Below are 57,671 nucleotides of genomic sequence, written 5' to 3'. Positions count from 1 at the left end.
TTTCCTTAAAATGTTTAGGAGAAGCACACCAATTTTCAGCATGGAAAGCATTATTAACAATAATAATATCCTTTATGATTATCATTCTTCCTTTGGTAATAATAGTATTTCTTATAGTAGGGGTTACAACTTTTTAATCATTTATTTGCCTCTTATTTATCCAAATGTTTTCTACGCGCTGTTAGTAATTGTTACAGGGTGAACAACCACATGATTCGGATGTTCCACTTGGCGAAGCGTATGACCTATATGATCAAATTGATCGCCCGTTTTACGGCCTGTTCTTCTTATTATTAGTGTTAACAGGAATTTGTGAAGGCAAACTTGAAAATCAAATATTAAACTATTAAAACCTTAGGAGAGCTGAGTAGATTGTCTTTGTTCGTCTCTTATTTTCCAATTGGAGGCTAATTATTACCAATTGGTTCTGTAGCTCTTATAGAAGAAATTAATCAACCTCTTATGATTTATGGAAGAAAGCAACAACAAGCTGATAATAAATTATGCGATTATGTTTCTTGTCCATATCCTCATGGTAATTTATCAAAAGAATATAATGTGTTTTTTAATCATAATCAAATAATTCATTTATTATTTAAGGGTTTCGAAACAGAGGATGAATTAGAATTAAGAAGTAAATTATCTGAGTTTTAGTGAAAATGGAGAAAATATAATATGGTTTTAGGAATTTCATATTCTGATATTTTTCATATCATAATTATTGTTTTGGTTTTTTTCATTTTTTGGAGATTGAATACTTGGTATAATAAAAAATATAATGTTCCTAAGGTTTTTCAATGGTTTCCTAGAAGATGGGGAAAAAGAAAAGTTTCAGAGCATTTGTCTCAACTAGATAAAAAGTTAGAAGCTGAAGGTAAAGGTATCTGGGTTACAATCTATGCTATAGATTTGTACATTGTAACTATTCCTTGTACAGTAAAAAAATATAAATCTTAATACATATATGTGTATAAAAAAGACCTTTTATTTTAAAATAAAAGGTCTTTTTTATGATGATTGAAATAGTAATTTTAAGTGAATTAAATTTGAAATGTATCAAGAATATTATCTTTTTCTTCTTTGTTAATTCCAATATATTCCATATGGATGTGTGGTGTGCTATGGTTAAGAATTTCTTGTAACATAGCAACATCTTTTGTTTGTTTATAGAACCAATAGCCGAAGGTTTTTCGCATGGTGTGAGTACCAATGGATTCTACATTGGCAAAATCTCCGGCTTTTTGCAATTGTCGATAATACGTGTTTTTTCGTCATACAAAAACCCCTACATATAAGTAGAGGTTTTTAAATTATATCTTAATGAATTATGCCTTCTTAGATAAAGTACATCGAGTTCAGATAAACGAAGATTATAGAATACATCATTTTAACTAGATTTATTATTAACTAATGTATCCCCACTACCAAGCTCCGCCTCAATTTGCGAAGTCTTCGATGACTCATCCATACGCCAATACGTAATAAAGCTGATTGCGATACATCCAGCTACATAAAAGTAGAATAGTGATTCCATCCCAATACTCTTTAGCCATAATGCGATGAACTCAGCTGTTCCGCCAAATATCGCAACTGTTAGTGCATATGGTAAACCTACGCCAAGTGCGCGAATTTCAGTTGGGAAGAGTTCTGCTTTTACAATTGCGTTAATCGAAGTGTAACCAGTAACGATAATGAGACCGACCATCATGAGTAAGAATGCTACGATTGGTTCTGTCGTTTTTTCCATAAAGAAGAAGATCGGTGCTGTTAGCAATGTTCCGAGAATACCGAATGCCATTAATAGTGGGCGGCGTCCAATTTTATCGGATAATAGCCCTGCAATCGGTTGAAGTACGACGAAAATAAGTAGTGCGACAAAGTTAATCCAGCTTACAACTTCTTTCGGAAGACCGACTGTGTTTACCATGAACTTTTGTAAATATGTTGTGTACGTATAGAATGCGACAGTGCCTCCGAGTGTTAGACCGACTACTGTTAATACTGCTTTCGGGTGTTTCATAAGCGTGCGAACGGTTCCTGCGCTTTCGCGTTTTTGTGATTTTATGTTTGTGAACTGCTCCGATTCATCCATTGTGCGACGAAGCCATAATACAGCTACTGCACCCATCGCTCCAATAATGAATGGAATACGCCAGCCCCAAGCTTTCATATCTGGTTCGCTTAGTAATTGCTGAAGAACAATTTGAACGCCTAACGCAACCATTTGTCCGGCAACGAGCGTGACATACTGGAAGCTTGAATAAAAGCCGCGGCGTCCACTACTAGCCATTTCAGATAAATACGTTGCGGAAGTTCCGTACTCTCCGCCGAGTGATAATCCTTGTAGTAAACGGGCAAGAACTAAAATAATTGGTGCCATAATACCGATGCTTTCGTAACTAGGTGTACAGGCGATAATTAAGGAACCACCGGCCATAACCGTAATGGAAAGCGTTAATGCTGCCCGGCGTCCGTGCCGATCCGCATAGCGTCCCATTAATAAACTTCCGATAGGGCGCATTAAAAACCCAACTGCGAAAATAGCCGCTGTGTTCAGTAACTGACTCGTTGGATCGCCTTTAGGAAAGAACTCTGCTGAAAAGTAAACAGCGAAAGCAGAGTAAACGTACCAGTCGTACCATTCAATTAAATTGCCGACAGAACCTTTGAAAATATTGCCGGCGACTCGATTAGATTTTACTTGAGCCATAATCGTTCCTCCTCTTGCTTATAAATAAAACGATAATTATGAAAGCGTGTTCATTATAGTTGGATTGTACTATCTATAGAATGAAATCTCAATATTATGACAATTTTATTCTTTTTGTACTTTATGTACATGGAGAGTTTTAATAGTTGCTTCCTTATTCGTTTTGTCATAATAATAGAAAAAGGAGATTGATAGTTTTGAATATTTTATCAAAGGATATGAAGTATGAAGAAATCACGAAAAGTGTCATTACAAACGAAAATAGTAAGCTTAATTATCGCGTTAATTTTATTTGTCGTTCTCCTATTAGCGGGAATATTTGTTTACATTCAGTCCGTTGATACGAAGCGCCAAGTGGAACAATTAGCACTGCAAACAGCGAAGTCGCTTTCTTTTATGCCAGCTATAAAAGATGCTTTTCAGAATAACGAGCATAAAAGTACGATTCAATCTATTGCGGAACAAGTTCGTGAGCAAGCTGGCGCAGATACTGTCATTATAGAAGATCGCTTTGGGGTGATGTATTCCCATTCTAATTCGGAGTTAATTGGTACAAAAAGTAACAATCCATATAACTATGAAGCACTCACTTTTGGTGGCTATTATACGCTTGAAGGAAATGGCGAAAGTGGTCCTGCTTTAATGGCGAAGGCGCCCATTATTGTTCATAACGGAGACTACGATCAAGTCGTAGGCGTTGTGACAGTAGAGTTTTTAATAAAAGGTATTGAATCTAACATACTGAGCAGAACGAAAGAAATTATACTCTTTTCCTTAGCTGTATTAGTAGTCGGAATTATTGGCGGCATTCTTTTAGCACGTAGTATTCGTAAAGACACACTCGGTTTAGAGCCGAATGAAATTGCAGCGTTATACCGTGAAAGAAGTGCGATATTACTATCTATAAAAGAAGGAATTATAGCTATTGATCAAAACGGTTTTATTACGATGATGAACACCTCGGCAGAAGAAATGCTACATGTAAATTGTGATTATATGCAGCAACACATTTCAAAAGTTTTACCAGAATTTAATATGGAAAGAGTGCTAGAAAACGATCAAGAAATCGCGTTTCAAGATAAAGTGTTTATTTTAAATATGACACCGATACTTGAAAATAACAGTACGGTAGGAATTGTATGTAGTTTTAGAGATAAAACAGAACTGCAAAACCTTGTGAACACAATATCTGAGGTAAGAAAGTATTCTGAGGACTTACGCGCTCAAACACATGAATTTACAAATAAGCTTTTCGTTTTATCAGGATTACTTCAGTTAGGCCATTACAAAGAGGCGATTGAATTTATCCAGCAAGAATCTAATATTCATCAAAGCCAAAATCATATTTTATTCCATCAAATTCATGATGCAAAAGTACAAGCAATTTTATTAGGGAAAATCGGAACAGCATCTGAGAAGAAAATTGATTTTCATATTGAAGGAGATAGTGCGCTTCATCCGTTACCAGACCATATAAAAGTTTCGCACCTTATTACGATTCTTGGAAACATAATCGACAATGCATTTGATGCGGTGAGTACACAAGAGGAAAAGAATGTGTCCTTCTTTGTTACGGATATTGGGCACGATATTGTGTTTGAAGTGATAGATAGTGGGATAGGGATACCGGCAGAAAAAATCACGACTATTTTTCAAAAAGGATTTTCAACGAAAGGAAATGATCGTGGTTACGGACTAGCAAACGTGAAAGAAATGGTAGATCTACTAGGGGGAACAATTGAAATTCAAAACGAGAAAAATGGGGGAGCTATTTTTACAATTTACCTTCCGAAAACATTGAAAGAAAGTACATAACAAACAGGGGGATGGACATATGTTGAAGGTTGCAATTGCAGAAGATGATTTCCGCGTCGCGCAAATTCAAGAGGAGTTTTTATTAAAAATAAAGGATGTAAAAGTAATCGGAAAAGCATTAAATGCAAAAGAAACGATAGAACTACTACAAAAGGAAGAAATCGATTTACTTCTATTAGATAATTATTTACCAGACGGAATTGGGACAGACTTATTACCAAAAATTCATGCCGACTTTCCAAGCGTTGACGTCATTATGGTAACGGCGGCGAATGAAAACCACATGTTAGAAAAAGCAATTCGAAACGGCGTAAGCAACTACCTTATAAAACCGGTCACGTTAGAAAAATTTGTTCGTACAATTGAAGATTATAAAAGAAAGAAGCAACTATTACATAGTAACAATGAAATAAATCAAGCACTCATCGATAACTTCTTCGGGACTTCGCAAACACAAGACATAAAAAACTTACCGACAGGTGTTGATCCGTTAACACTGCAAAAAGTGAAAGGGATTATAAAAGGATTCGAAGAGGGCATTACAATAGAAGAAATGGGAGAACAAATGGGGGCCTCCAGAACAACCGCAAGAAGATATTTAGAATACTTAGTAGCGACCGGCGAATGCACAGTAGAATACACATACGGTATTATCGGACGACCAGAACGAAAATATCGAATAGGACGAGGACTATGAAAAAACGATTATTACTATGTATATGGATCATGACAGGAGTAATAGCTGGTTGTTCCTCGGATAAATCCCATACGAATAAAGTGAACATCAACAAAGTAGAAATCGTTGCGCCAAACGTTCAAGGGGCAGGCTGGGACTTAACAGCACGGGCAATGCAAAAAACGCTCACGGAAGAAAAAATATTCACAAAACCAATCACAGTCACAAACAAAGTAGGTGGCAGCGGTGATGTCGGATGGAAATATACGAAACAAAAAGGTGGTCACGTACTGGCGATTAACTCAAGCTTACTCATAACGAACAACCTACTAGGCCACAGTAAACTAACATATAAAGACTTCACCCCGCTCGCAACGTTAGCATCGGACTGGGAAGTTGTTGTCGTATCAAAAGACTCAAACATAGAAAACGCAAACGAACTAATGAAACAACTAAAACAAAACAAGAAAAACTTCAAAATCGGAGTTGCCCCCGGCCTAGGAAACGACGATCACCTATCCTTCGTACAAGTAAGCAAAGCATTCGGCATAAACCCAGCCGAACTACAATTCTTCGTCTACGAAAACAAAGAAAAAATCATAAACGCCCTAACGAACAAACAAATCAGCGCCGCAACCATGACCCTATCCGAAGCCGAAAAACAATACAAAGCCGGCAAAATAAAAATACTAGCCGTATCCGCACCAAAACGACTAGACCGACTACCAGAGATCCCAACGTGGAAAGAACAAGGAATCAACGTCATCTTCCAGCACTGGAAAGGCATTATGGGCCCGAAAGATATGACAGAGGAAGAGGTTGCTTATTGGGATGGTGTTATTAAGAGGATGGTGGAGAGTGAGAGTTGGAAGGGGATTTTGAGGGAGAGAGGGTGGAATTCTTATTATAAGGATAGTGGGGAGACTAGGGGGTTTTTGGAGGAGAGTGATTTAGGGTATGGTGAGTTGATAGGAGGAATTGGTTTGAGATGATGGGAGATAGCATGCCTACAATAAGAGTGTTATATAAATAACAAAACACCTTCTTATTACATGTACTAAGCATGTAATAAGAAGGTGTTTTTATGGTATAGAGATTATAGATTAAGGTAAATTATTCGTTAATGTTATTGGCAACAACAGAAGCAATATAAGAATTATTCAACCAATAACACTGCTTTGTAATCTGCTGTCCATCAGGTAAAGTGACCTTGTCAGCCCCATTACGAGCTTTTGGTCGAATATGTGCAACGCCGTTGAAATTCATTTTTGGTAGGTTATTTACTTCAACGGTTTTATCACCACGTGTTTTATATTCAAGTTGAATACCTTCATTTACCACCGTGTTTACTTCTTCCCAAAGTCCACGTATCTCTTTTTCTATTGTAGGGACAGGCATGTTCCAAAGTTTTATACCTTTAAAGTAGAGCTCGCGGTTTGGGTTTTCTTTTTTTGTTTGTTTAAATTCAAAAATTACAAATAAGAATTTGGTTTGGTAGAAGCGTTCTCGAATTTCGCTCTCTTCCCATGATTCATTTGTCCATTGGTGGAAATCAATAGTTTCAAATGACATGCTTTGTTCTGGCTTTCCGTTCGGCTCTAGACGAACTGTTTTAAATTCTATATTTGCTTTAGCGAATTCTTCAATATTAGTAAGACGTGTGTTTTTAATACCTAGTAAAGAGCTTACCAGTGATGGAATGAAATTTTTTGCAGTAGGTTTAGAATCTATTTCTAGTGAATGAGCAATCTCTTTATCTGTCAAACCTATATAAGGTTCGAATTTTGAATGAAGGAATTCCTCTAATGATTTTCCTTTTAAGTCGTTTGCTGTTGTGAAGCTTATTAACTCTTCATTTTTGATATATCTACGAACTAATGTAGTCATATAAGATGGCTTTAATGAAAAAGCTCGTTGCATCGCTTGTATTTCGGAAAATGGTTGTGGACGGATTGAATTTTTATTTGCTCCTTTTGTACAAGCTCCCAAATAATTTGTATCACCTTCAGATAACTCATGTGCTTTTCCAGAACGAATCTTAGATACAATTGTTTCCCAATCTTGCTTTATTATTTCTAAGTCAGCTTCAGGATATGAAAATAGAACACTTTTTGCGATATGGAAGTCTTGACGATTTAAATCTGCTTTCCATTCATAAAACATAAGTAATAATTTTTTGTTCTTTTCCCAGAAGCTAGACTCTTCAAAAGATGTATTAACTTCTTCCATGTAGTTAATGATATTTAAAACTAAGCGTTCTTTAGCAGATAAAGAACCATTTTTATTTTGCTTAAAAGGTGTTACTTTTAGTTTAACTCCAAGGTTTGTAAAGTTAATATCCGCATCTGAGGCGCTTTCATACCCAAAAAATTCTTCTTTTACTAACTGACCAAGTTCACCTTTAGAATTTGCTGTTGTAAGTTTATTGGTTGAATCAATTTCACTAAATTTTTGTCCTTCAGCTTTTTTTGCCTTTAACATTAGTTCATCTAGTGTAGCGTATGTAACCATATTAATCCCCTTTCGTATTCTATATTAATTAGTTTGCTGAGAAACCGTTAAATGAAAAGTTGTGATATAATAAAAAGCTGTTTTAATTTTATAGAGATAAAAATTATGTAAAGGAAGATCAGAGGATTTCTTACTAAATAAGATATGGAAATCCAAAATCCATATTATGGAATAGAAGTGTTTACTCTCATAATGGAGGGATTGATCTTTTCCTTACTTTTTATTATAATGAAGCATAAAGAAATAAAACACCGAAGGGATGTTCGTGTATTTATGGTGAAAGTAGTAGAACTTTTTGCGGGAGTGGGGGGTTTTAGGTTAGGACTTGAAGCGAACGAGAATTTTGAGATTATTTGGGGGAATCAATGGGAGCCCTTAACTAAAGCACAGCATGCATTTAATTGTTATGCCACTCAATTCGAAAATAAAGGAATACATGAAAATAAAGATATAGCAGAGGTTTGGCCAGAAATACCTGAGCATGATTTATTGGTAGGTGGCTTTCCATGTCAAGATTATTCAGTAGCACGCACAATATCAAATGAAAAAGGGATACAAGGGAAAAAAGGTGTTCTTTTTTGGGAGATAATGAACATAGTTAACTCTCGCAAGCCAAGATTTGTTTTGTTAGAGAATGTAGATAGATTATTGAAATCACCAGCAAAACAAAGAGGTCGTGATTTTTCTATTATGCTGGCGAGCTTTAGAGACGCGGGGTACGCGGTGGAATGGCGAGTTATTAACGCTGCAGATTATGGGAATTCACAAAGAAGGCGAAGAGTATTTATTTTCGCGTATTTAAAAGAATCTCATTTTGCATCAGTTCAAAGTAAAATGAAGTCGTTAGAGATATTATGTGAAAATGGATTTTTCGCTCCGATTTTTAATGTGCATGAAGCGCCTAAAGAAAACAAAAAAAGAGGGCAATTTGAGTTGCCGGTCGATATTATTGAGGTTTCTGATACATTTAAAGCTGAATACTATAATTCTGGCGTGATGATAGATGGACAAGTATATACTGAAGAAGTAGTTCCAGTAACTGAAAATCCAAAGACTTTAGGTGAGATTGTTCAGAAAGCATATAATAAATTTGGTCCTGCAGATGAATCATATTACTTGAAAATGGATAAGGTTAACAAAAAGGGAAGAACGGAATTTGAGGAACTTAAGTACCTTAAAGGGCCTAAAAAAGAAGAAAGAATATCAAAGGCGACAGGTCATAAATATTTCTACTCTGAGGGAGGAATGGCTTTCCCTGATGATTTAAATAAGCCTGGACGTACAATGTTAACAAGTGAAGGGACTTGTAATAGAAGTTCTCATGTAATTGAAGATCCTTACACAAAAAAACTAAGATACTTAACACCAGTTGAATGTGAGTTATTAAATGGATTTCCGATGGATTGGACGAATACAGGTATGCCACAAAGAAACAGGTACTTTTGTATGGGAAATGCTTTAGTGGTTGATTTGGTGGAGCGAATGGGTCAAAGGATTTTAGAGATTAACAAAGAAGAAGAGAAGATGGATAGTGTTGTACAGTTAAGTTTATTTTAGAAAGTAAATGTAGTATGTTTTTGTGAAAAATTTAAAAGTATATAGTGTTGGATAACCTGGGTTCTATAGTTAAAGACTCAGGTTATTTTTTATGTAATCTTTTAAAAGTAAGAATGGAGTAGTGGGAACTGTTTAATTTTATTATGAATGGAAAATCCACTAATTTCCTTTTTTCTTAATACCAACAATTCTTCTATAGATATTGTATAATATGGAATATATTCGAAACGTATTTTTAGATTAAGAGGTGTTACATCATTGGAGAAATATACATTTGATTTTCTACAAGAGATATTCCCAGAGTTAGCGGAGATGGGTAGGGATATTGAAAATATTTTTTATCAAGATCCCCAATCGGTTTTAATTAAGGGAAGAATATTTGCGGAGCTATTATCAAAACGTATTGCGGAAGAGCATGAACTGTACGACGTACAATATTTAAAGCAAGTAGAGCGTATTCAAAAATTAGAAAGAGAAGATATTTTATCAAAGGAAATTTCACGTTCATTTGATACTGTTCGCTATTTAGGAAATAAAGCGGCACATGAACATATTGAAAGTGGGGTAGAGAGTGCTTTTAAAATGCATAAAAATCTATTCCAAATTGCAGTATGGTTTATGGAGGTATATGGGAGTTATGAGTTTGTTGCCCCGAAATACAAACATCCACAGCCGAAGAGTAGTGTACATATTGTGGAGAAATTAGAAGAAAAGATATCTGCTAGTTTAGAAGAAAAGTTAAAAATGCTAATTGAGATTGCAAGTAAACAAAATACATCAAATCAAACTGAGAAATTAACAGAAATAAATAATGCTGAGATTGCAGTAGGGTTAGAAATTGAAGATAAACAGTCTGTGGATAATGAAGAAGAAGCAGATAACAATTTTGTGTATGATGATTTTATTTTAGGAGAAGGAGAGAGTTATTTACTAGCAGAACTCTCGAAGCTGAAAGAATCATCTCAAGAGGCTATCGAAAATCCTAATGAATTTAGTTCGTTTAAGGATTATTTGCATGTAGAAAGAACGATACAGAACGATATGATGTCTGCTCTAACAGCAGCAGCTGGGCAAAATACAAGTCAATTAATTTTCTTGTGTGGTAGCGTTGGAGATGGGAAATCACATTTATTATCGTATGTAAAAAATAAATATCCTGAATTGATGGAAGAGTTTTCGGTGCATAATGATGCTACGGAAAGTTTTGATCCACAAAAGAGCTCCCTTGATACATTAGCGGAAGTATTAAAGCCATATAGTGATAGTGAGATTGATGGTTCTAGATTCAAGATGATTTTAGCTATTAACCTAGGAGTTCTGCATAACTTTATTGAATCAGATTATGCAAAAGAGCACTATCAAATTTTAACAAAATTTATTGAGGAATCAGGAATATTCGAGGCAAATGAAATTGCTACTAATCAACAAAGTGGTAATTTCCACTTGATTAGCTTTAGTGATTATCAACCTTTTGAATTAACTAGTGAAGGGCCAAAATCAGATTACTTTTCATCTATTTTAAAGCGAATTGTGGTTGAGTCAGAAAAAAATCCATTCTATCAAGCCTATTTAAAGGATAAGCAACGTGGTATAAATGGATTCTTTATGGTGAATTATGAGTTATTGCAACAGCAACAAATACGAGATGGTGTTTTAAGCATTTTAGTTGAAGCAATAGTTAAGCATAAGATGATTATTTCGACACGCTCCATGCTTAATTTTATTTATGATATTTTAGTGCCCTCTCATGGGAATGAAGATTTTCTTGGGGCAGGTATGATGGAAAAAACCGAAGCTTTATTGCCGAATTTATTATTTGATGGTCAAGAGAAATCAAATTTACTAGCAGTTATTTCTAAAATGGATCCTATTCATCTTCGATCAAATAGTGTAGATCAAATGCTAATTGAGCTAAACAATTCAGTAAATATGAAGAATACTTTCCAAAAGCATTTAGTTTTAAATGGACTTGATGGATGGATAGAAGGGCTAGAAGAGATGGGACCTTTCTTCGAGTTAAGTGATTCATCTAGACAGGTATTCAATAAAACATTAATACGTATGTCATTGTTTTTATCTCCTGTTTTGAATGAAATGTTCGCGGATGAAAATTATAAAAAATATATGGAATATTTATATGCCTTTAATAAGGGAAATCGATCTGACTTAAGAGAGATGTATAATTTAGCGAGAGAATCGATATTCTTGTGGAACGGACGTCCGAAATCAGATTATGTATTTATGGATTATTCAAATGATACTACTCAGGTGGCACAGTCTCTTAAAATCAAGCCATTTGTAGGACATTTGAAAGGGGTAGAACCAGAGGTTTTAAATCGATTTAAATTAAATATATTACTTGCTTTTTCTAATGAAGATAAAGTAGCACCTGTATATTTAGAAATTGATTATCCGTTATATGAAATGATGGTTAAACTTTCAAAAGGTTATCGTCCGAATAAAAAGGATAAAGAAGATTGTATTCAGTTCGTTGAATTTGTGGATAAGATAATGAAATTAGGAAATAGAGAAAAAGAATTATTGTTTGTTCAATCTAATGAAAATGGAATGTTTAGACTAACATACGACGAAGATTTTGAAGAATTTACGTTTAGAAGGGATTAGAAAATGATTGTAAGAGAGAATTTAGAGGATTTGAAAAACTCGCTGAGTATTAAACCAGAAAAGTTAGGATTAAAACATACAATAAATAAAAAAGCTCCTCTGTTACCTTTCTCTACCCGAGGAACAGAGCGGGCAAAATTCGCAAAAGGGTTTCAGGGAGTATTAGGAGAGTTTACGCGTCTAGTCAGCGGAAATCAGTTAAAAATGGAAGTTAATCTAGAAGAACTTATTGGAGAGATTAGTAAATCTGTTGATGTATCAAAGCAAGATAAGTCGCAATTTGAACAAATACTACGTACCTTTCTGCAGGATAGTGACAATACAATTAAAATTTTTCATTTACATTTGTTTCAATATTTACCATTAAGTGATAAAGCTGATAAAAAAGGAGAACAAGATATTGCTAGATTCCTTTTAGACGTCTTATTAGGTGAAAAAGAAACAGTAGAAGAGATTTTTGGAAAAAGCGATTCAACAGATTTAATGTCACGTCTTGTGTTAAAACAATTAAATCATTTGGAGAGCGACGAAAAAGAACGCCGTCCTTATATTAATCAAATTCCATTTATCTCAAAGCTATTCAAAGAAGATTTTCAATTTTTAGCGGAACATAAAGATTATTTTAGAACTCATTATCATTTGTTTCTTAGTTATTATTACTTTTTATATATTACTCAATTGACTTTAAAGCTTTCACAAGTTGGGAAAGCGAACTTTAGTGAGAACAACGAAGTTTATTTTACACTTGACTGGGAGTCTACGAGTAAGAATAGAAAAGGTTATACTCATGGTTATCAAATGATTAAAGATACAGGTAGACATTTACTACTACATATTAATTGCTTAGAACATTTAAATTTCCTAATGGGAGTAGAAAAAGCAGGTGGCTATCCTGAATTAAAGGAAACATATCAGCAATTATCCGATGAGGATAAAAAAGTATTTTTAGAGATGCTTTGTGATTGGGTTATGGAATATAGAAGACATTTAGGTCTTGGGGCTTATGAAGGAAATTTAGAATTAGAATATGATACGCTGGTACAATCCTTATTCCGTAGTATAGAAGAAGCCTATGAAAAAGATACGATGCAAGGCCCTCGACATAGATACTCTTTATCAATAGAAGAGGTTGGGAAAAAATATTTCTTAAAAACTCGAGGTTCACTTGGTTATATGCTTAATATTAGTCAAGATATGTTATTGCTACTAACAGCATTGAGTTTAAAAAAGGAAAGAAAACCTTTGAAGCAAGTATTTATAGATTTAGAGGCTAGAGGTCTATTTTTCGATCGTTACTCAAAAGAAGAAATTGTACAGTTATTTGATAAGCTGAATTTAATAGACAAAAAAAGTGATAGCGGTGATGCACAGTATGTTAAACCAATTTTATAATTATCTTTCAGATAAACTAATAAATTATTTACAAGCGGAAAATCTTAGAGGTGGAGAGCGATTTTACCTTCAATTTGATAATCATGAACAAGTACAAGCATTTTATGACACATTAAAAGAACAGGATTTATCGCACGCGTTTTATTATCAGCATAAGCAGGGAACTCCATACGAAACGATTGCCATTAAGGTTTCAGAGGAGATGAAAGTAGTTGTTGCGACTACATCGGCAAATGTTACTCCGGACTTTTTAGTAACACTTCGTAATGAAGTCGGTGAACAAAAGGATGTTTGGGAGAAAACAGCTTTACTTAGTATATGTCATGAGACGCTGGACAGTATTAAGGGTGGTAGCAGTGATTTGCAAAAAGAAGGTATGCCATTTAATGTAAAATCAATTTTGAAAACATTAAAAGAAGAAATTGAAACTTCTTCTTTAAATAAAGAAGAGAAGGAAGTACTTTCATTTTATTTACGTAAAAAATTAGATGATACAATTGTGCGACCATCTCTTTGGGATTATGAAGAAATTCTTGGATTTTTATCAAAACAAGAGATTGCGAGAGAAGATTATTCTAATCTAGGTATTTTCTATGATGAAAATTTAAATCAATTTACTTCAGCTCAAATGAAAAAAAGGCTAGAAGAAAATGCTTCATTCTTTGAGAAAGTTCAACAGATGCATGAGTATGAACATTTAGAGAGTCAATTAGAAAAATTATTTGATGAGAAAGGTGTTTCTCGCCTGAAGAAAGATGATTGGCAGCAAGCGGATTATGTTCTTGTTAAAGATTCTTACGACAAAATGACTGAGATAGATCGCCCATTAGAATATATCGAATCACCAAAGAAATATTCAAAAGAAGGTCTGCTATATTGGGAAAAAGCACAAGCTGAGACAAAGGCTGGGAGGCGTAAACGCCATATTATCGTTTTTAATCCTACACAGATAGAAGATATCAACCTGAACTTTGAATTTGAAGAAAAGTTGAAGAAGGAATATATTCATAAAAATTCACAGGGTTTTTGTGGAGTATCTGGGAAAAAGCTAACTGTTAGTTTAGCGCATAAGCAAAATGTGACTTCATTCCATAAAGCTGTATATACGCATAAAATGCAATCTAAGTCGAAATATGAGTTTCATATTGCTGTTGTAGAATGTGAAGCCGCGTTTTTACAATCACTTCAAACAATTTATGAAGTGAATGTGAATAAGAAAAATGTAGTTATGAATAAAGCTGAAGAATGTATTGTTTTTGGAGATATTTCTAATGACCCAGAAGAAGTATTTATTGAGGAAGATGCGCAGATTATAAATTGGCAAGGTGGAAGTTTTGAAGTCTCTGAATCTTCCCCTGCATGGAATGATGATAGTTTATCGTTTTCTGTTCAAATTGAAACATCTTTAATTCCTTTTCTTATTAGAGAGCAAGTTGCAAAGACTGTTCCAGTATCAGGAGAAAGGATATGGAAATTAAAAAGAGAACATCAAGAAAGCTTTGAATATAACCTTGATACAAATAAATTAAAACAAGGTGCAAGGGAATTTTCAGCACGAGAAGGATTCCGAAATTATTTACAAGATGAGAGAGTATGGATTGAAAATGAAATCGCTTTTGCAGTTAGAGGAGTATCAGGCCTAAATAAGGTTGAATTATCAATGAACCCATCATTGAGAGAGGCGTACCAACAATTATTAAATTACTATAAATTTAATAATACGGTTCCTAGTCTTTGTTTTGTGGATGATCAATTAAGAGAGCTATCTATAAGATACTTGAAAGCTTTTAACGAAAGCGTTGCTCATATACAAGAAAATGTAATGTTAAAAGAAGAAGAAAAGAATCTGTTTAAATTGGGAGTTATTGAAGAGGAACAAAGAGTCATACTGACACCGTTGCATCCTCTTAATGTTGCCTATCAGTTAAGTATTAATGATGAAATTAAAAACGAAGTAGTTGAAATGCATATTTTAAATCGTTTGCATCCTAACAATCTATTGCCATATATATACGGACAGAATGATGAATTGTATAGGCCAGTTTCTCAAAATGAAGCGCCTGAATGGACTGTTTATGAACCGCTTCATAAGGTTGCGATTGGAGAATCTAATGCGTTTTTAGCTAATGTAGTTGAAGAAAAGCTTCAACAATTTGTGGAACATTTCCAATACTTATTTTTACAAGAATCTAAGTCTCCGATACGAATTAATGTGATTAATATAAATAATGATAAAGAAGTTGTAAGAGGTTTAGTACAGTTTATTAAGAAGCAGATAGATAAAAAAGGGCCGTCCAAAATTATACCAGTAGAGGTTGCTTTATATCATGAGGGTAATATACTAAGTGCTTTTGAAAAATTTTCTATATATGATGATGTTCAAAAATTCGAGGAGTTCTTTGAATTATCGTTAACATCAAAGAATCTTGATGCTGTAGACGTATTAAGGCTGATTCGAGAAAATGTGTTCTATTATAAACTTATTGGTACGAAAGAATATGGTTACGCTCATATTTCATTCTATAAAATGATTTCAAATGAGAAGCATGCGAAAAGTACAATGGAAGATATTGAAACAGGATTATCTTTAAATGGAATGTTATCATCCCTATCATCTATTAGTACAGAAGTAGATTATCGTACAGGATTTGGATTAAAAAATGTATTGAATAATGAACATTTGTTAATTCAAACTGCTAGAGGAATGAATGAATTAGGAAGTAATTTAAATAACGATGGTACAAACCCTTATCGTAAGAATGAAACAATTGTTACGAGAACATCTACCTATGATGAACAAGTTCTAGAACATTTATATGAATCTTCTTATTGGGTAACATTTATTGAACCTAATGTAGGTTTAGATTTCTTCCAAGATTCATCACGTAATTTATTGGTCATTCATTATAGTGATCAATATTCTTCATCAAGCCAGTATGATGCAATTACAGTAACGGATAAAGCAAGACAATACCGAGCGGTTATTGAACAGTATCTGGCAGAAAAAGAAATTGTATCGACACCTGAAAAAATTAATACAGCTATTAGAGCTTTCAATAGTTTAAATGGTGAGTGGTTACTACGAATTATAGGAAGTAAGGGACAATTCTCAAGAGAAAAGTTAAGCATTATTTCAGCTGTGAAGTATATATTAAGTGCTTTAGATCATGAGAATATTTTATGGGTTCCTATCTCATTAGAAGAAATATTGCGTGTTGCTGGAGCGGTGAAATTAACGAAAAGTGAAGGTGTATTTTCTGCAAAAAATCTAGGCGGAAAAGGTGCACATAGTGACGATTTACTGTTAATCGGAGTAGAAATGCAAGATGATAAATTATCAGTGCATTATTATCCAGTGGAAGTGAAAATCGGCTTAAATCAAGACAGTGCTATTGCGAAAGCAAAAGAGCAAATTAATGCTACTAAGCAACTATTTGATACACAACTTTCTAAAACAAGTGAAGACGGTTTACATGTGTTTAAACATAAGTTTTTCCGAAACTTCTTTGTGCAGTTATTGCTAGCGAATGCCGAGAAATTCATTACAAACAACATTTGGCCAGAAAAATCTTATGAGAAAATTGAAGAACTAAAGAAAAGATTATTAAATGATGATTATGAAATGAGTGGACATTTGAATGATAAAATCGGAAAAGGAGCAATTTTATCATTCAAAAAGGAACAATCATGGAGATCCATTAAAATAGAAGAAGATATTTTATTAGTGGAATTAACCGAAGAGGATGGATATGAAGGAGTAGTCGAAGAAATTGAGGCACTCAAAATGAAAATCCATTCTGGCGGAACTGATATTAATCCAGATAGATTATTGAATCAGAATCATGATTCTAATCAAGTGTTAAAAAAAACTAGCAATAAAGTCGTTCCAACTGTACCTCATTCTGAAGAAGAAAAGGAAGAAAAAGGAACGGGAGGAACAAAAGAATTAAAAGACATCCGCGTTTTGTTAGGAACAGTAGAGGGATCGACTCAAGAAATATATTGGGAATTCGGAAATTCAGAGCTAGCAAATAGACATATTTTAATTTCGGGTAAATCAGGACAAGGTAAGAGTTACTTCATTCAATGTTTACTACTTGAGCTGGCGCAAAATGGAATTTCTAGTATGATATTTGACTATACAGATGGATTTAAGAATTCTAAGTTAGAACCGGAATTCAAAGAGAAACTCCAAGATAATATTGAACAATTCCTAGTAGCAAAAGATAAATTCCCAGTAAATCCATTTAAGCGAAATCAAAAAGAATTGGATGAAGGAATTTATATCGATGAAGATAATACAGATGTTGCTGAAAGAATTAAAAGTGTATTTTCAGCTGTATATAAAGATTTAGGCATTCAGCAACAAAACGCTATATATGAGGCGGTAATGCGCGGTTTAGATAAATATGGCGAAGGTATGAATTTAAATTATTTATTAGCAGAATTAGAAGAGGATACTTCTGGGCCGGCTAAAACAGCAAGATCACAAATTAAGCCGTTTATTGATAAGAATCCATTTAATCATAATGCTGTATATGATTGGGGAGACATACTGAACCAAAAAGGTAAAGTGTTTATTGTACAATTAACGGGCTTTAATAGAGATGTACAGCTCATGATTACAGAGTTTATCTTATGGGATATTTGGAACTATCAATTACACCATGGCGACAAAAATAAACCATTCCCAGTTATATTAGATGAAGCGCAAAATCTTGATCATAGAGAAAAGTCACCAAGTGCCAAAATTTTAACTGAAGGAAGAAAATTTGGTTGGTCAGGTTGGTATGCAACACAATCATTAAAAGGCCAATTTACAACGGATGAAATTTCGCGACTACAGAATTCAAGTCAAAAAGTATATTTCATGCCACCAGAAAATGAAATTAGTGCCATTGCATCAAATCTTGCTCAAGATTCAACTGTGCGAAAAGAGTGGGAAAAACGACTTGCAACATTGAAGAAAGGTCAATGTATCACTTCTGGACCAATGTTACAAAAAAATGATACGTTGAAGTCGGGTAGTCCTGTAATTATTAATATTAGTGCGTTGCAGGATAGATTGAAGTAATAATTTAATAGTGATATGGAAGTTTTAGAAAACCACCTTGGACGGTATGTTTGTTTGAGGTGGTTTTTGTATTACTAAGTGTGTTGAACTTTTGAAATAGTAGGGGACCTACCTTGTCAAGTTTTTTGAAGTTTAAAGTGATTTTCATAGAGATTAATATGGGGGAAATTCGTGACTAGATAAATTCTTAGTATTTAAAGAGGATACATACAGTGGATCTTTTAATTTAGTGGAGATATAATAGGGGGGAATCATAAAAATGAAAGGGGGAAGAAGGATGAATTTTATGATTCCTTTGACTGGTATCTCAATCCTGTTTCTCTTCTATTGGTGTGTTGTGAATCAATATATTGTAGTTAAATGGAATGCTATTTTTAAGAAGGTTAATGAAAATATAGTGTTTGGGATATTTATTACGTGTATGTTATTTTGGTTGGAGTATTTATTTCAAATGTTTTTTGATAGATAATCAATTTTTAATAAGATAAATAGAAGCAATGGAGTATACGAGATCTTCCGTTGTTTCTATTTTTTATAACAAATTAGAGTTTATTCTTGCACCTCCCCCAACGTCAGCCCCTAACCTAAAGAAGACAAATCAAAAAGGGGGGACCAAACCACTCATGAAAACCACCAAAAAAGAAACACCATCATCATGCTACTACTCTCAGCCGCAATAGGAATCTTTTCACCACTATTCATGTACATCACGCTGGCACGTAAAAATGAAGTGTACAAATACCATTGCCGAAAGGCGTTCAATTTTCATTTGTTAATTTTTCTTCTATTTAATATTAGTTCGCGTATTAGTGATGTTTTGTTTTGGATCGTGTTTGCCTTTGAGGTCGTTCAAGTGATCATTGTTGCGTGGAAAGTAATAAGCGATGAGCCATATCGTTATTTCATTCGAATTCCGTTATTTAAAGAAGATAAGTATGCATTGGAAGGAGAATAGGTGATGAAACAAGAAGTGGAGATAAAGGGAAAGCAATTTTTCGTTATGATTGCAGTTTTGTTTATTGCGATTTATATCGTTTTACGAAAAAGAAAATATGAGTACTTTTATGACGGTATTAGCGAGTATGAACATCGTTATAGAGGGAATGTTCCTTTTTTGTTACTTGTTGTAGGTTTGTTTCAATATTGTAGGCAGAATGGGATGAGTTTTTCTCGTATGCTTCAGTATGTGAAAGATAAGTTAGTGGAGTAGGTGATGATATGGCTTGGATGATTAGTGAGTTTGCAAGTGTTGGGGATGTTACGGTGCGGACGCTTCGTTATTATGACAAGATTAATTTATTAAAGCCGAGCGATTATACTGAGGGTGGGCATCGGTTATATACGAAAGATGATTTATATATGTTGCAGCAAATTCAATCGTTTAAGCATCTCGGTTTTTCGCTTGGTGAAATTCAAAATATTATATTGCAGCGTAATATTGAGACTGAAGAATTTTTAAGACAAATGCATTTTCAAAGGGAATTGCTTTTGGCAGAGCAAGAAAGAATTGTGAAGGTGCTTTCGCATATGGATGAGATGACGAAGAAGTTTCAAAAGGAAGAACGAGTGGATGTCGCTTTGTTTTCTTCGTTTTTGCAAACCTTCATATGGGAGAAAGAAAATAAGGAATGGTTAGAGGAACACTTTTCAACTGATAGTGTTCAAACTTTTTATAATAATAAGGAACTAAAAGAAAAGTTTGATCGGCGATTTATGCATGTGATAGGAAAGTTGAAAAAGTATAAGGAAGAGGGGAAGGAGCCAGATAATCTTGATGTTCATGTTGCCTTAAGAGAATTTTTCAAACTGATTAAAGAGATGATGGGATATCTTCATATTTCTCATGAGGAGTTAACGAATATAATTACACAATCTAAAAGTGGAGTTCCTTTGGCTGAATTTCCAGCACTCTTCACAAGTGAGGAAGAAGAGTATATAAAGAAGGTGGTAGATACATTGGATAAGCCAGAGGTTTTTAATGATAATAGATAAAACTTGTATAAAAATTTTTCAGGTGAAAAATGTAAAAATATCCGGGTGAAAATAGTACTTGTTTAATAGAAAGAAGGTTCTGGATGCAGAACCTTCTTTTATGTTTAGTAGAGAGTTGGTTATTTGTTTGCCTTATTAAATATTTCGTTATTGTGATAGTCAATAAACTCTTTAGATATGTTATGAACCTTAACGTTTTTTAACATCGAATAATTTAATGGGATTGCTCCGTAATCACATAGAGCATGATGATTAGGGCACAAAACAATAATGTTTTCACTTATATCTGGACCATTATGAGGACTACCTAATGGCTTAATATGATGAGCTTCAGAGTAATGTTTATCTGTAGATAATTCAAGTCTTTCACCACAGATTTGACATGTGTGATTATGTAATCTTTTTAAATCGCGGGTTAAACTTGTATCTCTTAGAATTCTATATACTTCAGTTTTAATTTTTTCAGGTGGAGTTGTGATATCGGTAGCTTCAATTAAGCCTTCTTCATTTCGAAGTGCCCAAGTACCTTCTCCTAATCCATTTACTGAGTAAAATAAATCTTTTTTTTCATTAAAAATTTTAGAATGGGATGAATGTGTTTCGATAGTATTTCTTATAATGCTTCTCCAGGAGTTTGGTAATGGTTCAGTTCTAATTCTTTTTACTTCTTCATAAAGTTCGTCATAATGGCTGACACCATCTAAATTATTAAAAGCTGTTACAATGTCTTCTAACCAAGTTGTCATAATGTATCTCCTATTCTTTTGAAAATATATTAATATAATTTATATATTCTTCCTATTATTGGAATATCCTCTTTTTAGAATGGAAAATTAAAAAATAAATTGGATTTAATTATAACTAACCCCTCATAAGCCCCTTACAAGCCCCTACCAAGTAATAAATCACTAAGAAAAAACATAACAAAACAAAAACACCAACAAACACCGTAGTAGGAGTCGAAAAAAAATTTGAAATAACACGCCAAAAACCCGGCCATCCTCCCATATATATTATGAAGAGGTTTTTACATTTGAACGGAGACGGGAGGAATTGGGATGGCGGTGTATCGTACTGTGCAGGTGAATTTTTGGCAGGATGATTTTGTTTTGGATTTGACGCCGGAGGAGCGGTATTTTTATGTGTATTTGCTGACTTGTTCGAAGACGACGCAGTGTGGGATTTTTCCTTTTCCGAAGCGGTTAGCTGAGATGGAGACGGGTTATAATCGGGAGACTGTTGATAAGCTTGTGCAGCGCTTCATTGATTATGGGAAGATTCTTTATGATGCGGATACGCGGGAATTATTCGTTTTGAATTGGCTTCGTTATAATCCTGTGACGAATACGAATGTGGAGAAGTGTGTACTTCGTGAGCTGAAGGGTGTGAAGAATAAGGAGTTTGTACATATGTTTCTTCAGAAGTGCGTAGAAGAGGAGCTGAGTGTTCCGATACTTTTAGCGCATTTCGGTATGCCTGGTGATTTGGCTGTGGATGATGTTGAGCCGATTTGTGAGGAGGCGGAGGAAGAAGAGGTTATAGAGGAAGAAACGGGAAGTCGCGTGTTTTCTTTTTATGAGCAACATTTTGGTAGTTTGTCTCCTCATACTGTGGAGGAACTGAGTGCGTGGATGGATGATTTGTCTGAGGATCTTGTGCTGAAGGCGCTTCAAATTGCGTTTGAGAATAATAAGCGGACGATTGCTTATGTGAAGGGGATTTTGAGAGGATGGCACGGGAAAGGGTTTACGAAAGTGTGTGAGGTTGAGGCGGATACGGCTAAGTTTCGGAAGAAGGAGTTGTCTGTTAGTACGGGGGAGACGGAGGAGTTTTTGGCGAGGTGTGAGGAGTGGGAGAAGAATGCGCCATCTGAGGAGGAGTTGCAGCGCTTTTTAGCGGAGCGCGGGTGGCGTCCATGAGTATTCAAAATGTGGAGGCGGAAAAGACGGTGTTAGGTTCTCTATTACTTGATGGAGAGCTTATTAAGGAGTGCCGTTTGACGGAGCAGTATTTTTCTCTGTCAGTGCATAAGTCTATATTTCAGTTAATGCGAAAAATGGAAGAAGAGGGGCAACCGATTGATCTTGTGACGTTCATTTCTAGGGTAGATCCGAAGTTTTTAGAGGGGATCGGGGGAATGGAGTATTTTATAGGGTTAATGGATGGTGTGCCTACAACTGCCAACTTCTCTTATTATGAGGGGCTTGTTCGAGGTGCCTGGAAAATGTATCAGGCTGGTGTTCTCGGGCACAAGATGGGGGAGCGTCTTATTGCGGAGAAGAGTGAGAAAGTTATCGGTGAGACGATTACGGCACTTTGTGAGTTAGAGGAGAAAGACTCTGTATGTGAGTTTGATTTGAAGGATGCGTTAGTTGATTTGTATGAGGAGCTTCATCAAGATGTAAAGGAGATTACTGGTATTGAGACTGGTTATACATCGTTAAATAAAATGACGTGCGGATTGCAGGAAGGTGATTTTGTCGTTCTTGGTGCGCGTCCTTCTATGGGGAAGACTGCGTTTGCGCTTAATGTTGGACTGCATGCGGCGAAGTCTGGAGCGGCGGTTGGATTGTTTTCGTTAGAGATGAGTAGTAAGCAATTGTTAAAAAGGATGGCTTCTTGCGTAGGCGAAGTGTCAGGAGGTAGGCTGAAAAATCCGAAGCATCGTTTTGCGATGGAAGATTGGGAGAAGGTAAGTAAGGCGTTTGCGGAGATTGGTGAGTTGCCATTTGAGATTTACGACAATGCAGGCGTTACGGTACAAGATATTTGGATGCAAACTCGTAAGTTAAAGAGGAAACACGGTGATAAAAAGCTTTTAGTCATTGTAGATTATTTGCAGCTTATTATAGGCGATTCGAAGCATAAGGGCAATCGATTTCAAGAGATTAGTGAGATTTCTCGTAAGCTTAAGGTATTAGCACGTGAGTTAAATGTTTGTGTAGTAGCGTTATCACAGTTATCTCGTTCTGTAGAGTCGCGGCAAGATAAGCGTCCGCTTTTATCTGATTTAAGAGAGACGGGACAAATTGAGCAAGATGCGGATGTCATTATGCTTATGTATCGCGAAGATTATTACGATAAGGAAACGAAGCAGAAAGAGATGACGGAGATTCATGTGGCAAAGCACCGGAATGGGCCTGTGGGGAGTTTTAAGCTGAGGTTTTTGAAGGAGTTTGGGCGGTTTGTGGAGAGGGAGAAGTAGTGAGAGGAAGGTGTTTTGAAAATAGCATGTGCATGTGAACCAAAGTTGTAACGCTAATTTTATAAGTTATATAATAAAGAAAATGGTAACTAATAGTTAAGGGGGATTAGCTATTGGCAGGGAATGATATTTCTTATCATAATAAAGATATTCTGATGAAGTTTTTAAGTGAATGTTATAGGGATAAAGGGCTTGAAGCATATGGGTTAAAAGGTTATCCAAGAATAAAAGAATTGTTGCTAAATGAATTTTCGAGAGTTCGTGCAGATCAAAGGCGCTCAGATACTTTATTTGAAATGGAAGATGGTTCAATTTTAATGTTAGAGTATGAAAGTAATACCCGTTTCCTCGAAAACCATTTGAAGTATATGGATTATGCGAATCAAATTATGTATCGTTACTATAATAAGAGGAAAGAGTTACCGGATATTCGAATCGTAGTTATTTATACAAGTGAGGTAATGAATCCTATAGAAGAAATAGATGTATGTAGTATACGTTTAAATTCTAAAGCGGTTTTACTAAATGAATACAATGGTGATGCCATTCTTCAAAAGATTATTAGAAAAATGGAAGAAGGAAAATCTTTGACGGATGAAGAAACCATGAAATTAATACTTGTACCACTTATGCATAGTAGAGAGAAAAGACAAATTTTAATTGAAAAAACGATAGAAGTAGCAAAGTGTATCTCCGATGAGCAAGAACAAATTCAAGTTATTGCTGGGATTCTTGTAGCTACAGATAAATTTATTGATGAAGACTACGCGAAAAAGGTAAAGGAGTGGTTACGGATGACAAAAGTAGGTCGTTTATATGAGCAAGAGAAGCAAGAAGAAATTGATAAAGCACTTTCGGCAGCTGGAATGCTCTTTAAAGGAATGAGTGTAGAAGAAATAGCTAAAAAATTAGATGTAACAATTGAAAAGGTAAAAGAGTGGGAGAAGCGTTTATCTCATTAATCGCTGGGGTAATGGCAGCGTCTGTATAAATTTATACAAAAATAGCCGAATATTTATTATATAATAGTCGGCTATTTTTGTACGGAGAAGTTGTTAGGTTTAATACGCAAATCTTTTGGTTTGCTCTTGAATATGTTCCTCATTTCCCCATAAAGAAAGATCTTCTCTCTGCAGTAATCCATTGCTGCAAGTCATCTTGGCTACGTCGGACGAGTCGATTTACTAAAACATCATGCCATACATAATCCTCTAATAAGTATATATGAACGGGGTCATCTGTATAAAAAGCAATATTACGCTCTTCAAGTGATGGTCCATAAATCATCTCTTTAGAATCTATCGATACAATAAACCAATGTTCTGTAGACAAGGTTTCTGTATAAGGTGTTATACGATGGGCTTCTAGATTTTTAATTGGGTTTTCAACATGCAGGGTAATACCTTGTATTGTAACTTTATCAGCTACTTCAGATAGATCTTCTTTTAACGCTTCATACATCTCATCCCACATTGAAATGACAATACGTCGTTCTGCTTTTTTTATTAATGCCTGACAATAGCTAATGATTGTTTGATTGTCTTTTAAAGTAATCACTCGATTATCCGTTTTTTCCTCGGAAGTTTCTAGTTTTTTTAATGAATCACTTATTCCTTCGTAAGTAGACTGCCATTCTGTTTGCGCCTTCTGTAAAAAGATTTCAACAGGTAGAGGTGAATAGCGAGTGGTGTCATTTATTTCTTCCTTCATGACAATTCCTTTTTCTACAAGGTTACCTAAAATCTCATAAATTCGCGCTCTTGGGACACCCGAATCCTTACTCACTTGGTAGGCTGTGACAGGCCCTTGTTTAACAAGAGATACATAAGATTTAGCTTCATATTCATTGAAACCAATTTTTTTAAGCTGTTGCACTATGTAGTCCACTTTTTTCGTCCTCCGATGTTTGCTTTTATATTTCAACGTTACAATAACTCTTTACATTTAGCAAATTGGTAGTTACTATTACAATAGTGACTAAAGGGGAGGCTACTAGTATGGATTTGTATTTAGACCCATCTATATTAATTATTTTGATTGTTTTTGGGTTTGTAGCTGCATTTATTGATTCAGTTGTAGGTGGTGGAGGACTCATTGCCTTACCAGCTTTATTATTTACAGGGCTGAATCCAGCAAGTGCAGTAGCCACGAATAAATTAGCATCAACAATGGGGAGTGCAACTAGTAATATTGTGTTTTATCGTTCTGGTAATCTTGATTTGAAATCGGCTTTAAAATTATTTCCAATCACTTTCATAGGTTCTATAGTAGGTGCATGGACCGTTCATTTAATGAACCCAGAAGTACTGAAGCCATTGATGCTGATCATGCTCGGTGCAGTCGCTATTTATACGATATTTAAAAAGGATTGGGGTAGTATTTCTACTCATAAGAAATTATCTGGTCGACACGTCATTATTTTTACCTTTTTTATTTTTGCTATTGGTTTTTATGATGGATTTCTAGGGCCTGGCACAGGTTCGTTTTTAATGTTTTCTCTTTTATTTATTGGGTATGATTTTTTAAAAGCAGCAGGTACTGCGAAGTTTCTTAATTTAGGAAGTAATGTTGGTGCATTGTTGATGTTTATGTACGTAGGGCAAGTAAACTATGCATATGGTTTTATAATGGGGATTGCTCAAATTGCTGGAGGAGTTGTTGGCTCCAAGTTTGCTATAAAAAAAGGAAGTGGGTATGTTCGTGCTCTTTTCATTACAGTAACTTGTTTATTGTTAGCGAAAAATCTGTATGACTATATTCAGTAAGTAATTAAAGAACGTAGAAAAGGTCAAGTATGCAAACTACATCGAGTATAAGAAGATACTAAGGAGAGATTCCTTTTAACATTTTTTAGATGCTACCTTGTTTGAAGATAGCATCTAAAAAAATTAAGGTAAGAGGGTGAAAATAATACAAACGAATATTTTCGGGGTATGTTTATGTAATTTGGCGAAATAACTATTCCATATTCTTCTTATAATTAACCCGCAACAATCCTTTAAAATCCACCTCAGCAATCAACACACTTACTAATATAAGCGTAGCCCCTAAGTATCCTTTTCCTGTCAGCGTTTCACCTGTGAAGACGAAAGCAAAGCCTGCGGAAAAGACAGGTTCTAATGAGAAGATAAGTCCTGTATGTGTAGGCGTCGTGTATTGCTGGGCAATAACTTGCACGATGAATGCGACTGCGGTGCAAAATATGCTTAAGGCTAGAATGATGAGCCATGAGTTGGTTGTGCTAGGCAGTTTTGGCGTTTCGATAATGAATGAAAAAATAAGACTAAATAGGCCGACGAAGCCGAGTTGCACTACTCCAAGTGCAATGGAATTCACATGTTTCGTTACACTTCCAGTAATGATGACGTGGATCGCATAAAACAGTGCAGACAGTATGCAAAATATATCGCCGTTACCGATTTTGAATTCGCTCGTTAATGTTAATAAGCCGATTCCTATTATCGTTAAAATGATCCCTACTATCACTTTCTTTTCCGGAATGTGTTTTAAAAATATAGCTGATAATATTGGAATAAAAATGACTGTGAGACATAGTAGGAAACCAGCATTAGAAACACTCGTATACTTTGTACCGAAAGTCGCGAAAATGTAAACGATAAATAAGACAGAAGCGAGTATAAATGCATATTTTACAGTTTTAAAATCGATCTTAAATAAATGTTTGTAAAATATTAAACCTGATAAAAGAAAAGCGATAATAAATCGTAATGCGATTAAATTATATTCTTCTATGCCATCAAGTCCAAGTTTTGTAAGTAGGATGGATGCACCCCAAAAAAATGTAACTAGTAGTAACATTAAATCCGCTTTTAATTGTAGTTTCATTTCTATTCCCTCGTTATGTATAAATTTTATAAGCCCATACCCCTATCCCTATTGTTCATTTTAATATTAATTCTGAATATTTGTAACTTAAATTTATCGACGTTTTATTCCATAAAAAAGAGGCTGTTTATAAAACAGCCTCTATGTATCTGAAAATCCGAACCTTGATTAAAGACTACGTAGAATCTCCAACCCTTTTCTTGTTAAATGAATCCCTGCTCTACCTTTTTTTATTTCCACATAACCTTTCATCTTCAGGAAGTTCAATCGGTGTCTAACCTGTGCCTCAGTTAATTTCATTTCGACTTCTTGGCTCTTTTCAGAAATAATTCTTCGTCCGATTGCCTTTCCTTTTTCTTCATAATTCATGATAAGGGTAAGGATGAAAAGTGATTCTTGATCAAGAGCGTTTGAATTTGAAGAAAAGGGTTTAATATTTTCTGCCTGATCGCTATTTGTTTTCTTATGTGGAGGCTTTTGAAAATAATGTTGATTAGGCAAATCATTTTTTGTTATTTGGTTTCCGGTACGGACAGCAAGCATATAATCTATCGTATTTTTAAGTTCTCTTACATTTCCGTACCATGGATATCCTTGCAGTTCTTCAATTAGTTCTTGTTCAATTTTGACTTTAGGGTCCGATAGTGCGACAAAATGTTTAGCTAATAATTCAATGTCATTTCGGCGTGCCCTTAATTCGGGGAGGTGTATAAAGAGTACTTTAAGCCTATGGTATAAATCTTCTCTAAACATATTTTCTTGAATCATTTTCAGTAGATCCTTATTGGTTGCTGCAATAATCCGGACGTCTATTGGGATAATTTGGCTTCCGCCAACGCGCATAATCTCTTTTTCCTGCAATACTCGAAGTAGTCGTGCTTGAAGTTTCAGGCTAATATCTCCAATCTCATCTAAAAAAATAGTGCCACCATTTGCTTGTTCAAATAGTCCCATTTTCCCGCCCTTTTTTGCTCCGGTAAACGCTCCGTCTTCATAACCAAATAATTCACTCTCGACTAAATCATCCGATAAAGCACTGAAGTTAACAGCAAGAAAAGGGCCGCTATTTCGCTGGGAAGCGTTATGAATAGCACTTGCAAACAACTCTTTTCCGGTACCACTTTTACCCTCAATTAATACAGTTAAATCCGTCTTAGCTAACCTTTTGGCAATTTGTTTCGTGTCTTGGATTGTAGAGCTAATCCCAACGATGTTATGAAAATTGTATTTTGCTACATAACCTTTTTTGACAAATTTTTTTCTCAATTTCCGTTCAAATCCGATGGTCTTAAGGGCATTTCTGAAAGTAACAATAATCGATTGATCATTCATATGTAGGCGTTCCACTATTACATCCAAGCCGTTTACAACAAATATTCCGCTTTCTTGTTGCTTATCTGAAAGGATGAAGTTCACTAAATCGATATTATCAATAATGGCATCAATCGGATGACCAATAGCGTTTTTACTTTTTATTTTCAGCATGCTTTCTAAGAATTCATTAAAGACAACAATTCTTCCTTCATAATCAATAGCTAGTATGCCATCACCAACACCATCAATAACTTGATGAAGTTGTCGATGAGCTTTAGCTAAATTCTTTGTTAAATCTACTATTTTTCGATAGTATCTCTCAGAAACGTGATTACCTGATTCCTCCATTAAATGAAATCGATCTAGAATGGACATGATTGTCGTAATATCTATTAATCTATGACCGATATTAATTACTTTTTCTACAAAATCAGGGATAATTTCAAGTTCGCCAGGTGTGATTGCGAGCTTAATCATTTGTATATTCGTTTTTCCAGGATAGTATGGGACATATTCAATGTGGTTCAGCCCCAATTGACGCATCGTTTCAATGGATTCGTATACTGTTTCATGATTATCATTCACATATAGGGCTTGTGTTCCTTCTGGTAAAAATAAAAGCTGGTCCACGTTTTCGTAATTTAATGTTCGTTTTGCTATTATTACTTCGCAGTTTTCCCCAATAAAGTCTTTCACCGTTTCTATCGTAAATGTATTAGGTAATACAATTAATGTAGAATGAAATACTTTTGGAATACTTTCTTCTACAGAAAAACTTTCGATATCTATGAGGTCACCTACCATCTCCGTTAGTTGTTGATGTAGGGCTTTTCGTGTTTCTTTTAAAACGGTGATCAATACAATGTGGTTAGTTTCAAATTTGTTCATAGAGCACCTCTTTAGTTGAATGGAATTGGTCTAAAGTTGGTTATTAAATGGTTATTATGTAACCATTTAATAACCAATTATAATACATTTCAACATAGTAAACACCGATAAAGTGACAAAATATTTAAATATGTGTAAATAATTGTTTGAATTTTAATGTTGGCACGATATTTGCTTATATCAATGGTGTGTAAAGAAATAGGGAAATGAGTAGAGTCGTAATTTACATATTTAATTCTTTACCACTTGCTAGAAAAGGGAGGTTAAGAGTATACAATTTCAACAGAGAAAGACAACGAAACCATTTAAATTATGAGGTGAGAGAAAATGAAACCACTAATTGGTGTTACTGGGTATTATATTGATCATAGTGAAATAGGGAAGGAGGGCTTACGAGGGCTACCAGGTCAAGATATGGCTATCTTTTCTTATGACTACATTCGTTCAATTCAACGAGCAGGTGCAACGGTTGTTCTACTTCCAATTGAGGAATTTGATCAAATTGAGTCCACACTTAATCAATTAGATGGATTGTTATTGGCTGGTGGCGCGGACATCAATCCTGTTTATTACGGTGATATTCCAAAAGCATATATAGGTACTGTAGAGGAAGAACGAGATAATTTTGAATTAAATCTGGCAAAGCAGGCTTTAGAAAAAGATATTCCTATTTTAGGAATTTGCCGAGGATTACAAGTGTTAAATGTTGCAGCTGGTGGAACTCTTTATCAAGACTTAGAGCACGAGATGGGGCCAGAATATTTCCATGTTCGAGAACAGTTCCGTAAATGGCAGGGCTCTCATTCCGTAGATCTTCTGGAAGAGGGGAAAATTTATGAGGCTATTGGCCAAAAATCTTTAATGGTTAATTCTTTTCACCATCAAGCAGTGAAAACATTAGGAAAAGATTTTGAGGCAAGCGCATGGTCCTTTGATGGTGTAATAGAGGCTATTGAATCCAAAGCTCATCGTTATGTAGCAGCGGTTCAATGGCATCCAGAAATGATGTCGGAAAGGGATGTCTTGCAGCAACGTTTATTTAACCAATTTGTAAATGAAATTAGTAAAAAGGTAGTTAAATCCTAGCGTGTTATAAATAAAAGAATTGGTGGATAGCTTGGTACGTCATGGTAGTGGGGAAACCAGACTGCCAGCTGCCCGGAAAAGTAATAATCAGTGGGGGATGAACAAATCCCCCATTGATCAACGTTTCATTTTATTGCAAAGGGGATTGGTATATGAGTCAAGTATCAGAGAAGGCAGTTTCATTCGAGCCAGAAGAAAAAAAGGAAAGAAAAGAATGGAAAATAAACGTATTTGCAATGTTACTTGTCTTGCTAGTTATTGCGGCTGTTATTACACATATATTGCCGGCCGGAAAATATGAACAGATTGAAAAAAATGGGTATACAACAGTAGATCCAAATTCATTTAAATGGATTGAATCAACGCCACTTGGATTTTTTGATACGGTAAAATCTATTCCTACAGGTATGGTAGAAGCTGCTAATATTATCTTTTTTATTCTTATTATCGGAGGTTTTTTTGGTGTATTAAAGGCATCCGGTACAGTTGAGGCTCTTGTTTCAACGATGGCAAAAAAACTCGCTAACCGTGAAAAGTTAATGATTCCTATTATTATGCTGTTCTTTGCACTTGGCGGGTCATTAATGGGGATGGCTGAGGAAGCTTTAGTGTATGTGCCTCTATTTATTCCGCTAGCTCTTGCGGTTGGATTTGATACGATAACAGGAACTGCGATGGTACTAGTAGGAGCGTCCGTCGGATTTACAACGGCAATTATGAATCCGTTTACAGTTGGGCTGGCTCAAGGGATAGCGGGTCTTCCTATGTATTCGGGGATGGGGTTCCGCCTCGTTTTATTCGTAGTCATATATGTAATTGCTGTTACATTCGTTTATCGTCATGCGATGAAAGTAAAGAGGGATCCTGCAAGCGGAATTTACGGAAAATTCGATACAAATAAGCAAGACAGCCTACTAACAGCGAAAGTAGAGTTAACAAAAAGACATAAATGGATATTAACGGCCTTTTTAATCAATTATATTATTCTTGTATTTGGTGTTATTAAGTACGAGTGGTATATAAAAGAAATTGCAGCCTTATTTATTATTTTAACTATAATCATTGCAATTCTTGGCAAGATATCTCTTGATGATACAGTAGAATCTTTTACACAAGGATCGGCATCTTTAATCGGGGGAGCTTTAATTATTGGTGTATCACGCGCTATTTTAGTTGTCTTGAATCAAGGGCATATTATAGACCCACTACTGTATCAAGTGTCGGAAGGAATGGAACATATTTCTCCTTTTTTAAGTGTTGTTGGAATGTACAACTTCCAAGTAGCGATTCATTTTATTTTAGCATCAGGTAGTGGTCATGCAATGTTGACAATGCCTATCATGGCGCCACTTGCAGATTTATTGGACATTACACGCCAAACAGCTGTATTATCCTTTTCATTCGCGGATGGTATTGGAAATATTATTTTTCCAACAGGTGGTACGCTAATGGCTGGATTAGCAATTGCAGGAATTTCATGGACAAGGTGGGCAAGGTGGATTCTTCCTTTAATTCTAATTGAATACTCGATCGGTTTAATAGCAGTTATAATTGCTCATCTTATTGGTTATGGTCCATCTTAATAAAAGGTGAATATGCTTTCAGTTATAGAAAGTTCGGATTTGAAGAAGATCGCTAAATAATGGTGATAGAAAAGCCCGGTTTAGAAGGGCTTTTTTTTATGTAAAATTTCATTTGTTTGGTTTACATAATATCTTTACAATCATTTGATAAAATATATGTAACTGCATATTGTGAGGGTGGGTGGTTATCCCTTCTTTCCATTTGGAAGGAAAGGGGGTGATAATATGGAGTTTTTGTTTGACCTTGTAAAAGAATTTGTAAAAGCGACTGTACGTGAAGTTTCAGCGTATTTTTTGCGGAAGCAACTTCTGGATAAGGACAACAAAAAACCCACTCTGCGCCGTAGGAAGCAAAAGGGTGGGTTTCGTAAAAAATAGTAACGTGTAATAACCACCACCCTATACGGTAGCAGTTAAGGAAGAGATGTTAGCGCATCTCTTCTTTTTATTATATGCCATTTTATTTGATGTCATACTTATATAGTATTCTACGGAAAATATATCATATTCCTATTTTGTGGTCAATTTGATCCCGCTTTAACGGGCAGTAAGACCCCCATCTCAAAATTCAGTGGAAGCAAAGAAGTTAGGTGGGGGTCGGGCTGTCCGTAAAAGTCCGATTGGTGAGGGCTGATAATCAGCGGGGGATGAACAAAACCCCCCACTGATTAAAGTTTCACTTTATTGCATGATTGAAAAGGTGTAGTCTTATTCCTCTTCAAACTGAAAAATATCCCGATTAATAAGTTGGTGGAGATACCTATCCATTTCAGCAGCAGAAACTTTTCTTTCATTTTTAAACCACCATGCGCTTAATGAGGTGATTGCCCCTGAATAAAATTCAATGATTAAATCATTTGGCATCGTATGATTTTTGCGTAGTTGATGTAACGCTTCTATTTCTTGTTTTCTCGTTTCGTGACTTAAATACTGTGTCCGGTTAATAAATTGTTCATCAGACATTTGTGTTTCTAATATTTTACCGATTTCTTCATGATGTAGAAATTGTTCCATTACTTGAAATGGTTTACTTAATCGATCTGAAACCGGTATTTCAGCAATCATCTTGCTGTATCGTTTAAATCCAAATGCTAATAAAGCATCTTTATCTTCAAAGTGTTTATAAAAGGTTGTTCGGTGTACCATCGCGCGGTCACATATTTGGTTAATTGTGATCGTACTATATTTCTGTTTTGATTGTGTCATTAATTCAAATAAGGAATCCCATAGTAATTTATGTGTACGTCTAATACGTAAATCAATTTGTTTTTCATTATCGTTCATCTACAATTCTCCTTTTTTGTAGATTAAATATACAGTGGCTGAAAATTGATTCTCCCTTTTTAATCTACATATGTATATTATATTACATGTGTTCTGGTGTATTTAAAGTTTTTTAGTAAGAAACAGGAGGAGAATTTGCAAATGAATATGACAACTAAGAGCCCAGCAAGTGGCAAAGTTGATACTTCTAATATGAAACATACCCCTATTTTAATTGCATTACTTTTAGGGGCAATGGTTGCATTATTAAATGAAACATTACTTGGTAATGCGTTAACGGTATTAATGAAAGAATTTGATGTAACAGCTTCAACGATTCAATGGCTTTCTACAGCTTACATGTTGGTGGTTGGGGTTTTAGTCCCAATTACAGCGTTACTTCAGCAATGGCTCACAACAAGACAAATGTTTTTGATCGCTATGGTAACGTTTTTAGCTGGTACATTAATTGCGGGATTCGCACCGACATTTTCTGTTTTATTAGTCGGCCGTATCGTCCAAGCAGTAGCGACGGGATTAATTACACCGTTATTAATGAATACAATTTTAATCATTTATCCACCTGAAAAACGTGGTGCGACAATGGGATTAATCGCACTTGTGATGATGGCAGCTCCGGCAATTGGTCCTACATTATCTGGAGTAATTGTGGATTCATTAAATTGGCGCTGGTTATTCTACATTGTTATTCCAATCGTGATCATTTCCATTATGATTGGGATGAAGTACATTCAAAATGTTTCAGAGTTAACAAGACCAAAAGTAGATTACCCATCAATCCTTTTATCGACACTCGGATTTGGCGGACTTGTGTATAGCTTTAGTGCATCAGGTGACTTAGGATGGTCCGATGCGAAAGTGTATGGCACTTTACTTGTTGGGCTTATCTCATTATGTATTTTTGTCTTTCGACAATTGAAAATTGAGAATCCAATTTTAGAATTACGCGCATTTAAAGTCCCGATGTTTACATTATCAGTTGGATTAATCGTCATTGTGATGATGTCGTTATTTTCAACGATGACTTTATTACCGATGTTCCTGCAAACAGTTTTACTCGTTACAGCTTTTAAATCAGGAATCATCATGCTTCCGGGAAGTGTTATTAGCGCCATAATGGGACCAATCGCAGGTAAACTATTTGATAAATTTAGTCCGAAAGTTATTATCGTTCCTGGTATTGTGTTAGTAGGAATTGCAATGTTCTTATTTAAAGGCATTACTCCTGATACATCAATGGTACAAATTATTGTCATGCATAGCGTATTAATGGTTGGACTCATGTTTGTTATGACAGCACAAACATACGGCTTAAATCAATTAACACCAGATTTATATCCGCACGGAACAGCACTGTTTAGTACACTGCAACAAGTAGCTGGCGCAATTGGTACAGCTATCTTTATTTCGAAAATGTCTTCAGGAACAGCTAGCTATATGGAAAGTTCCGCAAATCCAATGGATCCAGTAGAGAAGTTAAACGGTTTAACGTCTGGATTCCAAGGTGCATTTGCACTAGGGTTAGTCTTTATCATTGTTGCTTTTATCGTATCGTTGTTTTTAAAAGAAGAGAAAGAGGGAGTAAAGGCAGCGAGGGTTTTACAGAACGAACATTAAGATTTAAATAAAAAAGACATCTTTAAGAGGTAAAGATGTCTTTTTATATTTCTTTCGTAACACTTGTTTTTGATGTCTTAATACATAAGAATTGGTATGTAAAATATTTGTATTTTTTGAACATGAATAATTATTGAGAATAACGATGCAAAGCTGTGCTAATAACTAAAAGTCCAATAATGAGAGAAAGTGTTCTTATAATAAGTTCTGCCACTAATAGTTCACCAAATGATTTAGTGACATCGTATATAGATCCTGTTATGAGAATAGGTGCAATCATAATTATAATTCCAATTATTATTTGAAGAAGTAGATTGATGTTTTTATTCAAGACAATCACCTCCAAAAAAATAGGGAATGAGAATATGGGTTTTTTTGTATTATAAAATGATTATATCGTATTACATTAAACGATGAGAATATTTTTAAATAGTAGAAATTAGAGACTCTTCAATAAAAAGGAATTAAATATGGTATTCTTTAGTTAAGATATGTAAACCAAGACGGGGGAAATGAAGATGGATAAGAAGCTAAAGTATTGGCTAGCATCTATTATAGGGGGAGTAGTACTTGCAACTGGTATGACTTATGGAATATTACAGTTTGCTGAAGTCCCGCTTAAGGGTGAGGACCATGTTTTTGCAGAGGTTAATAAAGAAGACATACTATCGAATGAAGCAGAAGTGAAAGGTTCAAATGCACAACTTCACATTACAGTAACTTCTACTGAAGAAGAAGTTATTTCAGCTATGCATAGCATGACTCATCAAAAAGTAAAAGCGTGTGAAGGAAAGGGAGCAACCCCTATGTCCAAAAAGAATGCAGAGAAAGTAAGAAATATTCTAAACGGAAACAATTTCAAGAACAAAGAAGAGCTATTAGCAATTACTGAAAGATGGGCAAATAGAGATTTTAGTAAAATTGTAGAAGAACATAACTATTTTATTAAACTTCAAGGTGGCGTGATAGGTGAAGCTACAGTGATGGATAAGGTAGACGAGCAAGTATTCTGTCTCAATACTTTCGGTGATGATGTAACGGCCACATTAATTAAATCAGGAGATCTTCAAGCGCTGTAAGGTGTTTTTTCTCTGATATAAAGAAAGCCTCAAGTATTCATATACTTGAGGCTTTTCCAATGGAAAGATAGGAATGGTCCGAATTCTTTACATTAAGAACAAAGTGGAATTACTCCTAAACCAATTAATAAAGCTGCAGCAACTGCTGGAATTGGTACAGGAATTTGAATACCTTCTACAAATAAGAAATATTGACCACTTACTATTTTAAAACAAACTAATTGCATGGCTATTCCTCCCTTCTTTTAGGATTAATACATTATATTAATTTATCTATCTATTGATATAGTTAAATTATTTATTTTTAAAAATATAGTTAATATGTGAATAGTTTTCGAAAGGACCTGCTCAATCAATGCGGAAAAACATAAGATGAAACGAATCCATTAAAATACATGAGTGAACCTTAGTTTTCCCCTCTTATCTAAAGGAGGAACTATTATGGGTTATGGTGGTAGTTGTGGCGGTTGTGGCTTTTCTGGAGGCTTTGCTTTATTAGTTGTGTTATTCATTTTATTAATCATCGTTGGAGCTTCTTGCTTCTGCTAAAAACTATTGGAAAAGACACTCATATAGAGTGTCTTTTCTTTCGTGCAAAATGATTCCTGACAATAGCCAACTGTATAAAGTATACGGTATACTTTTGCCTCATTAGACATATAAAAATGTTGGAGGGATGTTATGAAACTAGTAGGGAAGCACATTTATATTCGGCTTTATAAAACTGATGATGCCAACGAGTTAGCTAACTTACATATTAGAAATCGCGAATTTTTTCAACGAGTTTGTCCATTGCTCCCAGAAGTTTTTTATACAGAAGAACATCAAAAAATACGTCTTGAACAAGCTCTAAAAAAGACAGCTGAAGGGCAAGTATACCCTTTTGGAATCTTTTTAAGAGAAAATGATAAGCTTATCGGAGACATTTCATTAACTCAAATTGTTAGGGGAGACCTCCAAAGCTGTTATACGGGATTTACTTTAGATAAGGAGCATAATGCAAAGGGCTATACAACAGAGGCTCTTCAACTTGTTGTAGATTTTGCTTTTAGGGAATTAAAGCTACATAGAATTGAAGCAGGAGCGATGCTTGATAATATAGCATCTATTCGTGTATTAGAAAAAGTGGGGTTTAAAAAAGAAGGTATAGCGAAAGAAAATATAAGGATTAATGGCAAATGGACAGATCATCAAATATTAGCTATTATCAATAGTTTGGATGTGTAAGTTTATTTTGATTCCAATAAAGATAATCATGTAACTCTTCAAACTCTACCAACAGTTTTATAGAGACCCTTACAATTTTCGGATCAGAAACTAACCTTACAAGTCTTGAAATTCCACCTAACTCTACAATTACTCTATTTGAAAATTTTACAACTAACCACACTAAGACTCTTATTCGTTTTAGTTTTAGCTTTGTATTTGCTGCGTTCGTCACATTGACTAGTAGACCATTTAAATCCACAACTCCACAAACAATTAGATTAACACCAGGGAGATACAAGGACTTTCTTATTTGAGGATGTTAAATGCCACTTCAGTTAACGCCTCATCAAGGCCATTATTTATCCAACAAACAACATATATTTGTTGTGATAAATCAAATTCATATTACTGTGAGAATAGTGACTATGGTTAGTATTAGTTATTAAAGAGAGCTTTGGCTCTTTTTTTATTTTCTTTCGACATAATATGACAATATATGAATTAATAGTTTGGTATTATTATCTAGAAATCTTACATTTATCTACAAATTATTATTGTATTTTCAGGTTTTTAAATGTAAAATATTTCAATGTAAATACATACCATTTAGGGGGATAAAGAAATTTATGAAAAAATTATTAGCTTCAGCAACAGCGGTAACACTATTAACAGTGGGGTACAGTTCTTCTGCATTTGCAGCTAAGAGTCCTAATGATACAAAAAACTGTGGTCATTTTAAAAGTCAACAAGATGCTCAAGCATTCTGGGATCAAAATGGATATGGTGTTGGAAATGATCCACACCGTTTAGATAATGATAAAGACGGCATTCCATGTGAAGATTATAAATATCCAAAGAGCACAAATACTACAACAGAAAATAAACAAACTACTAAACCTCAAGAACAACCTAAACAAGAAAATACTAAACAGGAAAACACTAAACAAGAACCTGTTAAACAAGAAAACACTAAGCAAGAGAATTCAAAACAAAATAACCAAACAACAAATAATAAACAAGAACAAACTAAGCCTCAAACAACTGCAAAAGAAACAAAGAAAAATACTAATACAGTTGTGAAAAAAGAAACGAAAAAACAAGGTGAAAAATTACCTAATACAGCATCAAACGGTGTTACAATGATGTTAGCAAGCTTAGGATTAGCATTAGCTGGTTCTGTATTAATGTTCCGTCGTAAAAAGACAAACGCATAAAATAGTTCCTTAAAACGGCAGGAGAAATCCTGTCGTTTTCAAATGGAGTGATAAAAGTGAATAAAAAACAATGGATAGGCTTATGTTTAACTGTTATTGGACTTACTATCTTTTCCTATTATTTTCTAGAATGGTATAGTGCTAGACAATCAGCAGAGTCGTTAACAACTAACGAGGCTAAACAATATGAGACCTCCACACCTTCTAAAGAAAATGAAACGCAAAACATCAATCAAACAGAGACAAAGATTGACACTTCATTACAAGAAGAACCTGTGCAAATTCCCGCTTCAAAGGTAAACCATCAGTTAGGAGATAAAGTAGCATATTTAATTATCCCTAAAATACAAAAGAAATACTCTATATATTGGGGAGCTGATGATAAAGTACTAAAAAAGGGTGTAGGTATGTTTGTTAGTGACTTAACTACTACACCATCTGGAAATGGTCATACAGTTTTAAGTGGACATAGAGATACTGTTTTTACCGAGCTTGGTCAATTAAAGGAAAATGACCAACTTATCGTGGAATATGAAAATAAAACATATACATATGAAATTAACAAGCATTGGATAACAGATTCAGAAGATCGAACAGTTATTGTAGAAAAAAGTGAGCCAACATTAACATTAACAACTTGTTATCCTTTTGACTATATAGGAGACGCTCCAGATCGGTACATAATTGAAGCATCTCTACTTTCCATTCATTGAGGATGGAAAGTCCAATACACATTAATTTTAATAATATGTATTGGACTCCCATTCAAGTATCATTTTTCTCAATGAATAATTGGTATATTTTAGGGTGTTTTTTACTATTTTTATGTTAAGATATTTTGGTTGATATTCATCTTATTTTAGGAGGTTGGAAAATCTGTTACATGCTTTTCATATGGATTTTAGTTTCTATACCGAAAGTATAAAAGTTTTAGGGTTATTAGGGAATTCTACTCGCTTATCAATTGTTTGTAAATTGATTACATATGGATCGTTGTCAGTTTCTGATTTAAGTAAGCAAACAAGAATTACAGAGGATTTGATTGTACAACATTTGCGTAAATTAGCCTTTGGAAATATTGTAATTAGTGAACGTATAGGGAAAAGGCTTTATTTTAAAATAAAAGATAATAAAACAATTGAGATTATTAAGGTATTAGGATTACTAAGTTAATTTTCATTACTTTCAATATAAATGATTTTGCTATAACTCAATTGTGCAAAATCACATTTAGCCTGCCTACGGAAATAGGGAGGTTTTTAATATACAAAAAGGCGCCCATATAAGGGTGCCTTTTCCAATAGTTTTTAGCAGAAACAACTGCATCCGATAATGATTAATAAAATAAACAATACAACTAATAAAGCGAATCCTCCAGCGAAACCGCAGCCTTCACCGCAACTACCACCATATCCCATAACAATAGTGCCTCCTTTAGATTAGAGGGTAAAACTAGGGTTCATTCCATGGATTTTAATGGGTTCACTTTACCTTATGTTTTTAAGAATTAATTGAGCAGGTCCTTTTGAAAATAGAAAAAAGACGCCATAAGGCGCCTTCCTTTTAGGTAGATAAGACTTTAGTTTTCCAATCTAAAGAAATTTTGTATCAGCTCTTTGAGAGTATATCATGATATTCGCTTGATTTATTATGCATTATTACATATCATTGTAAATCCCTCTATTTTCCATTTGATAAAATGCAATCCCAATATTGTTAATAATTAAATAAATATTTCTACAAATTGAAAATATTTACAAAAGATATAAAAGTGATACATTTAAGGTGCAAGTTATAAAAAATATTTAAGGGGGATTTATTATGTTTAAGAAATTAGTAGTAGGAACATTAACAACTGGTATCGTATTAACTGGAGGGATTGGAGCAACATCAGCAAGTACAGAAGGTGTAGATAATACTAAAAATTCAGCACCAATTATCCAACGTACCCAAATACTTAAAGATGATTTCAGTCTGATAAATGGTGAAAGAGAAGTATCGTTCGAGCATGTAAAAAAAGCAGATATGAGAGTTCATATGACAAACAATACTAAAGGTACACTTGATTGGTCTTTAAAAGACTCAAAAGGTAATGTTATTGGTTCTGGATCGTTAGCAGCAGGAAAGGGTTTTACAAATACGTACAATACTCTTCCAAAAGGTAAATATAAGCTTAAAGTTACTCACAGAAATGGTGGTTCTGGATCATTCTATGCAGCTGCTCGTACTTTAGACTAATATACATAGAATCATCTTAAGTATATTAAAGAAGAACAATCGGGGAGTTTGAGGATTAAGGAGTTTTGTTATAATATCATCGTGCTAATGCAAAATCAAAAAAGGCCTACCTAGGAAAATAGGTGGGCTTTTTAATGCAGAAAAAAAGACACCCAAAGGTGTCTTCTGACTTGAATTAATATTTCAAACCGGACGGTTCGGTCTGAAATAGAGTTAAGATATTAACAAATTAATTTTCTTAATATTCACCTGTAGCATATTCTCTCTTATTCTTTTAGTTAAAAATAATAAATAGCAATCACTGCTAGCGAATTATTAATCATGTGCATTATAATTCCCACATATAAACGCCCGGTTAACTTATAAGTACAACCTAAACCAATTCCCAAAAGGAAATATGGAATTGTTTCTAAAGAAAGAAGACTAACATGCATACCTGCAAAAATAGCTGAAGAAACAAGTACACCTAACCAGGAATTTTTAAAAATTCCATGCTGTATAACACCACGATAGACAATTTCTTCACCAATGGGTGCTACTAGAGCAATAGAAAATGCGAAGACTAAAATGGGTAACGTTACTTGGCTTTCTAATTCAACTTGATTAGATGACTGAAAACTTATAAAGTCTGCTAGTAACAGCGGTAGGGATTTACATACTACAGTTAGTACTAGACCTAAAAGTAAGCTTTTTGGCAAACTCATCGTAAAATTATTTTGATTTGTAAAAGGCTCTTTAGATCTACGATAATAAAAATAAATTATTAGAACAACTTACAAATCAATTGCGTCAAACGAAATGCTCATCCCGCCAAACTGTTCATCACTAATGAAATAAACTAGTGCGATAAGTTGCTTTAAAATCATATAAAACACAAAAATCCCTAACGATATTGCCGACATTTTATTGAATCGACATTGTTTTTTTAATATACCAAACACAAAAAATCCTCCTTGAAATAATTTTAATTCGTAGAACATGATAACAAAGTCTAACTTCTTTTGCACTACTTATATAATAAAAATACAATTTAAATATATCTAAATTATATAATATCAACTTAGAAATATTCAAATAAATGGTAATAGGGGTTATCATTTACTACACCTACGGAAATAGGCGTGCTTTCTATTCATAAAGAAAAGACACCCTAAGGAGCCTTCCTCCGACTTGAATCATCTTAATTTAAATAATATGGGGCCCGCTAACATATTAAAAAGTACACATTTACGAATCATGTCTGGACCAACTCTATCAATTTGCTATACTTATATTTGGAAGTTTTATACATATAGGTGAAGGAAGGAAATTAGTTGAGGCAAGTACGTGTTGATCCAGATAAAATGGAAGAGAATTTTTCACAGACAGAAAATATGAGCCGAATGATTATGTATGGGGAACTGTTTCTACAGTTGTAGGTGGCACTCCTAAAGTTATTGGTCGAGTATTTGGTAAATATGAAGAGTTAGAGCAAAAAGCGAAGGATTTAGTAAAAGTATCAAAGGTAACTGAAGAGATTGGATGGAGTATGCCAAGAGGTGGCGGCGTCATTGATGGACGTAAGTACTCTGAACATGCACTTGAAAGAATGGCACCTGATACAGTTCAAGTTCGAGCGGAGCTTACAAAACGAGCACGTGAGCGAGCTGAAAGAAAAGGGTATACATTCGGATCAGATAAATACATGGAAGAATTAAAAAAAGTTGATCCTCGAGGAATGACTCCAAATGTAGTTGAAGATATTATAAAAACGGGCACTCGCAAACCAGGAGACAATCCTGGTACTTGGAAATACGTTAGAGACGAAGGCTACGTAGTTATAAATGATAAAGGTGACGTTATCACAGTTGTTCCCGCAAAGAAAAAGGAATAGAATGAATAGCATAGTAAGTAATCTATGACAAAAAGGTTGAGGAATATTGGATATTAAACATGATAAGTATGAGTTACTAGAAATTTTCGAAAGCGAACCAGAAGATTACTATATTCCAGGTGCAGGTGCGTATCGATATAGTAAAATTGATAAACTTGGATTTGAACTGGTTATGAATATGTTCTATTATGATGCAACAGTTGAATTAATAATGCTATACGAAGACAAACGTATCATAGAAACCAAGATGGAATCAGTGAAAGAAATATATACTCGTAATGATTCACTATACATTCTAGGTACAGAAGAAAAGAAAAAAATCGAAGTAAAATTCAAGCCACATTTTACAGTTACAATAAATGAGTTTTAAAAACTTGAAATCAATGCTCGTAAATATTCTGAACATTCTTTAGAAAAATGAATCCGGATACAATACAAGTTCGAGCTGAATTAGAGGCACATGCCAAAAGTAGAGGGCTTGTACGTAGTACACAGAAATTTAAAGAATTTGTTAATCCTAGAGGCATCACAACTTCTGTAGTAGATTTTCTGTGCCTTTCCATTGGAAAATCAAGACTGATATAAAAAATGAGTAGAAAAAACAAGGCTCTTACTTCGTGGATACCGCTACAAAGTAAGAGCCTTGTTTCATTATATTTGTTCATACAGTTTTCCTTGTAGTCTTCTGTTTTCATCCTTCAATCGCTTATTCTTTATCAATTTTTCGAACAGGTTGCTCCCAAAAGTTTTTTATACAAAATAACATCAAAAAATACGTCTTGAACAAGTATGAAAAAAGAAAGCTGAAGGGCAAGTAATCCTTTTGGAATCTTTTTAAGAGAAAATGATAAACTGATCGGAGACATTTCATTAACTCAAATTGTTAGGGGAGACCTCCAAAGCTGTTATACGGGATTTACTTTAGATAAGGAGCATAATGCTAAGGGCTATACAATAGAGGCTCTTCAACTTGTTGTAGATTTCGCTTTTAGGAAATTAAAGCTACATAGAATGGAATCAGGAGCAATGCTTGATAATATAGCATCTATTCGTGTATTAGAAAAAGTCCTACATAAGGGGACTTTTTCTAATACATATAGATTAAAATAATAATAGAAATTTTTTATTTTTTTCCACAACTATTAATTAAATCATATTGTTTAGAAATCATTTCATTTCGAATTTGATTGAGATGTTTATGTAATGTTTCTTTTATTGCACTACCTGTTTTGCTTTCAAAACTTTTGTTTAATTCAATTCCTTGTTCAGATAAACTTTTGCATACATCATGAAATGCTTCTTTATTTTTTTGAATGGCATGTTTTTGGCTTGCTACTATGCTATTTGTTTTGAATGCTACATCAGTTTTTAAAAGTGATTGTTGCAGTTCTTTTTCTAATTGCTTTTTAACAGCTTGCAACTCATCTATAATAGTTCCAACTGCACCAACTGTAGCTTTCTCTATTTCTTTCTCTATTTTTTGAATTTCCCCTATAAAATCCATCATATTATCTCGCCGCCAGTCCTTCAAAATTTGTTCCTAATTGATTATCTTTATCTCGTAATGAATTAGCTGCATAAGCAATATCATCTCCAAAATGAATCAATTCTTTTTGTTTTTTCCGTAAAAGATGAATTAGTTCTTCTGCTAGTTGTATATCATGAAAATAGTCTTTTCCGTTTTGGGATATTTTCGCAACCTCTCTAATTGCTTCATCTACTTCATGTTCTTCTAACAGATGATATTTTCCTCCAGGGCCTGTCTCATGCTTCAATTGACTCTTTAATTTCGCAACTTCCTCTTCTTCTTGTTGTTGGAATATTTCTATATTTCTAATAATATCAGATAATATATCGCTTATTTTTTGTATCTCTTTTGCATGACGAATGATATCATCTGGTTCTAATTCTAGTCGAACACTACCATTATTGTGGAACATTTCTAGAAATGTTGACATTGGATGTTGTCCCATAAATACAGCCGCGAGAATACTATCTGTTCCATTACTTTTTGTTGTAAATTGTTTACCAATCATAGGTGCTCCAAATTGATTGAAATTTCCTACAGCATCTTCTTTATGAGTATAATCTACTACTTTATTTTCCATTACGCCTTCATCTACTCGTTTTTTTGCTTTATCACTTAGTAATCTATAAATATTTGGTGCAGCATATGTTGTTGCATAACAATTCATTTCTGCTGCTACATACTGGGCTTCAGCAGCACCTTTACTATGTCCGGTAGTGTGAATAGAAGTAGGATTATATTTTTTCTTAATTTTTTCTGTAAATTCTAATGCACTATCAAATGATGTCGGTACCTTTTCACCTGCTACACCAAGGTTCTTTTTCTGTCCAAGTGTAATTTGAACTATATCTGTGGTTTTATCTCCATCGAATCTACCAAATTCAGTACCGCGGTATGCAATGATTACATCGTCATACTGTTTTTTACCAGATTTATACTTATCTGCGGGTACTACAGCGATTGCTTGTAATCCATTTTTCACTTTTGTGTCATCTGCATCAAATGTTTCTATAACTTTCCATTCTTGACCATTAGATCCTTTGATTTTTGCCTCTTCGTGCAAAAAATCTTTATTATAAACGTTATCTGATAGTTTGAAATAATCTTCATCTGTCGCAATTGGATTCTTTTTAAATTCACTCATATGTCTCAACTCATTTCATGGTATATTTTAACTATATTCAAATACAAGGGGATTTTAAATGAAAAAGAAATTGGTAATTGTTTTATCCATTATTTGTATTATAGCAGGAGGATATTTTACTATGGAATATTTAAAACAAAAAGAAATTGAAGAAAAGTTTTGGAACGAGCAAAAAGAACGAGTAGAAAAGTATATTCACTATAATATTAAAGATGTAAAATCGATTACATTTAGAGAACATAAGGTAAGTCCAATGGGCGTTCCTCATATAAGAGGTTATATAAATGGTGATAAGGGATTATGGTTTGATGCTGGTATAGGTACTACGGAAAATTTTGAAGATGATTTTGGATGTTCTGGGGAATTAGATAAACTTATAAAAAAACCTGATAAGTCGGTATCTGAAATTGAAAAAGAAGAGAAGGAAAAGAAACAAGAGTAGTCTTTGTACTATTCTTGTCTTCTCTATCCCATTTTAAGAAGAATACATTGGTAGGCTTTTTATAAGGAGATTTCTAATGAAGAAAGCAATGATTTTGGTTATATCTGCTGTGATACTCATAGCAGGAGGATATTTTACTATGGAATACTTAAAACAAAAAGAAAAAGAAGAAGAGTTTTGGAAAGTACAAGAGGCACGAGTAGAAAAGTATATTCACTATAATATTAAAGATGTAAAATCGATTACATTTACAGAAAATAAGATAAGTCCAATGGGGGTTCCTCATATAAAAGGTTATATAAATAATAATAAAGAATTAGATTTTACAGCTAGTATAAGTACAACTGAAAACTTTGAAGACAAATTTACGCGTTCTGGGAAATTAGGAAAACTTATAAAAAATCCTGAAAAATCAGTATCTGAAATTGAAAAAGAAGAGAAAGAAAAAAACCAAGAGTAGTTCTTGCGACTACTCTTGGTTTCTGTACCCTACTTTAGAAAGAGCATATGTTAACTAGCTTGGAATATAAGGGGATTTCCAATGAAGAAAGTAATGATTTTGATTGTATCTGCTGTGATACTCATAGCAGGAGGATATTTTACTATGGAATACTTAAAACAAAAAGAAAAAGAAGAACAATTTTGGAAAGTACAAGAGGCACGAGTAGAAAAGTATATTTATTATAATATTGAAGATGTAAAATCTATTACGTTTATAGAAAAGGGTGTAAGTCCTATGGGAGTCCCTAAATTAAAAGGTTATATAAACAATAATAAAGAATTAGATTTTATAGCTAGTATAAGTACAACTAAAAACTTTGAAAATAAATTTACGCGTTCTGGAGAATTAGATGAAATGATAAAAAAAACTGCAAAATCTGTATCTGAAATCGAAAAAGAAGAGAAAGAAAAAAAACAAGAGTAGTCTTTGTACTACTCTTATTTTCTGTATCCCATTTTAAGAAGAATACATTGGTAGGCTTTTTATAAGGAGATTTCCAATGAAGAAAGTAATGATTTTGATTGTATCTGCTGTGGTGATCATAGCAGGAGGATATTTTACTATGGAATATTTAAAACAAAAAGAAATTGAAGAAAAGTTTTGGAACGAGCAAAAAGAACGAGTAGAAAAATATATTCACTATAATATTAAAGATGTAAAATCGATTACATTTACAAAAAATGATGTAAGTCCAATGGGAGTTCCTTCTGTAGAAGGATATATAAATAATGATAAGGAATTATGGTTTGATGCAAGTATAAGTACTACAGATAAATTTGAGGATAAGTTTGGTTGTTCTGGGGAATTAGATAAAATGATTAAAAAACCAGCAAAATCTGTATCTGAAATTGAAAAAGAAGAGAAGGAAAAGAAACAAGAGTAGTCTGTTTAACTACTCTTGTTTCTTTATTCTAGGGGTACCGCCCATCACCGTTAAGCTCACAGAACAGGTTGCTCTTAAAATGAACTTCATTGCTATAAAAGACTCTAATTTTTCGTTTTGGGGCAAATATTATATAAAATAATAGCTATCTCTGAATCACTAGTTTCAAAAAGCCTTCACGCAATAATGATTGCATGAAGGCTTTTGATGTTTGCTTATTTTTTTGTCTCGTTAACCCATGTAATAATGTCCTGGATGACGTATTCGGGAACGTTAGCAGGGATTTCATATTCACTAGGGAGGCTTAATTCCCCGTCACCCTCCGTGAAGAAATGATTCAATTTCGGATATTTTTTGAACTGAACATTCCCGCGGTTTGAAAGTCCTTTCTGCCATTTTGTATATTCATCTTTTACTGTTACTTGATAATCACGTGCTCCTTGCAGAATGAGTAAAGGCTCTTTTCGTGATTTTGCCTCTTCAACTGGACGCCACCTAGAAACATCATACATAAAATGAGGTGACCCAAAATTGTAGCCAGCTGGAGGATGATTGGGATTGAAAGTAGGATCCTGAATAAAAGCGACCTGTCTTTTTAGTTCATCGATTTCTTCCTTTGACGCCCCAAGGTATTGAGAATGATCAATAGCAATGTCAGTCAAAGGGCGTGCAGGTGGTGCGAGTAAGATGCTTCCTCGGACAAGTGTGGAAGGTGCTTTGCTTAGTATACGTGGCATTGTGCCAGCTCCTAGGCTATGTCCAAGAATGAAAATATTATTTGGATCAATGCCTTCCTGCTGCGCTGCTGATTTTGCTGCAAATATAGCATCATCTGTAGTGTCACGGTCTAACGTAACAGGTTCTGTACTCATCTTTAATGCATGTTCTAAGGTGCGTTTTTCATAGCGCAACACTGCAATTCCGTTGGATGAAAGGCCCACCGCAATGTCTCGTAAGATTTTTGTTCCCATATATGTGCTATCGCGATCATGGATGCCAGCACCATGAACAAGAACAACTACGGGCAGTTTTTCACCACGCTTATGTTTCGGAACTGTTAATGTCGCTGGTAACGGATAGGTAGAATTTCCAATGACGATTTCACGTTCTTGATAGGAGTCAGGTTGATCATAGCTAGGATGCGGGATAGTATAAGATTCCTCGGGTGGCCTTTCTCCAATTTCATCTACTTTCCCGCCAGGTGTGAATTTAAGGAGTAGCGGTATGGTAGTTCCTTCGGTATCTGCTGGAATTTCCACCGTCTGATGGACCAAGTTTCGTTCTTTTATCACGGGGGTTCCCATACTTTTTATCCCGCTCCAGCCACTTTGTGTCCACCAGTTTTGTAATGTGGTTGCTGTAAACTTGGATTGAAAAGCAGCAGACGTCAACTGTAGTGCCTCTGCATACTTACCTTTCTGGAGATATTCAAAAAATAATGATGTACGCTCCGTTAAAGAGACTAGTTTCTTTTCAGCAGATTGTTCCTCATGTGTATCTGCGTGAATAGTTGTTGTAAGCGGGAAAGATGAAACGCCTAAAGAAAAGAGTAGGGTAAAGGTAAGGACTGATTTTTGTATTTTCTTTTTTTTATTCATGTTTCAACCTCCAATATGTGATGGTACAAAACAGGTATGGTAATTAGAATTCTGGTGCGAAAACTTCAAAATATTTGCAAGCAATCTCCAAAACTTGGACATACTAATATTATTATTCTAAAAAAATGTAGATTTCTTCTCTTGTTACATGCATATTAATCCTAGAAATCATCTTTCTTCCTTCGCTTTATATTTTGATTATACGAAGCAAAGCTCTCGTTTTTCTTACTTGATACTTACAAATTCCTTAAGTAGAGGATATTTAAAAATTTTAGCTGTATGAATATGTAGCGGTACTCCTATGTTAAGAGATAGCTTAAGGAATGAGGATTATATTGTTTTTATAAAGAGTTGATGTTATGTTTGTTTTGTAACATATGGTGTTTTATGCATGTAGGAGGATTTATTGAAGAAATTATTAATATTGTTTTTATTAGCTACATTTTGTCTACAGATTACAGGATGTTCTAATAATATGGGTACACTAAGGGAGAAGTCTAAAACTTTAACAACTGTGAAGTCTAAACGCATCAATAAAGGGTGGTACAAACATATGTAATAGTTTGTATCACCCTTTATTGATGTTAAAAGTCATAAGAAAAAGGTTATAGATATTTTTCATAAAGAAAAGACACCCATATAAGAGTGTCCTTTCTAATAGTTTTTTAGCAGAAGCAACTGCATCCGATAATGATTAATAGTATAAAGAGTACAACAAGCAAAGCAAATCCTCCAGCAAAACCACAGCCTTCTCCGCAACTGCCACCATAGCACATAATAGTTCTTCCTTTAGGTAAGAGGATTAAAACTAAGGTTCATTCATGTATTTTAACGGGTTCACTTTACTTTATGTTTTTAAGAATGAATGGAGTAGGTTCTTTTGAAAATAAAGAAAAGCCCCCCTAAAGTGCCTTCCTTCGACTTGAACCATCTAATTTTAATAATATATTGGACTCCCATCCGAATACTATTTTACTATGTTAATTTTTTTGTTCATTGAGGGGTACCGCCACATTGCTATCAAGCTAAGGCTAAGAAAGGTCAGTTTCAGAAGGGATTTTTTCTTATTCTAAAAACCAGTGCAAATCATTGGGGATTCTGCATATCAAATAAATCCTAACGGGTTTCATTTTTAAAATTAAGCGGCTTAATTATCAGACATGGTCCAATTGTAAACGACACCTAATATATTAAAGACTGTTTTCTCCCTGTATCGATGGGGATTTTCGTCCGTTTCGCTGTAAGAGTTTCAGCAGGCGAAGAAGAATATTTGAAAATCTAATATTTTTTAGAATCGTAACCTTTATAGGTGGAGTTGTATTAGTAAATTCATGATAGCTATAATAAAAATTTTTAAACAATACCAATTAATTTTGTATTTTAAAATTAATACTTGCAAATCCAATACGCCTCGTATACAATCTGTATACGAATTGTATACAAAATGTAACGAGAGGTGAAAATGATGGCAGAAACATATCGTAAAGCTAAGGTATTAAAATTTCTAGACAAATTACGTGAAATGAAAGAGATGAATATAAAATATTCACAAATGTATTTGATAAACTTAAAAGAATTAATTCCTCATATGGAGAATGATATGTTTTTTCTAGAAAATGTAGAAGAAATAGAAGATATTTTAGAAAATCTACAGTTTAAGAAAGAGGAAGAAAATATTGTTTTATCAAGAGAGCAACTCATGTTTTTTAAGGAAGCAACTAATGCTATAACAACAATTAAAGATATCAATATTATTTTAGAAGAAGCTGGAGAGTTTTTTGACTTAGATATTCCTGAAAGAAAAGTGAAATCTGGAATGGTAAATTACAAAATCCAATCCATTGATCCAATGGATATGACTGGTATTAAAAAGCAATATTATATTATGTTAGGGGAAATTGGTGTATCATACCCTGATGGAACAGGCGATGAAGAATTTGTAGCGGCTGCAAATAAAGTATTTCTGGAGTATGTTACACATAATGATATTACAAAAGTAGATGATGGTTTTATTGTTTCGCTACCGGTATTTGCTTCTCATCAAGTGATAAAAGATTTAACGAATGCAGATTTAACAGTTCTTGCAATGATTCCTATAAAAGAAAAAGAATAAGAAGTCATAGAAAATAAGTAAATGGCTGAATTGAAAAATCAAGTATTAGAGAGTTTAGAGGAAATATGTGAAACCGATATAATAAAAGAAAATCCATAAAAAGCTTTGAATTTCTTGAGCAAATAGTTATAATTCATCAAATACAGAAATAGACATACAAAAATACCATCCTTTCCTATGATTCTACAGAAAGAATAGCGTATTTTTTATTTTAGGGGGGATTTTTGAAGAAGGAATTAATACAATATGTAAAAATACTCTGCTATCTAGTGAACAGTTTTATACTTTCCGAATAATAGTCAAATAAATGGATGATACTATACTTATATAATCATTATCAGGAGAATCTGCAGATTTGCAGATCCTTTTTTATTTTATCGAAAGTAAACTTTTAGCCAGCAGTTTATTTTCCTACTATTGATTTTTTATACGTATTTGGTGAAAAATCAAGGAGCTGCAAAAAAATACTATACCGAAAGTTCGGTATAGTAACGTGCATATCAAAGATTCCACGTTGGTATATCTCCAAAAGAGTCATAAAAATCTATGTTTTTTTAATTCAGTTGCAAACTACAAAACTTCTTTTTAAAGAAATGTATGTACATACAAATTATATTTTATTCCATAACTCTCTAACTTTTGTTCATGGTAGTCTGATATTGAAAAAATATAATATTTGGTACGACATCACTTTGTTTTTTTATAAAGTTTTGTAATTAAACTATAATATTGTATTTTTTTTTGTATTATTGAAATTAGTAATAATAAAATGTATTATTGAAAAGCACAATTTATAATTCAAGTAATCAGGACTATGCGCCCATTATAATTTGAACATTCAGAAATTATAATATTGTCTAAAAATGAGGTGAGATTCATAGAAACAGTACATATTAAATGGTATGGAATGTATAGTATAAATGATTTTTATAATAGGGAAGAAGCTTCTAAGAAGGGGATATTTGCAATCTCTAGAGTATGTGCTAAGAGTGTAACATTGCTATATATAGGACAAACCAAAAGAAGCTTTATACAAAAGATAAGGGAACTTAATAAGGAGTGGCCTTTCGATGAGAGCGAATTAAAGATTACATTAGGAATAATAGAATTCCCTAGTGGTGAAATTTACTCTGAAAAGAAGGTAAAAGAGATAAAATCCCTTTTGATTTTACGACATACCCCATTAGAAAACGAAACATCTTTATTATACTATAGAGGGAAATTTAATTTAAAAATTATAAATAAGGGAAGAAGAGGTTTAATTGTTAAAAAGCTTTCTACAGGAGATCTAATATGGACATAATTGGAATCACCTTTGAATAAAATTGAAGGTTTCTTAAGTGCAGAAGCTTATCAATTTTTAATGTATTAAACTATTTTGAATAACATATGTCAGATACTTGAAAAAACACAAATTTTATTATGATATGAAATCCTGTATGGAAAGTGTAGTTTATTTCTATTGTTTAATAAAAATATTAAGAATTTTAGGGATAATACATAAAGAGTAGAGGAGAAAGTAAACACGGAGGTTTGAAGAATGGGACAAGTAAGCAGATTTCAAGAAAAACAACAGAATCGTCGTCAAAAGGCAATTTTTAATATTGCATTTACTTTGGTATTAGTGACAGTTGGTATAGTGACATACCAATTGTTTACCCCTTCTAATACATCAACGAAAGCAATTGCTCAAGAAAAGAAAGTAACAAAGATAGAAGAGAAGAAAACTGAAGATAAAGAAACAGCAAAGATAGAAGAAAAGAAAACTGAAGATAAAGAAACAGCAAAGATAGAAGAGAAGAAAAATGAAGATAAAGAGGCAGCAAAGATAGAAGAAAAGAAAAATGAAGATAAAGAGGCAGCACAGCTAGAAGAGAAATCAAAAACAGAAAAATCGGTAAAAACGAACGGAACTGAAAATAATGAGGAAGAAAAAACGGCATCTCAAGAAAAGGGTTCTCAAACTAATCCTTCTTGGAAGCCAATTGGTACCGAGCAAGGAGCAAAACCTGAAATGAAATTTAAAGAAGGAACAGTAGATTGGAGTGAGATGAAAAAAGCAATTTCTTATGCTGTTGATGTTCCAGAGAGCCAATTGATTTTCGATTTTATTGGGAATAATGGTAATAATAAAGCCTACGGTAATGTACGAGATAAGCAAAATAATAAAAAATATAAGGTTAATATTGATTGGGTAGAAAATCAGGGGTGGAAACCAGTATCTGTACAAGTGGTAAGATAAATAATAGAAATGTAATGATGTAAATCAGCTGTCCATATGGACAGCTGATTATTTTTTTTGCTTAGCGTATTTTTTTGAAAATGCTGGTGGTACCTCGTTGAGAAACAGGAATTAAATCTATATTTTGTTTTATTTACCTCACTACTTTATCCATAACTTCTTTATATTTATAATAGTAATTAGTTTCAAATAAATAGTTGTACGGAAGAAAATGTTCCTTGTAAGTAGTAAGCATCCTTTGCAATTTTAATTTATAATTATTTATAAAAAAGAAAAGACACCCTAAGGTGCCTTCCTTCGACTTGAACCATCTTAATTTTAATAATATATTGGACTCCCATCCAAATATTATTTTACCATGTTAAATTGTTTTATTCATTGAGAAATATAGTTTCATTTTATATTTAAAAGAATTCTATAGGCTAGAACCACCTATTAATTAGGGGGAACTGACATGTTAAGCTAATATTATAATACTTCTAGAACGGAAATTTTGAGCAATATGTATACGAGCCACATATTAAAAAAAAGACACTCTCAAGAGTGCCTCTCCTTAGCAGCCGAATCCGCCGCCCCAACAGCTAGCGCCAACGATGATTAATAAGATGAAGAGCACAACAAGTAAGGCAAATCCGCCGCCGAAACCACAGCCTCCACCACAACTACCGCCATAGCCCATATTAACTCCTCCTTCCATAAAGACCATTTATTAATGGATTTAATTTACTTTATGTTTTTAAGGATGAATGGAGCAGGTCCTTAAAAAAATAAAAGGACTTTGGAAGTTAAAAAGAGTTGACGACCTTATTTTTGTCACCGGCATTTCGTCTTCTACATATTGTATTTTATTCTGTGTATTGGGGGAAGGAGGATCTTATGGCTAATTCTGAGATGATTTTACGTTTACTTACGGATTTAAAGATTGAACAACAATTGCTGAAAGAACAGTTAGAGAAAATGCAAACAGCTGTGACTATTCTTGAAGAAAAATCAGTGACGCTTAAAGAAAAACCAGCGACGCTTAAAGAAAAAACAATGACTCCTGAAGAAAAACCATCTGTTACAAAGCAAAGAGCTTTTTCTGGACGCCCAACATCTTTTCGTGATTGGAGAGCATCTAGTCAAAAAAATTAGGGAATGTTATGTGAAATAAAAAATAAAAAAGTACAGTCTGCTGTAGAAAAGACTGTACTTTTTTATGTTAGTAGAGAATGTTAAGGAAGACGTATTTATTTTGCCTATTCCAATTCCACTTTTAATTGGAGCTCTTTATCTAACTTATCATTATTAAATTTTAAAGTTAATCCTCGCGTGTTTTTCGGTACATCGAATACAATGTTTCCGTCCGAATGTTCATCAGGGCTAACAATACCAAATTTAAATGTAGAGGTATTTGCAGCTTTAAGTACGGATTGATATTCATTGGAAATGTGATATTCTCTTCCAAATCCATCAATTAATTTAAAGTTGTTAATATCTAGTGTAATGGGTTCTTCTTTACGATTATAAACTGCGATGTCTAATACTTTAAAGACACCTTGTGCTTTAACTTCTCCAGTCCCTATAACATCTAATGACTCGGCAGATCCCATTGACATGTATACATCAGAGGAATCTACATTGGTAGGAAGTTCTTTTTGCGAATCCTTGCTGCTAAGTTTGTCATTCTCTGTTTTTTTAGAAGTCGCCTGCTCATTTTTCGCAGGCGCATCATGTGAACCGCAAGCTGATACTCCAAACAAGAATGTGCTACATAATAATGGGGCTAATAACTTTTTGTTCATCGTTTCTTCCTTCCAAAATAGAAGCACTTTAATGAGTGCTATATATTTGTCTTTATATGTATTACATTTTATATCTTATTATATTAATTTTGGAAGGAAAAGGGAAAATATTGTGCATTTCTCTGATTCGAGTTATTTATCCGTCTAAAAGTTGAAATTAAAATGAGCCCCATAAATGATAAACCATTCCACTAACAAAAAACACTAATCCTAAAAATAAAACAATTAAAGCAAGTATTCCATTTTTATTATGTTCCATAAAATTAGCTCCTTTTTCATTTACTTACATACAAAAAGCCTTTAGTCGTAATTATGGCTAAAGGCTTGGATCTTCATACTTTGTAGTTTATAAAAAAGTTGCACTGCTGTATTAATTTGGAATATGATTATTTAAAGAGAAGGTGATGAGTACATGCAGGACAAAAAACAATTCCCGCTTATATCTGGAAATCTCTCATTAGATTTAGTAAATACAGAGCTAGTTAGGCGTGGACAACGTTATGATTTATTAATAACAAATGAAGATGTATTAGAATGGCTACATGTAATAAAGGTTAATCTTCCTTTTTGGAATGAAAAAACATTTATAAGGATTCAAGAGCGCACGAATCAAGTTACATCTAGCATATTAGAGGTAAGAGAAGTACTGAGAAAACAGTTTGAGGCAATTGCTGATCAACAAGAGATTTCTAATGATTTTATTACGTATTTAGAAAAACAAATTGAGAAGGCACCATTTACATATAAAATCATTGAACAACAGCTAGTATCTATCCCGGTTGGAGAAATCGAGGATATACTCGCATCGTTAATTGCATTTGATGCTTTAACGTTAATAGCAGAAAATAAGCTTATTTTCCTTAAAAGGTGTTCAAATCCTGACTGTGTTTTATTATTTATAGATAAGAGTGGGAAACGAAAATGGTGTTCTATGAAAATATGTGGGAACCGGAAAAAGGTAGCAAAATTTCAGGATCGAAAATTTGAAGAAGTCTAGAGAATCAACTTATAACAGTTGATTCTTTTTTTATTCTTTAACTAACCTCTAAAATTGATATTTACAGGTTAGTTATGTCGAGTTATAATTGTTGGTAAATAAAGGAGGAGAACGATGGATAATATAACAGCAACTAAGCAGAAAGATCCTCAACCAATAAGTGTACGCTATTTTACAAAAATGAAAGGGAAAGGAAGAAGTCCATTACAAGTAAATATAAAGGACTCTTTAACAGGACTACTAGGGGGATTTTTAACGATTATTACTTTAACATATTTAACGAGCATAACCTCTACAGAATTATTAATGGCTCCATTTGGGGCGAGTTGTGTATTAGCATTTGGAGTTTGGAATGCGCCATTATCTCAGCCGCGTAATATTATTGGAGGACATTTGATTTCAACTTTCATCGGTCTATCAATATATCATTTGTTTGGGAATGAATATTGGACAATTGCTTTAGCAGTGGGGATGGCAATAGCCGTTATGATGTTAACGAGAACGACGCACCCTCCGGCAGGCGCCGATCCGATTATCGTAATTTTAGGGGCAAATAGTTGGAGTTATTTAGTAACACCAGTTTTAATTGGCTCCGTTGTTATTGTAGTTATTGCTTTATTCATTAATAATATGAGTAGTAAAAGAAGTTATCCAACTTTTTGGATGTAGTTTGTGAAGTGAAAAATAATTTAAGTGAGTATTCTATTCTTACTATGTTTTATTTTTTATATAGTAAAAGCCTTAGTCGTAATTGCAGCTAATGACTTGGGGCCTCATACTTTGTAGTTCATAAAGAAAAGACACTTTAAAGTGTCTTCTACAGATTTGAATTATTTAATTCATGTAATTAATATTCGTTAGCATAAAACTCTTTTATTAATTTTATTTCATTTGTATCTGGATTAAACTTAAATATTTTAATTTGATTCGATTCGTCTTTGTATGCAAATGTATTCTCACCAACTTGGGTCATATTGCTGGTGTTTAAGATAGGATCGCTACCGTGATCAGTAATTTCCACAGTTTTCTCACGATCCCAGAATGCAATGACAATAATCAAAATGATAAGACATACCCGTATAAAACGTAATTCTCTTGCAACAGGATGTTCCATCTGTTAGTCTCCTTTACTGTTTGATAGAGTTTGTTTATAAAAGAGATAATTGCAATGAATATAAATAAAAAAGACACCGTAAAGTGTCTTTTTTATTTTAGTTATGCGCATTACTTAATAAGACGCTAGTTCCTCAGTCTGGCTATGAGTAACTATGTAGGGTGATTCCATTATAACATTTTAACCAGTAATGGGTCTATATGGAATTTAATTGATTTTCTTTTTGATTATTCAGAATCACTTACCAAGTATTTGGATGAGGAAAGCAGTGAGACAGAAGCGACTAAACTTGTTTTAGAAGAGTGTCTTCTTTTTTGTATCATTGTGAGTAAAGTGTAGAGCTATATTTCCCTTTACACGAACATAAAGGTATAATATAGTTTAGTTAAGTTAACTAAACTATATAAAAGCGTGACTGGAGGAAGAACGCTATGACGAGATCATATAAAGAAGTAATTAATGAAATGAATCGAGCCTACACGGAACTCTACATTTTACTATTTCAAGATTTAAAGGATGAGTTTGGTCTTACTGGA

At 33.9% G+C, this 57,671-nt stretch carries 60 protein-coding genes and 4 pseudogenes (2 of these 64 cut by a window edge); 43 read left to right on the top strand and 21 right to left on the bottom strand.

Features of this window, described 5'->3' with window-relative positions; all coding sequences use genetic code 11:
* The 4 genes from AU379_RS22555 to AU379_RS22545 form a co-directional block, all read left to right on the top strand.
* Nucleotides 1–137, top strand: partial view of a Yip1 family protein gene (locus AU379_RS22555; RefSeq protein ID WP_000449722.1) — the 3' portion only. It extends 514 nt beyond the left edge of the window; 137 of the gene's 651 nt are visible here — the last part of the coding sequence; the start codon falls outside the window, past its left edge; the stop codon is at nt 135–137.
* A gap of 51 nt (nt 138–188) precedes the next feature.
* Entirely contained in the window at nt 189–350 is a 162-nt protein-coding gene (locus AU379_RS30705) for a hypothetical protein (protein WP_043328555.1), read from the top strand.
* Between the two features lie 70 nt (nt 351–420).
* Entirely contained in the window at nt 421–654 is a 234-nt protein-coding gene (locus AU379_RS22550) for a DUF4176 domain-containing protein (RefSeq protein ID WP_073990571.1), read from the top strand.
* A 21-nt stretch (nt 655–675) separates the two neighbouring features.
* A complete protein-coding gene (locus tag AU379_RS22545; protein ID WP_000242737.1) occupies nt 676–957 on the top strand; it encodes a hypothetical protein in 282 nt (93 codons plus the stop codon).
* 83 nt (nt 958–1,040) lie between these two features.
* Here AU379_RS22545 and AU379_RS22540 read toward each other — a convergent pair.
* Together AU379_RS22540 and AU379_RS22535 are read right to left on the bottom strand one after the other, a co-directional pair.
* Nucleotides 1,041–1,256: pseudogene (locus AU379_RS22540) on the bottom strand (tyrosine-type recombinase/integrase); the annotation flags it as partial.
* A 131-nt stretch (nt 1,257–1,387) separates the two neighbouring features.
* Nucleotides 1,388–2,710: an MFS transporter gene (locus tag AU379_RS22535; protein WP_061139743.1), complete on the bottom strand. Its 1,323-nt coding sequence runs from the start codon at nt 2,708–2,710 to the stop codon at nt 1,388–1,390.
* A 225-nt stretch (nt 2,711–2,935) separates the two neighbouring features.
* On the opposite strand from AU379_RS22535, the gene AU379_RS22530 reads away from it, so the two are divergent.
* Genes AU379_RS22530 through AU379_RS22520 form a run of 3 tightly spaced genes read left to right on the top strand, consistent with a single transcriptional unit; the run spans nt 2,936 to nt 6,193 of the window.
* Entirely contained in the window at nt 2,936–4,525 is a 1,590-nt protein-coding gene (locus AU379_RS22530; RefSeq protein WP_061139742.1) for a sensor histidine kinase, read from the top strand.
* 19 nt (nt 4,526–4,544) lie between these two features.
* Nucleotides 4,545–5,222 (top strand): response regulator, encoded by a 678-nt coding sequence (locus AU379_RS22525; protein WP_061139741.1) that lies wholly within the window; start codon nt 4,545–4,547, stop codon nt 5,220–5,222.
* Nucleotides 5,219–6,193, top strand: a complete 975-nt coding sequence (locus AU379_RS22520) for a tripartite tricarboxylate transporter substrate-binding protein (RefSeq protein WP_061139740.1) — start codon at nt 5,219–5,221, stop codon at nt 6,191–6,193. Before AU379_RS22525 ends, AU379_RS22520 begins: the two co-directional genes overlap by 4 nt.
* Nucleotides 6,194–6,314: 121 nt before the next feature.
* Here AU379_RS22520 and AU379_RS22515 read toward each other — a convergent pair whose 3' ends face one another.
* Nucleotides 6,315–7,712, bottom strand: a complete 1,398-nt coding sequence (locus tag AU379_RS22515) for a Sau3AI family type II restriction endonuclease (protein WP_061139739.1) — start codon at nt 7,710–7,712, stop codon at nt 6,315–6,317.
* Nucleotides 7,713–7,985: 273 nt separating this feature from the next.
* Between AU379_RS22515 and dcm the strand changes: the two genes are divergently transcribed.
* From dcm to AU379_RS22475, 7 genes are all read left to right on the top strand, one after another.
* Entirely contained in the window at nt 7,986–9,269 is a 1,284-nt protein-coding gene (gene dcm / locus AU379_RS22510; protein ID WP_061139775.1) for a DNA (cytosine-5-)-methyltransferase, read from the top strand.
* A gap of 258 nt (nt 9,270–9,527) precedes the next feature.
* Complete coding sequence (gene dptF, locus AU379_RS22505) at nt 9,528–11,894, top strand: DNA phosphorothioation-dependent restriction protein DptF (RefSeq protein WP_061139738.1); 2,367 nt, start codon at nt 9,528–9,530, stop codon at nt 11,892–11,894.
* A gap of 3 nt (nt 11,895–11,897) precedes the next feature.
* On the top strand, nt 11,898–13,286 hold the full coding sequence (gene dptG / locus AU379_RS22500) for a DNA phosphorothioation-dependent restriction protein DptG (protein WP_061139737.1): 1,389 nt from the start codon (nt 11,898–11,900) through the stop codon (nt 13,284–13,286).
* Nucleotides 13,267–18,360 (top strand): DNA phosphorothioation-dependent restriction protein DptH, encoded by a 5,094-nt coding sequence (gene dptH, locus AU379_RS22495; RefSeq protein ID WP_061139736.1) that lies wholly within the window; start codon nt 13,267–13,269, stop codon nt 18,358–18,360. Before dptG ends, dptH begins: the two co-directional genes overlap by 20 nt.
* Nucleotides 18,361–19,015: 655 nt before the next feature.
* The gene (locus AU379_RS22485) at nt 19,016–19,315 is read left to right on the top strand and encodes a DUF4870 domain-containing protein (protein WP_061139734.1); all 300 of its coding nucleotides are present in this window, start codon (nt 19,016–19,018) and stop codon (nt 19,313–19,315) included.
* Between the two features lie 3 nt (nt 19,316–19,318).
* Entirely contained in the window at nt 19,319–19,570 is a 252-nt protein-coding gene (locus AU379_RS22480; protein ID WP_061139733.1) for a hypothetical protein, read from the top strand.
* 8 nt (nt 19,571–19,578) lie between these two features.
* Nucleotides 19,579–20,352 (top strand): MerR family transcriptional regulator, encoded by a 774-nt coding sequence (locus tag AU379_RS22475; RefSeq protein WP_061139732.1) that lies wholly within the window; start codon nt 19,579–19,581, stop codon nt 20,350–20,352.
* Between the two features lie 119 nt (nt 20,353–20,471).
* Here AU379_RS22475 and AU379_RS22470 read toward each other — a convergent pair whose 3' ends face one another.
* Nucleotides 20,472–21,098: an HNH endonuclease gene (locus tag AU379_RS22470; RefSeq protein ID WP_000214651.1), complete on the bottom strand. Its 627-nt coding sequence runs from the start codon at nt 21,096–21,098 to the stop codon at nt 20,472–20,474.
* Between the two features lie 312 nt (nt 21,099–21,410).
* Here AU379_RS22470 and AU379_RS22465 point away from each other — a divergent pair, with 312 nt between their 5' ends.
* The 3 genes from AU379_RS22465 to AU379_RS30350 all read left to right on the top strand — a co-directional run bounded on the left by AU379_RS22465 (nt 21,411) and on the right by AU379_RS30350 (nt 24,519).
* Nucleotides 21,411–22,271: a DnaD domain protein gene (locus AU379_RS22465; RefSeq protein ID WP_048567897.1), complete on the top strand. Its 861-nt coding sequence runs from the start codon at nt 21,411–21,413 to the stop codon at nt 22,269–22,271.
* Nucleotides 22,268–23,557, top strand: coding sequence for a replicative DNA helicase (gene dnaB, locus AU379_RS22460; RefSeq protein ID WP_061139731.1), 1,290 nt, complete (start codon nt 22,268–22,270; stop codon nt 23,555–23,557). The genes AU379_RS22465 and dnaB overlap by 4 nt, the downstream gene beginning before the upstream one ends.
* A 113-nt stretch (nt 23,558–23,670) precedes the next feature.
* Nucleotides 23,671–24,519 carry a transcriptional regulator gene (locus tag AU379_RS30350; protein WP_000908110.1) on the top strand — a complete coding sequence of 283 codons (849 nt, stop codon included), beginning with the start codon at nt 23,671–23,673 and terminating at the stop codon, nt 24,517–24,519.
* A gap of 139 nt (nt 24,520–24,658) precedes the next feature.
* Here AU379_RS30350 and AU379_RS22450 read toward each other — a convergent pair whose 3' ends face one another.
* A complete protein-coding gene (locus AU379_RS22450; RefSeq protein WP_000384620.1) occupies nt 24,659–25,444 on the bottom strand; it encodes a TrmB family transcriptional regulator in 786 nt (261 codons plus the stop codon).
* A 110-nt stretch (nt 25,445–25,554) separates the two neighbouring features.
* Between AU379_RS22450 and AU379_RS22445 the strand changes: the two genes are divergently transcribed.
* On the top strand, nt 25,555–26,322 hold the full coding sequence (locus AU379_RS22445) for a TSUP family transporter (protein WP_003312708.1): 768 nt from the start codon (nt 25,555–25,557) through the stop codon (nt 26,320–26,322).
* A 193-nt stretch (nt 26,323–26,515) separates the two neighbouring features.
* On the opposite strand, the gene AU379_RS22440 is transcribed toward AU379_RS22445, so the two are convergent.
* Complete coding sequence (locus tag AU379_RS22440; protein ID WP_000776061.1) at nt 26,516–27,403, bottom strand: DMT family transporter; 888 nt, start codon at nt 27,401–27,403, stop codon at nt 26,516–26,518.
* Between the two features lie 168 nt (nt 27,404–27,571).
* Entirely contained in the window at nt 27,572–29,605 is a 2,034-nt protein-coding gene (locus tag AU379_RS22435; protein ID WP_061139730.1) for a sigma 54-interacting transcriptional regulator, read from the bottom strand.
* 327 nt (nt 29,606–29,932) lie between these two features.
* On the opposite strand from AU379_RS22435, the gene AU379_RS22430 reads away from it, so the two are divergent.
* From AU379_RS22430 to AU379_RS30700, 3 genes are all read left to right on the top strand, one after another.
* On the top strand, nt 29,933–30,691 hold the full coding sequence (locus AU379_RS22430; RefSeq protein ID WP_061139729.1) for a gamma-glutamyl-gamma-aminobutyrate hydrolase family protein: 759 nt from the start codon (nt 29,933–29,935) through the stop codon (nt 30,689–30,691).
* A 152-nt stretch (nt 30,692–30,843) separates the two neighbouring features.
* On the top strand, nt 30,844–32,274 hold the full coding sequence (locus tag AU379_RS22425; RefSeq protein WP_000084616.1) for a YfcC family protein: 1,431 nt from the start codon (nt 30,844–30,846) through the stop codon (nt 32,272–32,274).
* 225 nt (nt 32,275–32,499) lie between these two features.
* A complete protein-coding gene (locus AU379_RS30700) occupies nt 32,500–32,652 on the top strand; it encodes a hypothetical protein (RefSeq protein ID WP_000394752.1) in 153 nt (50 codons plus the stop codon).
* A gap of 330 nt (nt 32,653–32,982) precedes the next feature.
* On the opposite strand, the gene AU379_RS22420 is transcribed toward AU379_RS30700, so the two are convergent.
* Nucleotides 32,983–33,558: a TetR/AcrR family transcriptional regulator gene (locus AU379_RS22420; RefSeq protein WP_000999273.1), complete on the bottom strand. Its 576-nt coding sequence runs from the start codon at nt 33,556–33,558 to the stop codon at nt 32,983–32,985.
* 141 nt (nt 33,559–33,699) lie between these two features.
* Here AU379_RS22420 and AU379_RS22415 point away from each other — a divergent pair, with 141 nt between their 5' ends.
* Complete coding sequence (locus AU379_RS22415) at nt 33,700–35,175, top strand: MDR family MFS transporter (RefSeq protein ID WP_061139728.1); 1,476 nt, start codon at nt 33,700–33,702, stop codon at nt 35,173–35,175.
* Between the two features lie 130 nt (nt 35,176–35,305).
* Here AU379_RS22415 and AU379_RS30695 read toward each other — a convergent pair whose 3' ends face one another.
* Nucleotides 35,306–35,506, bottom strand: a complete 201-nt coding sequence (locus AU379_RS30695; protein ID WP_001038824.1) for a hypothetical protein — start codon at nt 35,504–35,506, stop codon at nt 35,306–35,308.
* 187 nt (nt 35,507–35,693) lie between these two features.
* Between AU379_RS30695 and AU379_RS22405 the strand changes: the two genes are divergently transcribed.
* Nucleotides 35,694–36,254, top strand: coding sequence for a PRK06770 family protein (locus AU379_RS22405; protein ID WP_044584193.1), 561 nt, complete (start codon nt 35,694–35,696; stop codon nt 36,252–36,254).
* A 92-nt stretch (nt 36,255–36,346) separates the two neighbouring features.
* Here AU379_RS22405 and AU379_RS31155 read toward each other — a convergent pair whose 3' ends face one another.
* Nucleotides 36,347–36,481, bottom strand: a complete 135-nt coding sequence (locus tag AU379_RS31155) for a hypothetical protein (protein WP_001177693.1) — start codon at nt 36,479–36,481, stop codon at nt 36,347–36,349.
* A gap of 214 nt (nt 36,482–36,695) precedes the next feature.
* On the opposite strand from AU379_RS31155, the gene AU379_RS29735 reads away from it, so the two are divergent.
* From AU379_RS29735 to AU379_RS22380, 5 genes are all read left to right on the top strand, one after another.
* Nucleotides 36,696–36,803, top strand: a complete 108-nt coding sequence (locus AU379_RS29735; RefSeq protein WP_000540375.1) for a YjcZ family sporulation protein — start codon at nt 36,696–36,698, stop codon at nt 36,801–36,803.
* Between the two features lie 132 nt (nt 36,804–36,935).
* Nucleotides 36,936–37,481 (top strand): GNAT family protein, encoded by a 546-nt coding sequence (locus AU379_RS22400; RefSeq protein WP_000779770.1) that lies wholly within the window; start codon nt 36,936–36,938, stop codon nt 37,479–37,481.
* A gap of 608 nt (nt 37,482–38,089) precedes the next feature.
* Nucleotides 38,090–38,677, top strand: a complete 588-nt coding sequence (locus tag AU379_RS22390; RefSeq protein ID WP_061139727.1) for an excalibur calcium-binding domain-containing protein — start codon at nt 38,090–38,092, stop codon at nt 38,675–38,677.
* A 56-nt stretch (nt 38,678–38,733) separates the two neighbouring features.
* Nucleotides 38,734–39,390: a class D sortase gene (locus AU379_RS22385; protein WP_061139726.1), complete on the top strand. Its 657-nt coding sequence runs from the start codon at nt 38,734–38,736 to the stop codon at nt 39,388–39,390.
* 181 nt (nt 39,391–39,571) lie between these two features.
* Entirely contained in the window at nt 39,572–39,850 is a 279-nt protein-coding gene (locus AU379_RS22380; protein WP_000347623.1) for an ArsR family transcriptional regulator, read from the top strand.
* A gap of 134 nt (nt 39,851–39,984) precedes the next feature.
* On the opposite strand, the gene AU379_RS29730 is transcribed toward AU379_RS22380, so the two are convergent.
* On the bottom strand, nt 39,985–40,095 hold the full coding sequence (locus AU379_RS29730) for a YjcZ family sporulation protein (protein ID WP_000540371.1): 111 nt from the start codon (nt 40,093–40,095) through the stop codon (nt 39,985–39,987).
* A gap of 403 nt (nt 40,096–40,498) precedes the next feature.
* Here AU379_RS29730 and AU379_RS22375 point away from each other — a divergent pair, with 403 nt between their 5' ends.
* Nucleotides 40,499–40,915 carry a hypothetical protein gene (locus tag AU379_RS22375; protein WP_000473854.1) on the top strand — a complete coding sequence of 139 codons (417 nt, stop codon included), beginning with the start codon at nt 40,499–40,501 and terminating at the stop codon, nt 40,913–40,915.
* Between the two features lie 278 nt (nt 40,916–41,193).
* Here AU379_RS22375 and AU379_RS31035 read toward each other — a convergent pair whose 3' ends face one another.
* A complete protein-coding gene (locus tag AU379_RS31035) occupies nt 41,194–41,619 on the bottom strand; it encodes a CPBP family intramembrane glutamic endopeptidase (RefSeq protein ID WP_232487794.1) in 426 nt (141 codons plus the stop codon).
* Between the two features lie 69 nt (nt 41,620–41,688).
* On the bottom strand, nt 41,689–41,856 hold the full coding sequence (locus AU379_RS31030; protein ID WP_232487793.1) for a hypothetical protein: 168 nt from the start codon (nt 41,854–41,856) through the stop codon (nt 41,689–41,691).
* A 401-nt stretch (nt 41,857–42,257) separates the two neighbouring features.
* Between AU379_RS31030 and AU379_RS31265 the strand changes: the two are divergent.
* The 3 genes and pseudogenes from AU379_RS31265 to AU379_RS29715 all read left to right on the top strand — a co-directional run.
* Nucleotides 42,258–42,788, top strand: a pseudogene (locus AU379_RS31265) (hypothetical protein); the annotation flags it as partial.
* Nucleotides 42,789–42,834: 46 nt separating this feature from the next.
* Nucleotides 42,835–43,158, top strand: a complete 324-nt coding sequence (locus AU379_RS22360; RefSeq protein ID WP_000351757.1) for a hypothetical protein — start codon at nt 42,835–42,837, stop codon at nt 43,156–43,158.
* Nucleotides 43,159–43,521: 363 nt separating this feature from the next.
* A pseudogene (locus AU379_RS29715) lies at nt 43,522–43,856 on the top strand (GNAT family N-acetyltransferase); the annotation flags it as partial.
* Nucleotides 43,857–43,911: 55 nt separating this feature from the next.
* Here AU379_RS29715 and AU379_RS22355 read toward each other — a convergent pair.
* Together AU379_RS22355 and AU379_RS22350 are read right to left on the bottom strand one after the other, a co-directional pair.
* Entirely contained in the window at nt 43,912–44,295 is a 384-nt protein-coding gene (locus AU379_RS22355) for a hypothetical protein (protein WP_044796009.1), read from the bottom strand.
* A gap of 1 nt (nt 44,296) precedes the next feature.
* Complete coding sequence (locus AU379_RS22350; protein ID WP_061139725.1) at nt 44,297–45,460, bottom strand: hypothetical protein; 1,164 nt, start codon at nt 45,458–45,460, stop codon at nt 44,297–44,299.
* A 58-nt stretch (nt 45,461–45,518) separates the two neighbouring features.
* Between AU379_RS22350 and AU379_RS22345 the strand changes: the two genes are divergently transcribed.
* The 4 genes from AU379_RS22345 (at nt 45,519) to AU379_RS22330 (ending at nt 47,287) form a co-directional block, all read left to right on the top strand.
* Complete coding sequence (locus tag AU379_RS22345; protein ID WP_000728343.1) at nt 45,519–45,902, top strand: DUF1433 domain-containing protein; 384 nt, start codon at nt 45,519–45,521, stop codon at nt 45,900–45,902.
* A gap of 76 nt (nt 45,903–45,978) precedes the next feature.
* Nucleotides 45,979–46,362: a DUF1433 domain-containing protein gene (locus tag AU379_RS22340; protein ID WP_000710032.1), complete on the top strand. Its 384-nt coding sequence runs from the start codon at nt 45,979–45,981 to the stop codon at nt 46,360–46,362.
* Between the two features lie 81 nt (nt 46,363–46,443).
* Nucleotides 46,444–46,827 (top strand): DUF1433 domain-containing protein, encoded by a 384-nt coding sequence (locus AU379_RS22335; RefSeq protein WP_061139724.1) that lies wholly within the window; start codon nt 46,444–46,446, stop codon nt 46,825–46,827.
* 76 nt (nt 46,828–46,903) lie between these two features.
* A complete protein-coding gene (locus tag AU379_RS22330) occupies nt 46,904–47,287 on the top strand; it encodes a DUF1433 domain-containing protein (protein ID WP_000757415.1) in 384 nt (127 codons plus the stop codon).
* Nucleotides 47,288–47,502: 215 nt separating this feature from the next.
* On the opposite strand, the gene AU379_RS22325 is transcribed toward AU379_RS22330, so the two are convergent.
* From AU379_RS22325 to AU379_RS30345, 3 genes and pseudogenes are all read right to left on the bottom strand, one after another.
* A complete protein-coding gene (locus AU379_RS22325) occupies nt 47,503–48,885 on the bottom strand; it encodes an alpha/beta fold hydrolase (RefSeq protein ID WP_001035259.1) in 1,383 nt (460 codons plus the stop codon).
* 665 nt (nt 48,886–49,550) lie between these two features.
* Nucleotides 49,551–49,661 carry a YjcZ family sporulation protein gene (locus AU379_RS29705; protein ID WP_074596601.1) on the bottom strand — a complete coding sequence of 37 codons (111 nt, stop codon included), beginning with the start codon at nt 49,659–49,661 and terminating at the stop codon, nt 49,551–49,553.
* Between the two features lie 371 nt (nt 49,662–50,032).
* A pseudogene (locus AU379_RS30345) lies at nt 50,033–50,180 on the bottom strand (IS4 family transposase); the annotation flags it as partial.
* A 167-nt stretch (nt 50,181–50,347) separates the two neighbouring features.
* Between AU379_RS30345 and AU379_RS22320 the strand changes: the two are divergent.
* The 3 genes from AU379_RS22320 to AU379_RS22310 all read left to right on the top strand — a co-directional run bounded on the left by AU379_RS22320 (nt 50,348) and on the right by AU379_RS22310 (nt 53,240).
* Nucleotides 50,348–50,998 carry a hypothetical protein gene (locus tag AU379_RS22320; protein ID WP_030023572.1) on the top strand — a complete coding sequence of 217 codons (651 nt, stop codon included), beginning with the start codon at nt 50,348–50,350 and terminating at the stop codon, nt 50,996–50,998.
* 868 nt (nt 50,999–51,866) lie between these two features.
* Complete coding sequence (locus AU379_RS22315) at nt 51,867–52,301, top strand: hypothetical protein (protein WP_002100802.1); 435 nt, start codon at nt 51,867–51,869, stop codon at nt 52,299–52,301.
* Between the two features lie 237 nt (nt 52,302–52,538).
* Nucleotides 52,539–53,240 carry a YrrS family protein gene (locus tag AU379_RS22310; RefSeq protein WP_061139723.1) on the top strand — a complete coding sequence of 234 codons (702 nt, stop codon included), beginning with the start codon at nt 52,539–52,541 and terminating at the stop codon, nt 53,238–53,240.
* Nucleotides 53,241–53,793: 553 nt separating this feature from the next.
* On the opposite strand, the gene AU379_RS22305 is transcribed toward AU379_RS22310, so the two are convergent.
* A complete protein-coding gene (locus tag AU379_RS22305; protein WP_000540377.1) occupies nt 53,794–53,919 on the bottom strand; it encodes a YjcZ family sporulation protein in 126 nt (41 codons plus the stop codon).
* 197 nt (nt 53,920–54,116) lie between these two features.
* Between AU379_RS22305 and AU379_RS22300 the strand changes: the two genes are divergently transcribed.
* A complete protein-coding gene (locus AU379_RS22300) occupies nt 54,117–54,374 on the top strand; it encodes a hypothetical protein (protein ID WP_000013694.1) in 258 nt (85 codons plus the stop codon).
* Nucleotides 54,375–54,478: 104 nt separating this feature from the next.
* On the opposite strand, the gene AU379_RS22295 is transcribed toward AU379_RS22300, so the two are convergent.
* Nucleotides 54,479–55,024: a DUF4352 domain-containing protein gene (locus AU379_RS22295; protein ID WP_003312697.1), complete on the bottom strand. Its 546-nt coding sequence runs from the start codon at nt 55,022–55,024 to the stop codon at nt 54,479–54,481.
* Between the two features lie 412 nt (nt 55,025–55,436).
* Between AU379_RS22295 and AU379_RS22290 the strand changes: the two genes are divergently transcribed.
* The gene (locus tag AU379_RS22290; protein WP_003312696.1) at nt 55,437–56,021 is read left to right on the top strand and encodes a CGNR zinc finger domain-containing protein; all 585 of its coding nucleotides are present in this window, start codon (nt 55,437–55,439) and stop codon (nt 56,019–56,021) included.
* A 114-nt stretch (nt 56,022–56,135) separates the two neighbouring features.
* Nucleotides 56,136–56,690, top strand: coding sequence for an HPP family protein (locus tag AU379_RS22285; RefSeq protein ID WP_048567718.1), 555 nt, complete (start codon nt 56,136–56,138; stop codon nt 56,688–56,690).
* Nucleotides 56,691–56,868: 178 nt separating this feature from the next.
* Here AU379_RS22285 and AU379_RS22280 read toward each other — a convergent pair whose 3' ends face one another.
* Complete coding sequence (locus tag AU379_RS22280; protein WP_000400965.1) at nt 56,869–57,135, bottom strand: YmzC family protein; 267 nt, start codon at nt 57,133–57,135, stop codon at nt 56,869–56,871.
* Nucleotides 57,136–57,566: 431 nt separating this feature from the next.
* Between AU379_RS22280 and AU379_RS22275 the strand changes: the two genes are divergently transcribed.
* A protein-coding gene (locus AU379_RS22275; RefSeq protein ID WP_000198626.1) for a MarR family winged helix-turn-helix transcriptional regulator crosses the window boundary here: on the top strand, nt 57,567–57,671 show its 5' portion. 354 nt of this gene lie beyond the right edge of the window; 105 of the gene's 459 nt are visible here — the first part of the coding sequence; the start codon lies at nt 57,567–57,569; its stop codon lies off the right edge, out of view.

It is taken from the genome of Bacillus sp. JH7 (assembly GCF_001563515.1).
Classification (GTDB): domain Bacteria; phylum Bacillota; class Bacilli; order Bacillales; family Bacillaceae_G; genus Bacillus_A; species Bacillus_A cereus.
The sequence above is the reverse complement of the archived record's forward strand: the minus strand, read 5'-3'. Positions and strand labels throughout refer to the sequence as shown.

Excerpts from the sequence above, each read along its gene's own strand:
- AU379_RS22545 (WP_000242737.1), top strand. The coding sequence starts at position 676 with ATGGTTTTAGGAATTTCATATTCTGATATTTTTCATATCATAATTATT.
- AU379_RS22535 (WP_061139743.1), bottom strand. The coding sequence starts at position 2,710 with ATGGCTCAAGTAAAATCTAATCGAGTCGCCGGCAATATTTTCAAAGGT.
- AU379_RS22530 (WP_061139742.1), top strand. The coding sequence starts at position 2,936 with ATGAAGAAATCACGAAAAGTGTCATTACAAACGAAAATAGTAAGCTTA.
- AU379_RS22525 (WP_061139741.1), top strand. The coding sequence starts at position 4,545 with ATGTTGAAGGTTGCAATTGCAGAAGATGATTTCCGCGTCGCGCAAATT.
- AU379_RS22520 (WP_061139740.1), top strand. The coding sequence starts at position 5,219 with ATGAAAAAACGATTATTACTATGTATATGGATCATGACAGGAGTAATA.
- AU379_RS22515 (WP_061139739.1), bottom strand. The coding sequence starts at position 7,712 with ATGGTTACATACGCTACACTAGATGAACTAATGTTAAAGGCAAAAAAA.
- dcm (WP_061139775.1), top strand. The coding sequence starts at position 7,986 with ATGGTGAAAGTAGTAGAACTTTTTGCGGGAGTGGGGGGTTTTAGGTTA.
- dptG (WP_061139737.1), top strand. The coding sequence starts at position 11,898 with ATGATTGTAAGAGAGAATTTAGAGGATTTGAAAAACTCGCTGAGTATT.
- dptH (WP_061139736.1), top strand. The coding sequence starts at position 13,267 with ATGTTAAACCAATTTTATAATTATCTTTCAGATAAACTAATAAATTAT.
- AU379_RS22485 (WP_061139734.1), top strand. The coding sequence starts at position 19,016 with ATGCTACTACTCTCAGCCGCAATAGGAATCTTTTCACCACTATTCATG.
- AU379_RS22480 (WP_061139733.1), top strand. The coding sequence starts at position 19,319 with ATGAAACAAGAAGTGGAGATAAAGGGAAAGCAATTTTTCGTTATGATT.
- AU379_RS22475 (WP_061139732.1), top strand. The coding sequence starts at position 19,579 with ATGGCTTGGATGATTAGTGAGTTTGCAAGTGTTGGGGATGTTACGGTG.
- AU379_RS22470 (WP_000214651.1), bottom strand. The coding sequence starts at position 21,098 with ATGACAACTTGGTTAGAAGACATTGTAACAGCTTTTAATAATTTAGAT.
- AU379_RS22465 (WP_048567897.1), top strand. The coding sequence starts at position 21,411 with ATGGCGGTGTATCGTACTGTGCAGGTGAATTTTTGGCAGGATGATTTT.
- dnaB (WP_061139731.1), top strand. The coding sequence starts at position 22,268 with ATGAGTATTCAAAATGTGGAGGCGGAAAAGACGGTGTTAGGTTCTCTA.
- AU379_RS22445 (WP_003312708.1), top strand. The coding sequence starts at position 25,555 with ATGGATTTGTATTTAGACCCATCTATATTAATTATTTTGATTGTTTTT.
- AU379_RS22440 (WP_000776061.1), bottom strand. The coding sequence starts at position 27,403 with ATGAAACTACAATTAAAAGCGGATTTAATGTTACTACTAGTTACATTT.
- AU379_RS22435 (WP_061139730.1), bottom strand. The coding sequence starts at position 29,605 with ATGAACAAATTTGAAACTAACCACATTGTATTGATCACCGTTTTAAAA.
- AU379_RS22430 (WP_061139729.1), top strand. The coding sequence starts at position 29,933 with ATGAAACCACTAATTGGTGTTACTGGGTATTATATTGATCATAGTGAA.
- AU379_RS22425 (WP_000084616.1), top strand. The coding sequence starts at position 30,844 with ATGAGTCAAGTATCAGAGAAGGCAGTTTCATTCGAGCCAGAAGAAAAA.
- AU379_RS30700 (WP_000394752.1), top strand. The coding sequence starts at position 32,500 with ATGGAGTTTTTGTTTGACCTTGTAAAAGAATTTGTAAAAGCGACTGTA.
- AU379_RS22420 (WP_000999273.1), bottom strand. The coding sequence starts at position 33,558 with ATGAACGATAATGAAAAACAAATTGATTTACGTATTAGACGTACACAT.
- AU379_RS22415 (WP_061139728.1), top strand. The coding sequence starts at position 33,700 with ATGAATATGACAACTAAGAGCCCAGCAAGTGGCAAAGTTGATACTTCT.
- AU379_RS22405 (WP_044584193.1), top strand. The coding sequence starts at position 35,694 with ATGGATAAGAAGCTAAAGTATTGGCTAGCATCTATTATAGGGGGAGTA.
- AU379_RS31155 (WP_001177693.1), bottom strand. The coding sequence starts at position 36,481 with ATGCAATTAGTTTGTTTTAAAATAGTAAGTGGTCAATATTTCTTATTT.
- AU379_RS29735 (WP_000540375.1), top strand. The coding sequence starts at position 36,696 with ATGGGTTATGGTGGTAGTTGTGGCGGTTGTGGCTTTTCTGGAGGCTTT.
- AU379_RS22400 (WP_000779770.1), top strand. The coding sequence starts at position 36,936 with ATGAAACTAGTAGGGAAGCACATTTATATTCGGCTTTATAAAACTGAT.
- AU379_RS22390 (WP_061139727.1), top strand. The coding sequence starts at position 38,090 with ATGAAAAAATTATTAGCTTCAGCAACAGCGGTAACACTATTAACAGTG.
- AU379_RS22380 (WP_000347623.1), top strand. The coding sequence starts at position 39,572 with ATGGATTTTAGTTTCTATACCGAAAGTATAAAAGTTTTAGGGTTATTA.
- AU379_RS29730 (WP_000540371.1), bottom strand. The coding sequence starts at position 40,095 with ATGGGATATGGTGGTAGTTGCGGTGAAGGCTGCGGTTTCGCTGGAGGA.
- AU379_RS22375 (WP_000473854.1), top strand. The coding sequence starts at position 40,499 with ATGTTTAAGAAATTAGTAGTAGGAACATTAACAACTGGTATCGTATTA.
- AU379_RS31035 (WP_232487794.1), bottom strand. The coding sequence starts at position 41,619 with ATGAGTTTGCCAAAAAGCTTACTTTTAGGTCTAGTACTAACTGTAGTA.
- AU379_RS22355 (WP_044796009.1), bottom strand. The coding sequence starts at position 44,295 with ATGATGGATTTTATAGGGGAAATTCAAAAAATAGAGAAAGAAATAGAG.
- AU379_RS22350 (WP_061139725.1), bottom strand. The coding sequence starts at position 45,460 with ATGAGTGAATTTAAAAAGAATCCAATTGCGACAGATGAAGATTATTTC.
- AU379_RS22345 (WP_000728343.1), top strand. The coding sequence starts at position 45,519 with ATGAAAAAGAAATTGGTAATTGTTTTATCCATTATTTGTATTATAGCA.
- AU379_RS22340 (WP_000710032.1), top strand. The coding sequence starts at position 45,979 with ATGAAGAAAGCAATGATTTTGGTTATATCTGCTGTGATACTCATAGCA.
- AU379_RS22335 (WP_061139724.1), top strand. The coding sequence starts at position 46,444 with ATGAAGAAAGTAATGATTTTGATTGTATCTGCTGTGATACTCATAGCA.
- AU379_RS22330 (WP_000757415.1), top strand. The coding sequence starts at position 46,904 with ATGAAGAAAGTAATGATTTTGATTGTATCTGCTGTGGTGATCATAGCA.
- AU379_RS22325 (WP_001035259.1), bottom strand. The coding sequence starts at position 48,885 with ATGAATAAAAAAAAGAAAATACAAAAATCAGTCCTTACCTTTACCCTA.
- AU379_RS29705 (WP_074596601.1), bottom strand. The coding sequence starts at position 49,661 with ATGTGCTATGGTGGCAGTTGCGGAGAAGGCTGTGGTTTTGCTGGAGGA.
- AU379_RS22320 (WP_030023572.1), top strand. The coding sequence starts at position 50,348 with ATGATGGCAGAAACATATCGTAAAGCTAAGGTATTAAAATTTCTAGAC.
- AU379_RS22310 (WP_061139723.1), top strand. The coding sequence starts at position 52,539 with ATGGGACAAGTAAGCAGATTTCAAGAAAAACAACAGAATCGTCGTCAA.
- AU379_RS22305 (WP_000540377.1), bottom strand. The coding sequence starts at position 53,919 with ATGGGCTATGGCGGTAGTTGTGGTGGAGGCTGTGGTTTCGGCGGCGGA.
- AU379_RS22300 (WP_000013694.1), top strand. The coding sequence starts at position 54,117 with ATGGCTAATTCTGAGATGATTTTACGTTTACTTACGGATTTAAAGATT.
- AU379_RS22295 (WP_003312697.1), bottom strand. The coding sequence starts at position 55,024 with ATGAACAAAAAGTTATTAGCCCCATTATTATGTAGCACATTCTTGTTT.
- AU379_RS22290 (WP_003312696.1), top strand. The coding sequence starts at position 55,437 with ATGCAGGACAAAAAACAATTCCCGCTTATATCTGGAAATCTCTCATTA.
- AU379_RS22285 (WP_048567718.1), top strand. The coding sequence starts at position 56,136 with ATGGATAATATAACAGCAACTAAGCAGAAAGATCCTCAACCAATAAGT.
- AU379_RS22280 (WP_000400965.1), bottom strand. The coding sequence starts at position 57,135 with ATGGAACATCCTGTTGCAAGAGAATTACGTTTTATACGGGTATGTCTT.